Raw genomic sequence first — 54016 nt, 5'->3', positions numbered from 1 at the left:
AGTTCGAGGCCGGCGTCGCGCGCGCCCACGGTTTCGGTGCCCGCGCGCTGGAGGAGTTCAAGCACGAGCAGCGGTGGACCGAAGCGGGCCCGCACGGCAACCACGCCTTCGACCTGGCGAGCAACGAGAATCTGGGGGGCGGCCACACCCTGGACAAGCACGTCGGCAAGACCGACGAGCAGCTCGCCCAGCGCCTGCGCGACCAGGCCGAGGACCACGCCAACTGGCCTGAGCAGCGCAGGCCCACGATCGGCGGTTCGTCCTCCTTCAAGGACATGGCCGCCGCACAGCGGCTGACCGAGCACAACCTGCGGACCCGGCAGGCCGACATCGACGCCTGGCTGGCCACCAACCCCCCGGAGGGGAAGACGCAGCCGTTCACCAGCCCGGCTCCCAACGGTGAGGTCAGCGGCCGGTACGTGTCCAAGCAGCCCGTACCCGACCCCGGCGGGTCGGGCACCGTCCCGGGCACCGGGTACAAGGATCACGGGCTCGACGCGAAGGCGATCGACGTCAAGAACGTGAAGACGATCCTGAAGTACGATTCCAGGCTCGATCCGCCCTACGTCGTCTACACGTCCATGCCCGCTCCGTGACCCGCGCCCGCCTCGTGACCCGTACCCGCCCCACGACCGACCGGAAGCCCCATGAACCCCGCCGACAGCACCGCCTGGGACACCGCGCTCGAGCGACTCCTCGACGAGGTGTACACCTTCGCGAGAGTCGGGCCCCGACGGCACGACGACTGGGCCCTGGACGTCCTGGCCGTCATGGAGCGGTCCGTCACCGACCCCCGGGGCCGGCTGATGCTGGAGTGGGGGGTCGACAGGGAGGGGAGGGAGAACATCCGCCCCTGCTATCCGTTCCTGCCGCCCACCGCCGAGCAGGTGCGTGCGTGGACGCACCCCGTCACGGCCGGCGCCGCCGTCGAACTGCTCGCCTCCCTGTCCCAGGAGTGGTTCGGCGAGGGCCGGCCCGTCCGGACGCGTCCCGACCGGGACGACGTACTGGCGGACGCCCGGACGGTACTCGGCCGTTTCGGTGCCGACGCCGTCTTCCGCACCTCCTCCGACCTGGCCGGGGCCTCCGACTCGCCGGACTTCCTCGCCCGCGAGCTCGCCGGGGGCCGGGCCTTCACCGACCACGTGATGGACCTCGGGCTGATCGTCGTGAGCGCGGACGAGGTCGGGGTCTTCTGGTCGTTCGACGCGAGCTGAGAACACATCGGGGCGGGGACCGGCCGTTCCCGCTTCCTGAAGGAAGGTCATCATGCTGACGCGATCAGCGACGTATCCCGACCGGGAGACCGCCCAGTGGGCCACCCAGCAGGTGGTGACCGCCAACGAGCAGGCCGTCCACCGCTGGCTCGCCCAGGGCACCCGGGCCCGGCTCACCATCGAGGCCGCCTGGCCGTCCCGCGGGGAGCCCGTGGGACGGGTCCAGCTCGAGGGCGACCTGCTGGCCGGGCGCGGGCCCGTCGACGTCCGCGCGGCGCGCGTGGTGCTGCGCCGCGAGCCGTCGAGCCCGTACGGCTTCACCGTCCACACCTCCGTCCCGTTCTACCTGTAGGGGCCGTCCGCACATGTCCATGAAGCCCCTCGAACACGACCGCCGGTACGGCGAGCTGGACCAGGTGATGCGCGCGTACCTGGGGCAGCCGGCCGACGACACCCCGGAGCGGCGCAGCCGCGCCCTCGACGCGTACCTCCGGCACACCTGGCACACCCGCCCCTCGGCCGTCGCGGAGGCGGAGCGCCAGCTGCGCGAGTACAGCCGCAACCCCCCGGGGCGCGTCCGGCGGGAGCTGGGCGAGTTCTACTCGGTCCCGGACACCGGGAAGCCGCAGTCGGAGATCGGCGACTGGCTGAGGGTGCTGGCCGACCACCTGAAAAGGAGCATCGAGGAGGGGGACGTCCCGGAGCCGTCCTCCCCGCGGACGCACTGGGAGTGGCACGCGCGCTTCCCCGAGACCGCGCAACTGCTCGGCGGCTGGTTCTCCCAGGACGTCGTCGACGAGTTCCCCGACCACGAGGCCGCCGTCGCCGACTACGCGGCCACGACCCACCCGCAGCTCGTGGCCCGTCTCGTGGGGGAGCTCCACGAACTGCTCGCCCTTCCCCTGGACGAGGGGGACTACGCCCTGGCGGCGGCCGAGCTCGGCATGGAGGTCAACCCGCCCGCGCCGTTCTCCCACGGCGCCTGGTTCCGGTCGGTGGCGACGACGCTGTCCGGGGCCTAGGTGCCGTCGGTGTCCGGGGCGGGCCTCAGTCCGGGCGCACGTCCAGGAGTTCGCCCTTGCGGTCGAGGGAGAGGACGTGGGCCGTGTCGTGGGCCAGGGTCTCCGGGTCCTCGTGGGAGAGGACCACGCGGCCGTACGAGGTGATCAGGTCGGTGGTCTTCTCGACGTGGTCGCCGGGGGCCTGGCCGCAGGTGTCGAAGAGGTGGGCGGGGAGGCCCTCGCAGGAGGCGCGGACCCGGTTCGCCGTCACCGTGCCCGTCGCCGGGGAGAAGAGGAAGCACTCGACCGCGCCCCGGTGCAGGGTGGGGGCGGTCCGGGTCGCGGCGCGGAAGCCGTCCGGGTCTACCCGGGAGGCGAGGGCCAGGTCGATCAGGGAGTGCGAGGAGGCGTGCTCGACCAGGGTCGGGCCCAGGCCGCCGTGGGTGCGGGCGCCCGTCTCGATGAGGACCGGGCCCCGGTCGGTGAGGACGAGCTCGCTGTGGGCGGGGCCGTTCTCGATGCCGAGGGCGGCGAGGGCCCGTGCCACGTAGGCCGTGACCTCCGGGTGGTCGCCGACCTCCACCGCCGTCATGGCGCGGTAGACCGGGGTCCCGCCGATCGTCTCCTTGGTGTAGCGGAACATGTTCACGACGAACGGCTCCCCGTCCAGGGACACCGAGTCGACCACTTACTCCGGTCCCACCAGCCTTCCTGGACGATGAGTTCGGTGATGACCTCGCCGGCCAGGTCGACGCGGCCGAAGAGCCGGCCGCACGCGGCCCGCACCTCGTCCGGCGTGGCGCAGAAGAGGACGCCGTCGGTGGCGAAGGACCGCACCGGCTTCACGACGAACTCCGCCAGGCCGCTGCCCTCGCACCACGCGACCGCCGTCTCCGTGTCGGTCGCCCTGTGATGCGGGATGTGCGGGACGCCCGCCTCCCGCAGCCGCTCCTGCATCAGGAACTTGTCCCGACGGACCTCCGAGGGGCCGGAGTTGGGGCGCAGGTCCCAGTGGGCGGCCAGCGCGTCGTACGCCTCCACGCCCGGCTCGGAGCCGCAGACGAGGAACTCCGGGCGGCGTCCGCCGCACAGCCGCTCGACCTCCGCCGCCGTCTCCCCGACGGTCGAGAAGCGCAGTTCGGCGGTGAAGTCCTCGCGCGGGTACGTCGCCAGGAGGGCGGGCGGGAGGGTCTCCGAGGTGAGGACGGCGACCGCGTCCAGGCCGTGGAGCTCCTTCGCCCGGCGGGCGAACGCCGAGCCGCTGGAGTACGGGTCGACCACCACCAGCATCCCGGGCTCAGGCATTCTCCAGGACCTTTCCCTCGCCCGCGGGCTCCGGCGCCCGCTCCGCGTTCCGCACCAGGGTCATCGCCAGGGAGCCGACGAGCGCGCAGCCCGCCGAGACCCACAGGGCCGCCTGCCAGCGCCCGCCGTCCAGGAGGCTGCCGTAGACGGCGGCCGCGACGGCCCCGCCCAGGTAGAACGAGGACTGGCGCAGGGCGATCGAGACGACCTGGCGGGCCGGCGCGAAGCCGGACATGGCGACCGTGTCGAGCAGCGGCATCAGGCAGTAGTTGAACAGCAGCCGCAGCAGGTAGAGGACGACGAAGACGACCAGCGGGACCGTGAACGTCTGCAGGACCAGGCCGACGACGGCCAGCATGCCGAAGAAGGCCGCGCTCGGGCGGAGCGAGAACTTCTTGACCAGGACGGGCGCGAAGATGGCGCCGAAGATGCTGACGATCTTGTCCGTGCCCAGGATCAGCGAGATGTCGCTCACCGGGATGTCGTAGATCTGGGCGAACAGGACGTTGGCGAAGCGGAAGAACAGCGCGATCGACGCGCCCAGGAAGCCCGAGGCGACGAAGAGGGTGACGAAGTTCCGCCTCTCGCCCGCCGCGCCCGCGAGGTCCTGCGCGGTCCCGGCCGCCGGGCGCGGGACCTCGCGCGCCGACGGGAGGCGCAGGAGCAGCATCACGCAGGCCGCGACGAAGGACAGGAGCAGGAAGAAGCGGTACTTGTCGAGGTCGCTCGTGTCGAGCCGGTCGCCGATCCCCGACACCAGGGCGGAACCGATGACGCCCGCGCCCAGGTAGCAGATGAAGAAGGTGCTGAAGAGGCGGGTGCGGCCGGACTCCGGGACCTGCGCGCCGGCGATGGCGTTGCCCACCGAGAGCAGGCCCAGCATGCCCGCGAGGATCGCGCTGAGCACGACGGAGGCCGTGACGATCGAGGACACGAACGGCAGGCCCGCGAAGGGCAGGGTGTAGAGCACGGACGCGCCGATGAGCAGGGCCCGCTGCGAGACGTACTTGCCCAGGAGGAGCAGCGGGACGACGGCGACCGCCATGGCGCCGGTGGCGACGGCGTAGATCACGCCCGCGTCGCCCTCGCTGATGCCGCGCTCGGCGAGGTAGAAGTTGAACACCACGTCGAAGATGGTGTTGGCGAGCCCCATGAAGAACGAGGCGGCCAGGTAGAAGCAGACGGGCCGGGGCACCGCCGCGAGGCCGTTACGCAAGGGGGGCACGTCCCTCGGTGGTCCCGGGCGCCACGACCGGGGCGCTCCGCCGCTTCGGTACGGTCCCGGAGTGGCGCGCGATCAGGGCGGCCGCGTGGTCCCACGGCCCGTAGCCGTCCCGGGTGGCCAGGTGGCCGCCGCCGGGCACGACCTCGACGGTGGCGCCCCACGCCTCCGCGAGCGCCAGGCCCCGCTCCCGGGACAGGAACGGGTCGTCGTCGGAGACCACGAGGTGGGTCCGCAGCGGCAGTACGGAGGCGGGCAGGGGGGCCTGGGGCCGGATGGCGTCCAGGGTGTCGGGGGCCTCGACGTCGGCCGGGGCGACCAGGAGGGCTCCGGCGACCCGCTCGTCGTGGCGGGTGGCGGCCCACTGCGCGACGGTGACGGAGCCGCAGCTGTGGCCGACGAGGAAGACCTCGCCGTCGACGGCGCGCACGGCCTCGTCGAGCCGGGCGATCCAGCGGTCGCGGTCGACGGTCGCCCAGTCGTCCTGGACCACCCGGGAGAACCCCTCGTAGGTGTTCTCCAGATGGGTCTGCCAGTGGTCCGGTCCGGAGCCGGTGTAGCCCGGCACGGTCAGGAAGTGCATGGTCATCGCCTTTCGAGGCCGAGGTCCCGCGGGGAGACGGTGAGGCCGAAGCGGCGGTTCACCACCTCCTGGAGCTCCGCGCCCTCGGTGATGGGGGTGGTGGTGCCGCGGCCGTCCGCGACGACCGTCAGGTGCCCGTCCCGCACGCTCACCCGGCCGTCGGGGGTGGGGATGCTCGCCACCTTGTGCCGGTTGAGCAGGCTGTGGGGGGGAGGACGTGGTGGAGAAGTGCGCCATCTCCAGGTCGAGTTCGCCGGTGGGGACGTCGACGAACCGGTAGATGTCCTGCCAGTCGGCGGCGCCGACGGCGTGCTCCTTTACGGAGACCGTCCAGACCGGGGCGGCCGGGGCGGCCGGGGCGCCCGGGCCGCCGGAGGCGTGGTCGAGGCGGATCCGGGTGGAGAGGGCGGGGTGCGCCAGCTCCGCGCCGTCCACGAGCGGGAGGGGGCCGCGGGGGCCCCGGGCGCCGTAGCCGATGTCGAAGAGCAGGCGCTCGCCGTCGAGTGCGACGACGAAGACCTGGTGGGTGGCCGGGGTCGGGTGCGGGTCGCAGCCGCTGCCGAGCCGGATCCCGTACGTGAATCCGCACGCGTCGAGCAGCCGCGCCATCATCCGGCCCGTCTCGAAGCAGATGCCGCCCCTGCGGCCGTCCACGATGGCCTCGCGGAGCACCTCGTCGGTGAGGCCGCGCTCGGCGTTGCGGTGCATGCTGAAGTTCTCGAAGGGGACGCGGTAGAGGTGCGCCTCGTGGAGCCGCCGCAGACAGGTGGCGGTCGGCTCCAGGGGCCCTTCGAACCCGATCCGGTCCGCGTAGGCGGTGATGAGGTCGTTCATGGGGTCTTTCCGGTGGTGGTGGGGGCGTCCTGGTGGCGGAGACCGCCCGGTGGCGGGCGCTCCCCGCGGGCACGGACCTCCCCGTGGCAGGAGGCGGGCGTCAGACGTTCAGGACGAGGCGCCGGTCGATCGACCGGCTGACGCACGGGAGCATGTGGCCGGACTCGGCCTTCTCCTCGTCGGTGAGCACCTCGTCGCGGTGGTCGATCCGCCCGGCGCGGACCTCGACCTCGCACGTCCCGCAGATGCCCTGGCGGCACGAGGAGGGGACGGCGACGCCGTTGCGGTGGAGCGCGTCGAGGAGCGGCTGCCGCTGGGTGGCCTCGAAGGTGACGCCGGACCTCACGCACTCCACCGCCTCCGCGATCTCCCCCGTGGCGGAGGCGGGCCCGTCGGTGATCAGCTGCCGCTCCCCGGGCGCCTCTTCGACGGCGGTGCGGACGGCCGCGACCACGGCGGGCGGGCCGCACACCCCGACGACGGCGCCCTCCGGGATCCCGGCGACGACGCCGGGCCAGTCGGGGCGGCCCCCGGTCGCGGTGTCGTGGGTGACGACGGTGCCGTCCTGGTCCCGGGCCGGCTCGCGGAGGCGGTCGAGGAAGGGGAACTCGTCCGCGCCCCGGTCGACGTACACGAGCGTCCAGCCGCGCAGCCGCCCGCCGGCCAGGACCGTCAGGACGGGGTTGATCCCCACGCCGGCGGCCAGGAAGTGCGTGAAGGGGGCCGGGTGTCCGGCGGTGAACCGGCCGCCCGGCGCGGAGACCCCGACGGTCGCGCCGGCGTGCAGCCGGGGCGAGAGGTGGTCGCGCCGGTCGCCCCGGTGCCGGTTGCGGACCGCCAGTTCGTAGCCCTCGGCGTCGGCGGCCACGACCGTGAGGGTCTTGACGCGCGGTCCGACGCGCAGCGTGACGTGCCGGCCGGGTTCGGCGGCCGGGAGCGGGTCCTCGCCGTACGGGTGGGTGAGCCAGTACCGGCTGACCGTGGGCGTCAGGGCGTGCGCCGTCCTGACCATGGCCGTCCTCACGCGACCAGCCCCGATTCCCGGAACGCCTCCAGGGTCGCGCCGTGCTCCAGCGCGCCCGCTTCGAGGAAGTACTGGAGGGTGGGCGCGGCGCCGCGGCGCACGTCGGCCACGATCCGGTCGCGCGCGTAGACGTCGGTCATGACCTCCTCGACCTCCTCGGTGGTCAGGCCGGAGGCCCGCAGGCCCAGGGCCGCGCTCGTGTAGTCCGGCTCCAGGAACGCGAAGATCAGGCGCGGGATGTACGGCCCCGCCAGCTCCCGCTCCTTGCGGGTCGTCGCAGGCCAGAGGTGGCGCAGCAGCGTCGAGAAGTACGTGTGGTGCTTGGCCTCGTCGACCGCGTGGTCGGCGACCATCTCGCGGACCCCCTCGGGCAGCCGCTCGTCGCGCGGCAGGTCCTCCAGGACCGAGGAGATGAGGGTCTCGCTGACGATGGCGAAGAGCAGCTCGTCCAGGCCGCGGATCTCGTGCGGCAGGGAGTCGTGGATGCGGGCCAGTTCGGTGGTGAACGTGGGCGCGTCCGGGAGGGCGGGGGCGATGCCGGTGCGGTCGCGGACCTGCCGGAGGATCTCGTACGTGAACCGGGCGTGCCACGCCTCGTCGGTGACGATCTTGAACGCGTCGGCGCGCATCGCCTCGGGCAGGTCGAGCCCGGACATGCCGCGGCTGATGTGCCCGGTGACCGGGATGACCGCGCTCTGCTCCAGGTCGATGGTGAACCGGAGGTACTCGTAGAGCCGGTGGACGAGCACGGTCTCGCGGACGTGCGGTTCGGCCCGCCGGAGCAGCGGGTGGGCGAGGGCGGGGACGAGCTCGGGGCTGAAGAAGAGCTCGCCGTCGGCGTCGAGGGCCCGCATCGGGCTGTTCCGGACGGTGGCGACGCGTTCCCAGGTGCGGAAACGGCTGCGGTATTCGGCCCGCCGGTATTCGGGTCGTTGCTTTTCGGTTCCTTGCTTTTCGGTTCCTTGCTTTTCGGTTCCTTGGTGGTCGGCCCGCTGGTATTCCGTCGAGGCGAAGACCTGGTCGAGGCGCTTCTGATGACTGCGGGCGAGAACGGTCCGGTTGGCCGTGCTCGCGAATTGCAATGCCATTGCTTCGTTTAAACCTTCGGGATTGTCCGAAAATGGTTCGTGGGACCTGGATGCTGCCAGCGGGCCAAGTGGCCGTCAAGCGGCAAAAGTTTGCCGCCGGGCGGGGTTGTCCGGATTCGCGGAGGCACCGCTCGCCGAAGCGGCACAAAAGGAAAGGCGACCGGCAGGAAATTGCCGGTCGCCGGCGGCGGAAGCGGCAGAAACTTGCCGGTTCGCACCGGGTATTCCGTGTGTAGGGTGTCGCTTACGGCAGCAGGAAGACGCAGCGGAGTCCGTGCCGGTAGGCGGGGAGGAGCACCTGGGAGGTCACGGTGATCCGTTCGGGCGAGACGTGCGGCAGGGCGAGGCGGTAGCGGTGGCCCTGGCGGAAGGCGACGACCTTCGGTCTCAGCTCCCACAGTCGGCGGCACTCGGGGTCCCGCAGTACGCCGTCGAGCAGCGTCCTGAGCGGGGCGGCACGGGGGGTGTCACGGGAGGCGTTCGCGGCCAGGGCGAAACGGAGCATCGCGAGGTAGACCTCCGCGTGTTCCCGCCAGTCGATCATCTGCTCGCGCGCTGAGGGGTCGTTCAGCGCCCAGCGCATGAGATTGGCGTGCGGTTCGCGCACCCAGGGGAACCAGGCGGCCATGAGCGTGTTGTATCCGAGCATGTTCCAGGAACCGTCGGTGAGATAGGCCGGAAAGAGGGACTGCGCCGTGACCAGGTGCAGGAGCGCGAGCTGGCTCTCCGTCTCGCCCGTCTCGTCCGCGAGGGCGATCCCGGCGGCGCCGGCGAGGGCGCGGCTGTAGAGCACCATGCGTTCGTCGGGGCCCAGGACGAGCGCCGCGGAAAGCCGGCCCAGTACGTCACTGGAAAGCGATACCGAATCCCCGGCCTCCAGGCTCCGGTACCAGCGCTCGCTCACGCCCATGAGTTCGGCGACCTCCTTCTGCGGAAGCGCCCTTTCCCGTCCGAGCTTCGCACCCGCGTCGATCCGCCAGGCACGCAGCAACTGCGGCAGTTCCATGCTTTCTGTTCCCCTCCCCCGATGGGCCACGATTCTACCGCGCAGGGAGAAAGTGACGAGGGCTCAAAGCCTTGCGCGGAGATCCGAAAAATCGCTTTGATGTGATTCAACTGCCGCCAAAAGCGGCGGAGTTGAGAGACTGCGACGACAGGAAAGCAGATCCCGTGCACCACCCGTCCCCGTCCGGCGGCCCGACCGGAGTGGCCCGGACGACACCGCGCCGGGTCGTGATCACCGGACTCGGCGCGATCACCCCGCTCGGCGTCGGCGCCCCGGCGCTGTGGCAAGGGCTCCTGGAGGGCCGCAGCGGCGTACGGACCCTGGAGGGCGAGGAGTTCGCCGGGCTGCCCGTGCGCATCGCCGCGACCGTGCCGGAGGGCCCCGCCGGGCTGCTGCCCCCGGCCGTGGCCCGGCGCATGAACCGCGCCGCCCGGTTCGCGGTGGTCGCCGCCCGCGAGGCCTGGCGGGACGCGGGCCTCGCCCCCTCGGGGACCGCGGAGAGCGGCCTCGACCCGGACCGGGTGGGCGTCTGCCTCGGCACCATCATCGGCGGCGCGCCCGCCCTGGTCGACGGGGACCGGAGGCTGCGCGACAAGGGGCCCCGGGGCGTGCCCCCGCTCACCGCCGCCATGACCGTCCCCTCCCAGGCGGCCTCCCAGGTCTCCCTGGACCTGCGGATCACCGGCGAGGCGCGGACCGTCGTCAGCGCGTGCGCCTCCGGCACCGAGGCGATCGGGCAGGCGATCGACCGCATCCGGTACGGGCACCTCGACGTCGTCGTGGCCGGCGGGACCGAGGCGGCGGTCACGCCCGCCGTGACGGGCGCCTTCGCCGCGATGCGGGCCCTGTCCACGCGCAACGACGAACCCGCCCGGGCCTCGCGCCCCTTCGCCAAGGACCGGGACGGCTTCGTGCACGGCGAGGGCGCCGGCACGGTCGTCCTGGAGTCCGAGGAGCACGCGCGGGCCCGGGGCGCGCGGATCTACTGCGAGACGGCCGGCTGGGGCCTGTCCGCCGACGCCCACCACATCGTCGCGCCCGACCCCACCGGCTCCGGGATCGTGCGCGCCCTGCGCCGGGCGCTCGCCGACGCCGGTGCCGCGCCGGCCGGCGTCGCCCACGTCAGCGCGCACGCCACCGCCACCGTGGAGGGCGACCTCGCCGAGGCGACGGCCCTGCGCCGGGTCTTCGGGGAGGACCGGGACGTGCCGGTGACGGCGGTGAAGGGGAACATCGGCCACCTCCAGGGGGCCGCCGGGGCGGTGGCGGCGGTGGCCGCCGCGCTCACCCTCCACCACGGCCTCGTCCCGCCCACGATCGGCTGCGACGACCTCGACGACGCCTGCCCCCTGGACGTGGTCACGCACGTGCCGCGCCCGCTGCCGGGCTCCGGCGACGTCGTCCTCGGCAACTCCTTCGGTTTCGGCGGCCACAACGCGGTGCTCGCCCTGCGTCGCGAAAGGAAGACGTCATGACCACCAGCCCGCAGGACCTGGTCCGCGCGTTCCACCGGGCCTTCGGCCTCGGCCTCGGCACCGGCCGCCCGGCCGCCGTCCCGCCCGAGCCGGCCCGGCACCGCCAGGCGCTCCTGGAGGAGGAGGTGGCCGAGGTCGCGGAGGCGACGGAGGCGGGCCGCCCGGTGGACATCGCGCACGAACTGGCGGACGTCGTCCACACCGCGTACGGCACCGCCCTCGTCCACGGCGTGGACCTCGACGCCGTCCTCGCCGAGGTCCACCGCGCCCACATGTCCAAGCTCGGCCCGGACGGCCGCCCCGTCCTGCGCGAGGACGGCAAGGTCCTCAAGGGCCCGTCGTACCGGCCGCCGCGGGTCGCGGAGGTCCTGGCGCGCCGGGGGGAGACCGGGGAAGCGGTCAGCCCGCCGTCCTCGTGACGAGCACGGTGATCCGCTCCTCGGCGGCGGGGACGCGGTCCGCCTCCGGCACCTCCGCGGTCTTCGCGAGGACGTCTGCCTCTCCGTCGGCTCCGTCGGCGCGCGAGTCCCGGCGCGCGGGCGTTCTCGGCTCCTCGGTCGGGTCCTCCGGGCGCTGCGCCTCGATGCGGGCGCGGGCCCACGCGGGGTGGCACATCGCGGACTCCTCCCTCCGACCCGGCGGGTCAGCGCAGTTCCTGGATGCGGATCAGGTTGCCCGCCGGGTCGCGGAAGGCGCAGTCGCGGATGCCGTACGGCTGCTCCGTCGGCTCCTGGACGACCTCGGCGCCGGCGGCCCGGACCTTCTCGAAGACGGCGTCGAGGCCGGGGGTGGCGAGGAGGATCCAGCCGTACGTGCCCTTGGCCATCATCTCGGTGACGACGCGGCGCTCGTCCTCCGTGACGCCGGGGTCGGCGGCGGGCGGCGCGAGCAGGATCGACGTGCCGGGCTGCCCGGCCGGGCCGACCGTGATCCAGCGCATGCTCCCCTGCCCGACGTCGCTGCGGACCTCGAAGCCGAGGGCGTCGCGGTAGAAGGCCACGGCGGCGTCCGGGTCGTCGTGCGGGAGGGCGGTGGTGTGGATGGTGATGTCCATGGACCTCACGCTAACTCCGCCCGTCCGCACGGCGCTTCTCCGATCCTGACCGGTCCCCGGCCCGGCTCAGTGGTGGAAGCCCGCGCGCTCCGAGTCCGCCGGCTTGCCCCGCGTGAGGCGCTCCAGGGAGTGCCGCATGTCCCGGGCGAGCAGGTCGATCTCGTCCCGCCCCACCCCGTGCCGGATCAGGACCCGCTGGATCACGGTCTCCTGCCGGTCGGCGGGCAGCGGGTACGAGGGGACCTGCCAGCCGCGCATCCTGAGCTGGTCGGAGAGGTCGTACAGGCTGAAGCCCGCCCCCGCCGGGTCGGTGAGGGTGTACGAGACGGCCGGCAGCGCCCCCTGCCCGTCGTACAGCAGGGTGAAGGGGCCCATCTCCGCCACCCGCCCGGCCAGGTACCGGGCCGTCTCCGCGCACACCCCCTGGACGCGCCGGTAGCCGGCCCGCCCCAGGCGCAGGAAGTTGTAGTACTGGGCGACGATCTCGCCGCCGGGCCGGGAGAAGTTGAGGGCGAAGGTCGGCAGGTCGCCGCCGAGGTAGGTCACGTCGAAGACCAGGTCCTTCGGCAGCAGGTCGGCGGTGCGCCAGACCGCCCAGCCCACGCCGAGGGGCGCGAGCCCGTACTTGTGCCCCGAGGCGTTGATGGACGCGACCCGTTCGAGGCGGAAGTCCCAGACGAGGTCCTGGTGGAGGAAGGGCGCGACGAAACCGCCGCTGGCGGCGTCCACGTGGATCGGGACGTCGAGCCCCGTCTCCTCCTGGATCCGGTCCAGCTCGGCGGCGATCTCCGCGACCGGCTCGTAGTCGCAGGTGAAGGTGACGCCGAGGATCGCGACGACGCCGATCGTGTTCTCGTCGACGTACGCGCGCAGCTGGTGCGGCCGCAGGCCGGTCGCGCCGTCCTCCAGGGGGACCTGGCGCAGCTCGACGTCGAAGTAGCGGGCGAACTTGTCCCAGCAGATCTGCACGGGACCGGCGACGATGTTGGGCCGGTCGACGGGCTTGCCCTCGGCCCTGCGCCGCTCCCGCCACCGCCACTTGAGCGCCAGGCCGCCCAGCATGGCGGCCTCGCTGGAGCCGGTGGTGGAGCAGCCCATGGCCCCGCGGCCCGGGACCTCCGGGGCGTTCCACAGGTCGGCCAGGATGTTCACGCACCGCGCCTCGATCTCGGCGGTCTGCGGGTACTCGTCCTTGTCGATCATGTTCTTGTCGAGGCACTCGTCCATCAGCCGGCGGACCTCGTCGTCCGACCAGGTCGTGCAGAACGTCGCCAGGTTCTGCGCCGCGTTGCCGTCGAGCAGCAGCTCGTTGTGGAGCATCGCGTAGACGGCCTCGGGCAGGGAGGGCTCCTCGGGCATGCGGTACTTCGGCAGGACCCGCTCGCTGAGGGGGGAGGCGAACACGTCCGTCCTCGCGTCGGCCCTCGTCGGGGCCTTCATCTCGTGGAGCGCCACGGCGGCTTCCCCTTCGCTCGACAGCACGACGGCGCGCCCCCGGTGGGCGGCCCCGTGCCCCCATCAACCCACGGGGCCGGGAGCGGCGCCCGGCGGCGGGGGAGGCCGTTGGCCCGGGCGGGTGAGGGGGCGCCCCGGGGCCCGTACCGCGCCGCCTTGACGACCGCGCCCCCTGCGACCTGCGGTTCCGTACGGCGGGCCGGATCGGGGGTTCACCCGTTGGACGGGTGACGGAGCACTTCTCCCGGGCCCCGGCAGCCCGACCGTACCCGCCCCGACCTGGGGAAATTCCCTCCCCGAAGCATGGCGACACACCCGATCGGGCAGATACCGGCACCACGGGACAAGCAGTACGTTCCGGGAGAAGTGGATCACCCATGATGCTCCCCCCTGTCGATCGAGGCCGAAAGGCGACCCGCATGAGCAGCAGCACCACCCGAAAGGAAGCCGACACCGGCGACACCGCCGAGAACGCCGACACCGCCGAGAACGCCGAGAACGCCGAGAACGCCGAGAACGCCGAGCACTACGACTCCTACGACGACCTCCCCGAGCGCCTCATCGGCTATCCGGCCGTCTTCCACGCCCTCGGCATCGGTTCCTCCGCCGTCCGCACGGTCCTGGACCACGGCTGCGGGCCCGGCAAGGTCGCCGTCCGCGTCGCCGAGGCCTCCTCCGGCGCGCGCGTCGTGGCCGCCGACGTCTCGCCGCACATGCTGGCCGTCGCCCGCGAGCGGCACCCGCACCCGAGGGTCGAGCACCGGCTGATCGAGGACGGCCGGCTCGCGTTCCTCGACGACGGCTCCGTGGACGCCGCCATGTCCTGCTTCGTCTACGTCACCGTCGGGGAGGTCGAAGGCCTGCACGACATCGCCGCCGAGGTCCACCGCGTGCTGCGCCCCGGCGGCCGGTACGCCGTGCTCGACGCCAACCCGCGCAGCACCGGCGTCCGCTTCTCCACGTTCCGCACCGGCGACCCCGGCCGCGTCTACACCAAGGGCGAGCCGAGGCCGACCCGCCTCGACCTCCCGGGCGGCGGGCGGCTCGACCCGACCGACCACCACTGGCCGTGCCAGACCTACCTCGACGTCCTGGGCAAGGCCGGCTTCACCGACCTGGACGTCCACGAACCCGTGCTCCCCCGGCACTCGACCCTGCTGGGGAACCGCCCGGCGGAGGCCGGCCATCCGCCGTTCCTCGTGGTCTCCGGGGTGAAGAGGTGACGGGCCGGACGAAGAAATCTGTCCCGGCGAAGTGAGAATTCAGCAGCACGCGCCGTGAGGATTTCTCACCGGACCACGCGGAAAGAATTACTCACACCGCACTCCGCCGACCAGCGTGCTACTGTCGAAAGCAGTTGCAGTTGTGGTTCCCGAAGCATGAGCATCAACGGTCATGAGAAGTGCCGGTCTTTTCCGGCTGGGGCGATCATCGCGGCGACACGGAATCCGCACGGTGTGGATTTCCGAGCACTGCCCCGAAGGAGAAAAGACATGGCTTCCGGTACCGTCAAGTGGTTCAACGCGGAAAAGGGCTTCGGCTTCATCGAGCAGGACGGTGGCGGCCCCGACGTGTTCGCCCACTACTCGAACATCGCCTCCCAGGGCTTCCGTGAGCTCCAGGAGGGCCAGAAGGTGAACTTCGACATCGCGCAGGGCCAGAAGGGCCCGACCGCGGAGAACATCGTCTCCGCCTGACGCTGTCACTGCCGCGCGGCGCTCCTCACGGAGCGCCGCGCGGCAGCACGAGCTGGGGCCCGCACCTTGGGGTGCGGGCCCCAGCTCTTTGCATAGAAGGACCCCCCCATTTCGGTCCGGCTTGTCTCGCAATTGTCCGTGCTGCATTTCTGCCGCGGAAATTCCTTGATACGCGCCGCATCGAGGAAGGTTCGCCATGAACCGCACACGTACGCACGCGCATTCCACCCGTTCCGCCCGCTCGCAGTCCTCCGGCCGTTCCCAGCCCCCCGGCCGCACCCGTCCCCGGGGCGGGGGCCGGGCGCCCTCGGGCCCGCCGGCCGAGTTCGCGCTCCCCCGGACGGTCACCCCCGCGCTGCCGGCCGTCGAGACGTTCGCCGCGCTCGACCTGCCCGCCCCGCTGCTCGCCGCCCTCGCCGCCGAGGGCATGACCGTGCCGTTCCCGATCCAGGGCGCGACCCTGCCGAACACCCTCGCGGGCCGCGACGCCCTGGGCCGCGGCCGGACCGGCTCCGGCAAGACCCTGGCCTTCGGCCTGGCGCTGCTCGCCCGGACGGCAGGGAAGCGCGCCGAACCCCGGCGGCCCCTCGCCCTGGTCCTCGTGCCCACCCGCGAGCTGGCCCAGCAGGTGACCGACGCCCTCACCCCGTACGCCCGCTCGCTCCGGCTCCGGACGACCACCGTCGTCGGCGGGGTGTCGATCGGCCGCCAGACGCACGCGCTCCGCTCCGGCGCCGAGGTCGTCGTCGCGACGCCCGGCCGCCTCAAGGACCTCATCGACCGCGGCGACTGCCTGCTCGACCAGGTGGAGACCACCGTCCTCGACGAGGCCGACCAGATGGCCGACATGGGCTTCATGCCGCAGGTCACCGCGCTGCTCGACCAGGTGCGGCCGGAGGGGCAGCGGATGCTGTTCTCCGCCACCCTGGACCGCAACGTCGACCTGCTCGTACGCCGCTACCTGAACGACCCCGTCGTCCACTCGGTCGACCCGTCCGCCGGCGCGGTCACGACGATGGAGCACCACGTGCTGCACGTCCACGGCTCCGACAAGCAGGCCGCCACGACGGAGATCGCCGCCCGCGACGGGCGCGTGATCATGTTCCTCGACACCAAGCACGACGTCGACCGGCTGACCCGCGACCTGCTCCTCAGCGGCGTGCGGGCCGCCGCGCTGCACGGCGGGAAGTCGCAGGGGCAGCGCACCCGCACCCTGGCGCAGTTCAAGACCGGGCACGTCTCCGTGCTCGTCGCCACGAACGTCGCCGCCCGCGGCATCCACGTCGACAACCTCGACCTCGTCGTCAACGTCGATCCGCCGGCCGACCACAAGGACTACCTGCACCGCGGCGGGCGCACCGCCCGTGCGGGCGAGTCCGGCAGCGTCGTCACCCTGGTCACCCCGGGCCAGCGCCGCGGCATGGTCCGCCTCATGGCGGACGCGGGCATCCGGCCCCGCGTCACCGAGGTCCGCTCCGGCGGGGACGAGCTGCGCCGCATCACCGGCGCGCAGACCCCGTCCGGCGTCCCCGTCGTCATCGCGGCCCCCGCGGCCGAACGGCGCCGCGACGGCGTCCCCGCCCGCTCCCGCCGGAGCCGTCGCCCCCGCGGGGCCGAACGCCGCCCCGCCGCCGCGTAACGCCTCCGCGCGCGACCGCCGGGAGACGCGCCGGGCACCCGGCACGTCCGAACGCCCGGCGCGCCCGGCCCGGTCGCGCTTCCCCGTAGGGCGTCCCCCGTACGGCGTCGCCACAGGGCGTCCCCGTACGGCGTCCCCGCCACTTCCCCGCAGGAGGCACCCCGTGACACCGCTCCGCACGCAGCTCCGCAGGACCTCGTCCGACGAGGCCGCGACGCAGGCCTCCGACCACATGACCGTCGAAGTGGCCCTGTCCGTCATGGCCGCCGCCCGGACCGGGCACCTGCTCGTCTGCGACGGCGACGACCGGCCCACCGGCCTGGTCACCCGGGCCCAGCTCGCCGCCGCCCGCGCCGCCTCCTCGTACACGGACCGGCTCCGGCTCCGGGACGTCGTCGGCGCCGTCGCGCCCGCCCACCGAACCGCCCTCCCGTCCCCCGTCCGTACCCCCCTCCACCCCTGAGAGGCATCATGCGCTGTGTCATCGCCCGTTTCCCCTTCGACCTGACGAAGAGCGGCGTGCTGGACTCGATGAAGGGCGTCAAGCCCGAGCCGGGCACCGGCGAGTTCGTCACCATCGGCCGCCGCCAGTACCCCGCGAAGCAGGTCGGCGAGGTCCTCACCCGCCAGGACCGGCGCGACTTCAGCGCCCAGGAGGTCGTACGGGCCATGACCCGTCTCGGCTTCACCTGCGGCACGTTCCCCGCCGCGGCGACCGCGACCGCGACCGTCGTGCCCACCGCGGCCACCGCGATCGTCTGACCGTCCGGAGAACGACGGGGCCCGACCGGTGTACGTACCGGTCGGGCCCCGTCGTCGTTCCGCCGCCGGCGGCTCAGTGGTCGGAGTACCTGAAGTCGCCCACCGTCCAAGCGCTGACGTCGGCGATCGCGACGCGGTACATCCCGCCGGTCTCGGGGATGCCCACCGTGCCCTGGAGGATCCGGGCCAGGTGGAAGTGGAGGTGCGTCGGCGGGTCGTCCTTCCGTTCGGAGGGCTTGAAGACCCTGGAGAACTCGCCGAGCCGGGCGGAGTCCGTCAGGACCTCCGACACCCGCTCTCTCCAGAGGGCCTCGGGGGCCAGGCGCCCGGTGATGACCACGCCCCCCGCGACCACGGTCAGGGACATCTGATTGCTCTGCCCGGACTCCACCGTGGCGGCAATGTCAATCAGCAGTTCGTCAGGCTTCGACATGAGAGCCGATTCTAGGCGGCGCGCCCACCGGTGGTTGAATTTCCCCCGGGGCCCGGGTGCCGTACGGCACCCGGGCCCCGAAGCGGCCCCCAGAAGAGGTGCAGATGACAGCGGACAATCCGCTCGGCGACCGACTCGACGACGACGACTACCCGGCCTACACCATGGGACGGGCGGCCGAGATGCTCGGCACGACCCCGGGCTTCCTCCGCGCCCTCGGCGAGGCCCGCCTGATCACCCCGCTCCGATCCGAGGGCGGCCACCGCCGCTACTCCCGCTACCAGCTGCGGATCGCGGCCCGCGCCCGGGAACTGGTCGACCAGGGCACTCCGGTCGAGGCGGCCTGCCGCATCGTCATCCTGGAGGACCAGCTGGAGGAGGCCCAGCGCATCAACGCGGAGTACCGGCGGGCGGCGGAGGAGTCGACCGGGCGGACGGAACCCCCGACGGGGCGCCACGAGCGCGGCTGACCCGCTCCGTTCCCTCCCGGCCGCCGGGCCCCGTGCCGCCCGGGACCTCCCGTCCGCGGCGGGCGTACGCGATCATGCCCCCATGAAGCTGCGCTGCGCCGTGCTCGACGACTACCAGGGCGTCGCCCTCTCCTCCGCCGACTGGAGCCCGCTCGCCGACCGGGTCGAGGTGCGCGTCCTGCGCGAGCACCTCGACGACCGGGACGCGCTGGTCGCCGCCGTCGGGGACTGCGAGGTCCTCGTCGTCATGCGGGAGCGGACGCCGGTCGACGCGGCGCTCCTCGACCGGCTGCCCCGGCTGCGGCTCCTGATCACCTCCGGCATGCGCAACGCCTCGGTCGACGTCGCCGCCGCCCGCGCCCGGGGCGTCACCGTCTGCGGCACGGAGAGCAGTCCCACGCCGCCGACCGAGCTGACCTGGGCGCTGCTCCTCGGGCTCGCCCGGCACGTGCCGGCCGAGGCGCGGGCGGTGCGGGAGGGCGGGCCCTGGCAGTCCACCGTCGGCGCCGACCTGGCCGGCCGGACCCTGGGGCTCGTCGGCCTCGGCAAGATCGGCGCCCGGGTGGCCCGGATCGGCCTCGCCTTCGGGATGGACGTCGCCGCCTGGAGCCCGAACCTCACGGAGGAGCGGGCGGCCGCGCACGGGGTGCGGTGCGCGAAGGACCTGCGGGGGCTGCTGGCGGAGGGCGACTTCGTCTCCCTGCACCTGGTGCTCTCCGACCGCACCCGGGGCCTGGTCGGGGAGCCCGAGCTGCGGGCGATGCGCCCGTCCGCGTACCTCGTCAACACCTCGCGGGCCGGTCTGGTCGACGGCGGGGCGCTGCTGCGGGCGCTGCGCGAGGGGTGGATCGCGGGGGCGGGCCTCGACGTCTACGACACGGAGCCGCTGCCCGCCGACGATCCGCTGCGGACCCTGCCGAACGTCCTGGCCCTCCCCCACCTCGGGTACGTGACGGAGGGGAACTACGGGCGGTACTTCGGGCAGGCGGTCGAGGACGTCGAGGCGTACCTGGCGGGGGCGCCCGTCCGCGAGATCGTCTGAGGCGCGGACCCGTCCGAGTCCGGGGCCCGAGGGGCCCCCTACCCCATGCTCGTCCGCGCCAGGTCCAGGAACTCCGCCTCCGAGAGGCCCAGTTCGCGGGCCTCCGCCGCCGCCTCGCGCAGTCGGGAGACCAGCCGGGCGCGGTCGGGGGCGGTGGCGCCGGGGACGACGACGGCGCCCCGGCCCCGGCGGAGTTCGATCAGGCCCTCCTCGCGGAGCCGCTGGTAGCCGCGGAGGACGGTGTGGACGTTGACGCCCAGGGAGTCGGCGAGCTCCCGGGCGGCCGGGAGGCGTTCGCCGGAGGCGGCCGAGCCGTCGGCGAGCGCCCCCCGGACGCAGGCGGCGATCTGGTCACCGAGGGGGACGGCCGAGGCCGGGTCGACGCGGAAGAGCACGGTCAGAGCCTCCCACGCCGTTCGACGAGGGTGTTGAGGAGGGCGGCCGCGGTGTGCGCGTCGGACACGGTGACCGCGAACTCGCGCCCGCTGTCGCGCCGTACGACGAGGGCTTCCCCGGAGCGCAGGATGACGCCCGTCCGGCGGGCCCGGACCCGGTAGCCCCAGCCGCCGAACTCGGCGAGGGGGTCGACGTCGCGGACGGTGGCGCCGGTGACCTCGTCGAGCGGGACGCGGACGCGGGGCCGGGGCACGAGGGCGGGCCGGACGGTGAGGCCGCGCCGGTCGACGGTGACCCGGACGCGGGCGAGGGCGAGCCCCGGCACCCCGACGACCAGGCCGAGCAGGGCGGGCCAGGCGGCGGGCCAGGGGGCCAGGAGCAGGGCGACGGGGACGGCGGCGAGGGCGAGCACCGCGAGGACGGTGAGGGTCCGGGAGCCGGCGGCGCGGGACCAGCCGGCGACCTCGCTCGGGCCGAGCGGGAGCCGGGGGCCGTCCGTGGCGCCGGGGCCGGGGGCCCGCTCCTCCTCGGGGACGGTCCGGGCCAGGGCCAGGCCCGCGAGGGCGAGGACGGCGGCGGTACCGGCCGCGACGGCGAGGTTCGCGAGGGGGGAGACGACCCCGGCCGCGTCGGCGGCGTCCAGGTTGTCCCGCAGGATCAGGACGAGCAGCGCCCCGGTGAAGCCGGCCGTGGCCCACGCGCCCCACAGGGCGGTGCGGCGGACGAAGAGGTTCCAGCCGACGGCGGCGCCGAGGAGCAGGGCCGCGCCGACGGACGCGTAGGCGGTGCGGCCGGTGAAGCCGTCGGCGCGGCCTCCGCCCTCGGTTCCGAAGTGGGTGGCGAGGGGGTCGGGGAGCCGGTCGTACCAGAGGGCGAACACCAGCAGGTACGCGGTGAGCACGAGGACGAAGGGGAGCGCGGCGAGCACGCGGAGACGGGGTGTGGCACGGTTCATGGAAACCTCCCTTGTTCGCATTCTACTAGAACAAGTAGTCCACGGGGAGTCCGTCGGCCGCGCGGGAAAATCGACGAGACGGAACGTCTTGCGAAGGGTCCGCCCATGCCGTACGGTCGTGTCATCACGACGAGACGAGACGTCTCGTTCAGATGTGTTCATGTCGCCCACGTCCAGGAGAACGCCCTTGTTCCGTGCCCGACTCACCGACGTCACCCAGCACTACGTCACGCCGGACGCCCGGCTCCGCACCGTGCTCGACCGGGTCTCCCTCACCGTCCGCCCCGGCGAGCGGCTCGGGGTCGTCGGGGACAACGGGTCCGGCAAGTCCACCCTGCTGCGGCTCCTCGCCGGCCTGGAGGCCCCCGCCCACGGCACCGTGGACGTCGAGGCGCCCGGCGGTCTCGGGCACCTCGCCCAGACCCTGGACCTCCCCCCGGACGCCACCGTCGGGGACGCCGTCGACCACGCGCTCGCCGAGGTGCGGGACCTTGAGCGGGCCGTCCGGGCCGCCGAGGCGGACCTCGCCGCGACCGGCGACCTCGACGGGTACGCCCGGCTGCTCGCCGCGTACGAGGCCCGGGGCGGCGCCGGGGCCGACCGGCGGGTGGAGACGACGCTGCGCAGGCTCGGGGAGCGCCGGCCGCCCGACCGCGCCCGGCCCCTCGGGACGCTCTCCGGCGGACAGCGCTCCCGGCTCGCCCTCGCCGCCGTGCTCGCCGCCGAGCCCGAACTGCTGCTGCTCGACGAGCCCACCAACGACCTCGACGACGAGGCCGTGGCCTGGCTGGAGGAGCGGCTGCGCGCCCACCGGGGCACGGTCGTCGCCGTCTCCCACGACCGCGTCTTCCTCGACCGGGTCGCCACCGCCGTCCTGGAGGTCGACGAGGACCGCCGCACCCTGCGCCGCTACGGCAACGGCTACGGCGGCTACCTGGCCGGGCGGGCGGCCGAACGGGCGCGCAGGGTGCGGGAGTACGAGGAGTGGAGGAACGAACTCGCCCGGTACACGGCCCTCGCGGACACCCACATCGACCGGTTCTCGGCGATCCCCCGCAAGGCCCCGGCCGCGTTCAGCGGGGCCGGCGCCTTCCGGGCCCGGTCGCGGGCGCACGGCGCCATGAGCCGCATCCGGGCCGCCCGCGAGCGGGTCGCCCGGCTCACCGCCCATCCCGTGCCCGCGCCCCCGGAGCCCCTCCGGTTCCGCGCGGACCTCGCGGGCGGGGGCGCGCCCGTGGACCTCGTGGACGTCCGGGTGGAGGGGCGGCTCCGGCTGGACGCCCTCCACCTCGACGCGGGCGAACGGCTCCTGGTCACCGGTCCGAACGGCGCCGGGAAGTCCACCCTCCTGAAGGTCCTCGCGGGCGAACTCGCCCCGGACGGCGGCTTCGTGGACGCGCCCGCCCGGGTCGGGCTGCTCCGCCAGGAGACGGCCCCGCCCACCGACCCCCGTACGGTGGCCGAGGCCTTCGGGGCGGACCGCGATCCGGACCGCGCGGACGCGCTCCTCGCCCTCGGGCTCTTCGCCGCCCGGGACCTGGGGACCCCCGTCCGGCACCTGTCCGTCGGGCAGCGCCGCAAGCTGGAGCTGGCCCGGCTCGTGACCTCGCCCGCCGACCTGCTCCTCCTCGACGAGCCCACCAACCACCTGGCCCCGGGCCTGGTGGAGGAGATCGAGGCGGCCCTCGCCGCCTACCGGGGCACGCTGGTCGTCGTCAGCCACGACCGGCGGTTGCGGGAGGGCTTCCGGGGCCGCGTGCTCGCACTGGCCCCGGAGGCCGCCCTGACGTCCTAGTCGTCGGAGGAGTCCGCGGCGCTCTCCAAGTCGCCCTCCGTCTCCAGGAACACCTGCCGCAGCGCGGCGAGCGTCTCCGGGTCCGGCTTCTCCCACATGCCCCGGGACTCGGCTTCGAGGAGGCGCTCCGCGATGCCGTGCAGGGCCCAGGGGTTGGCCTCCTTCAGGAAGGCCTGGTTCTCCGGGTCGAGGACGTACTCCTGCGTCAGCTTGTCGTACATCCAGTCCGCGACCACGCCCGTCGTGGCGTCGTACCCGAAGAGGTAGTCGACGGTCGCCGCCAGCTCGAACGCGCCCTTGTAGCCGTGGCGGCGCATCGCCTCGATCCAGCGCGGATTGACCACACGGGCCCGGAAGACCCGGGAGGTCTCCTCGACGAGGGTGCGGGTGCGGACGGTCTCGGGGCGGGTCGAGTCGCCGATGTACGCCTCGGGGGCCGTGCCCTTGAGCGCGCGGACGGTCGCCACCATGCCGCCGTGGTACTGGAAGTAGTCGTCCGAGTCCGCGATGTCGTGCTCGCGCGTGTCCGTGTTCTTCGCGGCCACCGCGATCCGCTTGTACGCGGTCTCCATCTCGGCCCGCGCCGGGCGCCCTTCGAGCCCGCGCCCGTACGCGTAACCGCCCCACACCGTGTACACCTCGGCGAGGTCGGCGTCCGTGCGCCAGTCGCGGGAGTCGATGAGCTGGAGGATGCCCGCGCCGTACGTCCCCGGCCGCGAGCCGAAGATGCGGGTGGTGGCGCGCCGCTCGTCGCCGTGCTCGGCGAGGTCGGCCTGGGCGTGCGCCCGTACGTGGTTGTCCGAGGCGGACTCGTCCTCAAGCCCGGCCACGAGCCGTACGGCGTCGTCCAGGAGGCCGATGACGTGCGGGAACGCGTCGCGGAAGAAGCCCGAGATGCGCAGGGTGACGTCGATGCGCGGGCGGCCCAGCTCGGCGAGCGGGATCGGCTCCAGGCCGTTCACGCGGCGCGAGGCCTCGTCCCACAGCGGGCGGACGCCGAGCAGGGCGAGCGCCTCGGCCACGTCGTCGCCGGCGGTGCGCATCGCGCTCGTGCCCCACAGGGAGAGGCCCACGGAGGTCGGCCAGTCGCCGTTGTCGGTGCGGTAGCGCTCCAGGAGCGAGTCCGCGAGCGCCTGGCCGGTCTCCCAGGCGAGCCGGGAGGGGACGGCCTTCGGGTCGACGGAGTAGAAGTTGCGGCCGGTCGGCAGGACGTTGACCAGGCCGCGCAGGGGCGAGCCGGACGGACCGGCCGGGACGAAGCCGCCGTTCAGCGCGTGCACGGCGTGCGCCAGCTCGTCGGTGGTGGCGGCCAGGCGCGGCACGACCTGCTCGGCGGCGAACCGCAGCACGGCCCGGACCTCGGGGCTCTGGTCGGTGGGAACGGCCTCGACCGCCCAGTCCGCCGCCTCCATCGCCTCGACCAGTTCGCGCGCCTTCGCCTCCGCCTCGTCGGCGGTGGTGCGGGTCGCGGCCGACTCGTCCAGGCCGAGGGCCTCGCGCAGGCCGGGCAGGGTCTGGGTGCCGCCCCAGATCTGGCGGGCGCGCAGGATGGAGAGGACCAGGTTGACCCGGGCCTCGCCGGTCGGGGCGCCGCCGAGGACGTGCAGGCCGTCGCGGATCTGGGCGTCCTTGACCTCGCACAGCCAGCCGTCGACGTGCAGCAGGAAGTCGTCGAACCCGTCGTCCTCCGGGCGCTCTTCGAGCCCCAGGTCGTGGTCGAGCTTGGCGGCCTGGATCAGGGTCCAGATCTGGGCGCGGATCGCGGGCAGCTTCGCCGGGTCCATGGAGGAGATCTGCGCGTACTCGTCGAGGAGCTGCTCCAGGCGCGCGATGTCGCCGTACGAGTCGGCGCGGGCCATCGGCGGCACCAGGTGGTCGACCAGGGTGGCGTGGACGCGCCGCTTGGCCTGGGTGCCCTCGCCCGGGTCGTTGACCAGGAACGGGTAGACCAGCGGCAGGTCGCCGAGGGCCGCGTCCGGGCCGCAGGCGGCGGACAGGCCGGCGTTCTTGCCGGGCAGCCACTCCAGGTTGCCGTGCTTGCCCAGGTGCACCATGGCGTCGGCGCCGAAGCCGCCGTCCTCGGCGCGGGCCGCGATCCAGCGGTAGGCGGCCAGGTAGTGGTGGGACGGCGGGAGGTCGGGGTCGTGGTAGATCGCGATCGGGTTCTCGCCGAAGCCGCGCGGCGGCTGGATGAGGACGAGGAGGTTCCCGCGCCGCAGGGCGGCGAGCACGATGTCGCCCTCCGGGTTCCGCGACCGGTCGAGGAACATCTCGCCGGGCGCCGGGCCCCAGTGCTCCTCGACGTGGGTCCGCAGCTCCTCGGGGAGGGTGGCGTACCAGCGCTTGTAGTCGGCGGCCGGGATGCGGACCGGGTTCCTGGCCAGCTGCTCCTCGGTCAGCCAGTCCTGGTCGTGGCCGCCGGCCTCGATGAGGGCGTAGATCAGCTCGTCGCCGTCGCCCGAGACCAGGCCGGGGAGGTCCTCGGCGGGGCCGAAGTCGTACCCCTCCTCGATCAGGCGGCGCAGGAGGGAGACGGCGGAGGCGGGGGTGTCGAGACCGACGGCGTTGCCGATGCGGGAGTGCTTGGTGGGGTACGCGGAGAGGACCAGCGCGAGCTTCTTCTCGGCGTTCGGGATGTGCCGGAGGCGGGCGTGCCGCACGGCGATCCCGGCGACGCGGGCCGCGCGCTCGGCGTCCGCCACGTACGCGGGCAGGCCGTCCTCGTCGATCTCCTTGAAGGAGAACGGGACGGTGATCAGGCGCCCGTCGAACTCGGGGACGGCGACCTGGCCGGCAGCGTCCAGCGGGGAGAGTCCCTCGTCGTTCTCCTCCCAGGCCGCGCGGGAGCCGGTCAGGCACAGGGCCTGGAGGATCGGCACGTCGAGCGCGGCGAGCGCGCCCGCGTCCCAGGCCTCCTCGTCGCCGCCGGCCTGCGCCTCGGCGGGCTTGGTGCCGCCCGCCGCGAGGACGGTGGTGACGAGGGCGTCGGCGGTGCGGAGGGCGTCGAGCAGCTCCGGCTCGGGGGCGCGCAGGGAGGCCACGTACAGCGGGAGGGCCCGCGCGCCGGCGTCCTCGATCGCGTCGCACAGGGCGCCGACGAAGGCGGTGTTGCCGCTCATGTGGTGGGCGCGGTAGTAGAGCACGGCGATCGTCGGGCCGTCGGTGGCCTTCGGGGTGCGCTCCAGGGGGCCCCAGGTCGGGGCGGCGGCGGGGGCCTCGAAGCCGTGGCCGGTGAGCAGGACGGTGTCGGAGAGGAAGCGGGCGAGCTGTTCCAGGTTGGCGGGGCCGCCGTGCGCCAGGTAGGCGTGCGCCTCGGTGGCGACGCCGACGGGCACGGTGGACGCCTCCATGAGCTGCGCGTCGGGCGCCTGCTCGCCGCTGAGCACGACGACCGGCTTTCCGGCCGCGCGGATCGCGTCGAGCCCGTCCTGCCAGGAGCGGAGCCCGCCGAGGAGGCGGACGACGACGAGCTCGACGCCGTCGAGGAGGTCGTTCAGGTCGGCCAGCGGGAGCCGGGAGGGGTTGGCGAACCGGTACGCGACCGGGCCGCCGGCCGCGCGGGCGCTGAGCAGGTCGGTGTCGGAGTGCGACAGCAGCAGGAGCATGGCGAGGCAGGCCCTTCCTCGGGGTTGTCCGCGCCCCGGGTGGTCGTGTGTACGGCGGGAGTTCCTGACTCACCCGCCCGGGGGTGCCGGGCCGGCTCACAGTGGCGGGACCGCGCCGGAATCTCACCGGGCTTCCTCCCCGGGGTCCTGGGACCCCATGCCGCTCTGCATCCTAGATCGTGCGCTCCGGGGGCTGGAGGGAGCGGGAGGGTCGGGCGGATCACACCGGGCCCCGGGGCGGGCGGCGGGACGGTGTCTCCGCACCGGCGGCCCGGCCGACCGGCCGGCACGTCCCCGCCGGAGACCCGGCCGACCGGCCGGCACATCCCCGCCGGAGAACCGGCCGACCGGCCGGCACATCCCCGCCGGAGACCCGGCCGACCGGCCGGTACGTCCCCGCCGGAGACCCGGCCGACCGGCCGGTACGTCCCCGCCGGGCAGCCGGTCGCCGCACCCCCGCCGGAGAACCGGCGAGCCCGCCGCCGCACCCCCGCCGGAAGACCGGACAGCCGGCTCGCGTGCCCCCCGCCCCGGTGCTTCGCGTCAGGCCGGTCACACCCCGCCGACCGCCGGTTTTCCCGTGGGTATGCTCGCCGCCATGCCGCCCACCCCGACCCCGACCCCGACGCCCGGTCCCGGCGCACCCCGTGTGCGGGAGCGCGGCGACGCCTGCCCCGGGGCGCTGCGGCTGCACTCCGCCGACGACGGGCACCTGGCCCGACTGCGGCTGCCCGCAGGGAGGTTGACGCCCCGTCAGGTCGAGGTCCTGGCGCACGCGGCGGAGGCCCTGGGCGACGGGCGGATCAGCGTCACCTCGCGCGGGAACGCCGAGCTGCGCGGCCTGGCCGACGGCTGCGGGGCGGAGCTCGCGGCGCTCCTGGCGGAGGCGGGCCTGCTGCCCTCCCCCACCCACGAGCGCGTCCGCAACATCGTGGCCTCCCCGGCCGCCGGACTCGACGGACTCGGCGCGGTCGACGTGCAGTTGTGGGCCCGCGAGCTGGACGAACGGCTCTGCGCCGCGCCCTGGGCCGCCGCGCTCTCGGGCCGCTTCCTCTTCGTCCTGGACGACGGCCGCGGCGACGTCACCGGCCTCGGCGGGGATGTGACCTTGGTCGCAACGGCCTCCGGCGCCGCGCTCCTGCGCCTCGGCGACCGGACCGTGCGCGTGGCCGCCGACGACGCCCCCCGCGCCGCCCTCGCCGCCGCCCGCGCCTTCCTGACCGCCGCCCGCGCGGCCGGTACGGGCGCCTGGCGCGTCCGGGAGCTGCCGGAGGGCCACGGGGCGGACGTACGGGGAGCGCTCGCGGCGGCCGGGATCGCGGCGGAGCCCGTAAGAGAGCCCGTACGGGAGCCCCTGCCGGCCCACGGGGCTCCCCCCGCCCCCGGCCCCCTCGGCCCCCGCGCCCTCCACGTCCTCGCCCCCCTCGGCCGGCTCACCGCCGCCCAGCTCCGGGCCCTGCTGCCCGCCGACGAGGTGCGGCTCACGCCCTGGCGCGGGGCCGTCGCCGCCGGGGCGGACCCCGGGCGGCTGCCCGCCCTGGAGGCGTGCGGCCTGATCGCCCGGCCCGACTCCCCCTGGACCGGCGTCAGCGCCTGCACCGGGCGGCCCGGCTGCGCCAAGTCCCTCGCGGACGTCCGGGCGGACGCGGTCCCCGGCCGCCCCGGACTGCCCGTCCACTACTCCGGGTGCGAGCGCCGCTGCGGCCACCCGCACGGCGACTGGGTCGACGTCCTCGCCGCCCCCGGCGGCGGCTACCTCGTCGACGGCGTCCCCGTACCCCGTACCGATCTGACCCCCGCGGTCACCACGGCCCGCACCGCGCCCGGCACAACGAGATGAGCGAGAACAGGATGTTCGACTACGAGAAGGACGGCACGGAGATCTACCGCCGCTCCTTTGCCACGATCCGCGCCGAGGCGGATCTCACGGGCCTGCCCGCCGACGTCGCCCAGGTGGCGGTCCGGATGATCCACGCCTGCGGCATGACCGACCTCGTCCAGGACATCGCGTACTCGCCGGGCGTCGTCGCGAGCGCCCGCGCCGCGCTCCGGGCGGGCGCGCCGATCCTCTGCGACGCGCAGATGGTCGCCAGCGGCGTCACCCGCAAGCGGCTGCCCGCGGACAACGAGGTGGTCTGCACGCTCTCCGACCCGGCCGTCCCGGCCCTCGCCGCCGAGCTGGGCACCACCCGCTCCGCCGCCGCCATGGAGCTGTGGCGCGACCGCCTCGAAGGCTCCGTCGTCGCCGTCGGCAACGCGCCCACCGCCCTCTTCCACCTCCTGGAGATGGTCGCGAAGGGGGCGGGCAGGCCCGCCGCCGTCCTCGGCATACCGGTCGGCTTCATCGGCGCCGCCGAGTCCAAGGACGCCCTCGCCGCCAACACCCTCGGCCTCGAACACCTCGTCGTCCGGGGCCGGCGCGGCGGCAGCGCCATGACGGCCGCCGCGATCAACGCCCTCGCGCACGAAGCGGAGATCCAGCAGTGACCGGGACCCCGGCCGGAAACACCGTCGGCAAGCTGTACGGCGTGGGGCTCGGGCCCGGCGACCCGGAGCTCCTGACCCTCGCCGCCGTGAAGGCCATCGCCGCCGCCGACGTGGTCGCGTACCACTCGGCCCGCCACGGGCGCTCCATCGCCCGCTCCATCGCGGCCCCGCACCTGCGCGAGGACCACGTCGAGGAGCGGCTGGTGTACCCGCTCACGGTGGAGACCACGGACCACCCCGGCGGCTACCGGGGCGCCCTGAACGACTTCTACGAGGAGGCGGCGGCCCGGCTCGCCGCCCACCTGGACGCGGGCCGCACGGTCGCGGTCCTCGCCGAGGGCGACCCGCTCTTCTACGGCTCGTACCAGCACATGCACAAGCGGCTCGCGCACCGCTACGACACGACCGTCATCCCCGGCGTGACCTCGGTGAGCGCCGCCGCCGCCCGGCTCGGGGAGCCGCTGTGCGAGGCGGAGGAGGTCCTGACGATCGTCCCGGGCACGCTGCCGGAGGACGAGCTGACGGCCCGGCTCGCGGGCACGGACTCGGCGGTCGTGATGAAGCTGGGCCGCACCTTCCCCACCGTGCGGCGGGCCCTGGAGCGGGCGGGCCGCCTGGAGGACGCGCGGTACGTGGAGCGGGCGTTCATGGCGGGCGAGCGGACGGAGCGCCTGGCGGACGTGGACCCGGAGTCGGTCCCGTACTTCTCGGTGGCCGTCCTGCCCTCCCGTATCGACGAGGAGCCTCCCGTACGGGAGCGGGGCGAGGTCGTCGTGGTCGGCACGGGTCCGGCGGGCGCGCCCTGGCTGACGCCGGAGTCGCGCGGGGCCCTGCTGAACGCGGACGACCTGGTCGGCTACACCACCTATCTGGACCGGGTGCCGGCGCTGCGCCCCGGGCAGCGGCGGCACGGCTCCGACAACAAGGTGGAGTCGGAGCGCGCCGAGTTCGCCCTCGACCTGGCCCGGCGCGGGCACCGGGTCGCGGTCGTCTCGGGCGGCGACCCGGGCGTCTTCGCCATGGCGACGGCGGTCCTGGAGGTGGCGTCGGAACCGGAGTACGCGGACGTTCCCGTACGGGTCCTCCCGGGCGTGACCGCCGCCAACGCGGCCGCGGCGGCGGCCGGGGCCCCGCTCGGCCACGACTACGCGACGATCTCGCTCTCCGACCGCCTCAAGCCCTGGGAGGTCATCGCGGACCGGCTGCGCGCGGCGGCCGGCGCGGACCTGGTCATCGCCCTGTACAACCCGGGCTCCAGGTCCCGCACCCACCAGGTGGCGGCCGCCCGCGACCTCCTCCTGGAGCTCCGCTCCCCCGACACCCCGGTGGTCGTCGCCCGCGACGTCGGCGGCCCCGGGCAGTCGGTCCGGGTCCTGACCCTGAAGAGCCTGGACCCCTCCGAGGTCGACATGCGCACCCTCCTCCTGATCGGCTCCTCGCAGACCCGGACGGTGGAGCGGGGCGACGGCCGCACGATCACGTGGACGCCGCGCCGGTACGGCTAGGGCCTGTCCGACCCTGATCCGCCGGACAGGCCCCAGTCCTCAGTACGCGAGGACCAGGGCGGCGGCCTCCTCGGGGGTCGTCGCCGTCCGTACGCCCTCCGGGACCGGCGGGCGGCGGACGACGACGACCGGGACGCCGGCCTCGCGGGCGGCGGTCAGTTTCGGGGCGGTGGCCGTGCCGCCGCTGTCCTTGGTGACCAGGACGTCGATCCGGTGGCGGCGGAGCAGTTCGCGCTCGCCGTCGAGGGTGAAGGGGCCCCGGTCGAGGAGGATCTCGGCGCGGGCCGGCACCGGGGCCTCGGGGGCGTCGACCGAGCGGACCAGGAACCACTCCGGGCGGTCGGCGAAGGCGGCGAGGCCCATGCGGCCGGTGGTGAGGAACACGCGGTCGCCGAGGCCGTCGAGGGCGGCGGCGGCCTCCGCCAGGGAGCCCGCGTCGCGCCAGTCGTCGCCCTCCTCCGGGACCCAGCCGGGACGGCGGAGCGCGAGCAGGGGAACATGGGCGGTGGCGGCCGCCCGGGCCGCGTGGAAGCTGATCCGCTCGGCGAAGGGATGGGTGGCGTCGATGACCGCGTCCACCGCGTGCTCCCCCAGCCACGCCGCGAGCCCGTCCGCCCCGCCGAAGCCGCCGATCCGGACCTCGCCCTCGGGCAGCCGGGGCCGGGCGACCCGGCCCGCGAGCGAGCTGGTGACCCGGACGCGGGGGTGGAGCAGTCCCGCGAGGGCGCGGGCCTCGGTGGTCCCGCCGAGAATGAGTACGTGCACAGGAGCCCCTTCGTGAGTTCAGGCGGCGGGCGCGAGGCCCAACTCAAGCACACCGGTCTCCGCCCGGGCTGGACGACCGGTGCCTGCGCGACGGCGGCGACGACGGCCGCGTACACGGCCCTGCTGACCGGCGACTTCCCGGACCCGGTGACGATCACGCTGCCGAAGGGGCAGACGCCGTCGTTCGCGCTCACGGCCGAGAAGCACGCCGGGGACACGGCCATGGCGGCGGTGGTGAAGGACGCGGGCGACGACCCGGACGTCACCCACGGGGCCGTGATCCGCTCGACGGTACGGCTCCTGCCGCCGGGCTCCGGGGTGGTCTTCCGGGCGGGCGAGGGCGTCGGCACGGTCACCCTCCCCGGCCTTCCCCTCGACGTGGGCGAGCCGGCGATCAACCCCGTGCCCCGGCAGCTGATGCGCGAGCACGTGGCGCGGGTCGCCGCCGCGCACGGCGGCACGGGCGACGTGGAGATCACGATCTCCGTGGACGGCGGCGCCGAGATCGCCCGCTCCACCTGGAACCCCCGGATCGGCATCCTCGGCGGACTGTCGATCCTGGGCACGACCGGCGTCGTCGTCCCGTACTCCTGCTCGGCCTGGATCGACTCGATCCGCCGGGGCGTGGACGTGGCCCGCGCGGGCGGCCTCACGCACGTCGCCGGCTGCACCGGCTCGACCTCCGAGCGGACGGTGACGGGCCTGTACGACCTGCCGGAGATCGCCCTCCTGGACATGGGCGACTTCGCGGGCGCGGTCCTCAAGTACGTACGCCGCCACCCGGTGGACCGGCTGACGGTCTGCGGCGGCTTCGCGAAGCTCTCCAAGCTCGCCGCCGGCCACCTGGACCTGCACTCGGCCCGCTCCCAGGTCGACAAGGGCTTCCTGGCGGACCTGGCCCGCACGGGCGGCGCGTCCGAGACCCTGGCGGCGGAGATCGCCGCCGCGAACACGGGCCTGGCCGCCCTCCGCCTCTGCGAGGCCGCCGGCGTCCCCCTCGGCGACCTCGTCGCCGCCCGCGCCCGCGACGAGTCCCTCGCGGTCCTGCGCGGCGCCCCGGTCGCGGTGGACGTGATCTGCATCGACCGGGCGGGGACGGTGGTGGGCCGGTCGTCGGTGCGGGGACCGGGGGCGTAGGGGGGGCCGGACCGTCAGACCTTGACGACGACGATCCGGTCGGGGACCAGCTTCTCCAGGTCGTCCACGTCCGACGTGAAGACCGTGACGTCGCCCGCCTGCGCCCGTGCGACGACCGCGAGGACGGCGTCGATGGCGTACTTGTGGCCGTGCAGTCCGGCGTCGGCCAGGAGTCGGCGGGCCAGGCGGGCCTCGTCCCTGCCGATGTCCGCGACCCGGACGCGGGACAGCACCCAGTCCCAGCGCTGCTCGGTCGTCCTGCCGTCGTACGCCTCGACGAGGGTCAGCGGGGAGGTGATCACCTCGGCCTCTCCGCGGGCGGCCAGGCCGAGGCGGTTGATCATCGCGCGGTCTCCCCGGACCGCGAGCGACAGTGCCTCACCGTCCAGGACGAGGGTCCGGAGCCGCCGGTTCGTCCGCTTCGTCACGCGGCCTCACCCGTGCGCGCCTCCCGCGCCCGCCGACGGCGTTCGTGCTCGGCGTCCAGCTCGTCCAGCTCGGCGTGCGCGTCGGCCCGCTCCGCCTCCGTGATCGGTCCGTGCTCCTCTTCCAGCCAGTCGACCAGTTCCCGCAGCCTGTCGCGATCGCGGCGCAACCGCAGCGCCTCCGCGACGTACGCCGACAAGCCGTACTCGGACGCCTCGGCCCGGACCTCCTCCAGGAGGTCCTCCGGGATCGTCACCGTCACCTTCTTCGTGGCCATACTCACCACCATACTCGCCGTACCGGCTGCCGTACCGACTTTCGGTCCGCATGCGGTCCCGGCTCCCCGCCCCTAAGCTTGGCGGCGGACACCCGACCGAGCGACCGAGAGGGAGACTCATGTCGAAGCGTGGCAACAAGCGGCGGGCCCGGAAGAAGAAGGGCGCGAACCACGGCAAGCGGCCGAACACCTGAGCCGGGTCGTGGTGACGGAGGGGCCCCGGGGATCTCCCCGGGGCCCCTCCGCGTGTGCCGGTCGTCCCCCGCGTGGGCCAGTCGCTTCCCGCGTGTGCCTCGTCCCCCGCGGGCCGTCGTCAGCAGGCGTGGCGGTCGCGGGCCGGGTCGTACAGGTGGCTGTCGCGGAACTCGGAGGCCGCGAGGGTGCGGCCCACGATGATGACGGCGGTCTTCGTGATCCCGGCCGCCTTCGTCTGCTCCGCGATGTCGTCGAGGGTGCCGCGCAGGACGACCTCGTCGGGGCGGCTGGCCATCGCGACGACGGCGGCCGGGCAGTCCGCGCCGTAGTGGGGGACCAGCTCGGCGACCACCCGGTCGACGTACCGCGCGGCGAGGTGGAGGACGAGCAGGGCGCCGCTGCGGCCCAGGGTCGCCAGGTCCTCGCCCTCCGGCATCGGCGTGGCCTGCTGGGCGATCCGCGTGAGGATGACCGTCTGGCCGACCGTGGGGACGGTCAGCTCCCGCTTCAGCGCGGCCGCCGCCGCCGCGAAGGCCGGGACGCCGGGGACGACCTCGTACGGGATGCCGAGCGCGTCCAGGCGGCGCATCTGCTCAGCGACCGCGCTGAACACCGACGGGTCGCCGGAGTGCAGCCGCGCCACGTCCTGCCCCGCCTCGTGGGCGGCGGCGATCTCCGCCACGATCCGGTCCAGGTCGAGACGGGCCGTGTCGACGAGCCGCGCGTCCGGCGGGCACTCGGCGAGCAGCTCGACGGGGACGAGGGAGCCGGCGTAGAGGCAGACCCCGCACGACGCCAGGGTCCGCGCGCCGCGCACGGTGATCAGGTCGGCCGCGCCGGGGCCCGCGCCGATGAAGTAGACGGTCATCCCTCTTCAGAACCTTTCGTGACGGGCCGCCGAGTGTCGGACCGCGGTGTGACGGGCCGCTCCGGGGCGGACCGCTTCGTGACGGACCCCTCCGGGGCGGGCCCTCCCGTGACGGACCCTTCCGTGCCGGGCCCTCCCGTGACGGACCCCTCCGGGGCGGGCCGTTTCGTGGCGGACCACTGCGTGACCGGCATCGCCTGCCGCCAGCCGGTGAAGCCGCCCACGGGGACGGCGGTGGCGACCGCGAGCCGGACGAGTTCCCCGCCGTGGCGGCGGTGGGCCTCGGCGAGCAGCGCCTCGGATTCGAGCGTGACGGTGTTGGCGACGAGCCGGCCGCCGACGGGCAGCGCGTCCCAGCAGGCCGCGAGCAGACCGGGGGCGGTCAGGCCGCCGCCGACGAAGACCGCGTCCGGGGTGGGGAGCCCGGCGAGGGCCTCGGGGGCGGGGCCGGTGACGACCTCCAGGGCCGGGACGCCGAGCGCGTCGGCGTTGCGGGCGATCCGGGCGGCCCGCTCGGGACTCTTCTCGACCGCGACGGCCCGGCAGGCGCGGTGGGTCCGCATCCACTCGATGCCGATGGAGCCGGAGCCGCCGCCGACGTCCCAGAGGAGTTCGCCGGGGGCGGGGGCGAGCGCGGCGAGGGTGGCGGCGCGCACGTACCGCTTGGTGAGCTGCCCGTCGTGCTCGTACGCCTCGTCCGGAAGGCCCGGCGCGGCGCCGAGCCGCAGGGCGTCCGGGTCGCGCGCGCAGTCGAGCGCGAGGACGTGCAGGGCGTCGGTCCGCTCGTACGGCCAGGCCCCGGCGGTCGCGTCGAGGAGCCGCTCGCGGGGGCCGCCGAGCTGTTCCAGGACCCGGATCCGGGTGCCGCCCCAGCCGGTGTCCCGGAGGAGGGACGCCACGCGGGCGGGGGTCTCCGGGCCCTCGCCGAGGACGAGGATCCGGCGCCCGGGGTGCAGGACGGCGGCGAGGGCCGCGAGCGGCCGGGCCACCAGGGACACCGTCTCGGTCTCCTCCAGGGGCCAGCCGAGCCGGGCGCAGGCGTACGAGACGGAGGACGGGTGCGGGTGGATCCGGAGCCGGTCGGCGCCGACGGTCTCCGCGAGGGTGCGGCCGATGCCGTAGAAGGAGGGGTCCCCGCTGGCCAGGACGGCGACCGCGCGCCCCGCGTGGGCGGCGAGCAGGCCGGGCACGGCGGGGCGGAGGGGGGAGGGCCAGGCGATCCGCTCGCCGGGGCAGTCGCCGACGGGCAGCAGGTCGAGCTGGCGGGGGGCGCCGATCAGGACCCCGGCGGCGCGCAGGACGCGGCGGGAGGCCTCGGGGAGCCCGTCCCAGCCGTCCGCGCCGATCCCGACGACCGACACCGCGTCCGACACCGCATCCGGCGTCGCACCCGTTATCGCACCCGTCGCACCGTTCACACCCGCACCGTCCACGCCGCCGAACTCTACGGGAGCCCCGGGTTCCGCCTCTCCGTGGGCGTCGTCACTCCCGGGGTCGTCCAAGCCCTCCGGCATGCGGGTCCCGGGGCGCGGAATAGCGAGGGGGGTCGCACCGTTGGACGTGATGGTTTAAGATTCAACCACTAGCCGGGAAAGGCACCCCGGGAACGCGAGAGGTGAGCACGATGCAGTTCGGGATCTTCACCGTCGGCGACGTGACGACCGACCCCACCACCGGCCGCACCCCCAGCGAGCACGAGCGGATCAAGAACACCGTCGCCATCGCGCTCAAGGCGGAGGAGGTCGGCCTCGACGTCTTCGCGACCGGGGAGCACCACAACCCGCCGTTCGTCCCGTCGTCCCCCACCACCCTCCTCGGGCACATCGCCGCCCGCACGGAGAACCTGATCCTGTCCACGTCCACGACCCTGATCACCACCAACGACCCGGTGAAGATCGCCGAGGACTACGCGACCCTCCAGCACCTCGCCGACGGCCGCGTGGACCTGATGATGGGCCGCGGCAACACCGGCCCGGTCTACCCGTGGTTCGGCCAGGACATCCGCCAGGGCATCCCGCTCGCCATCGAGAACTACGCGCTGCTCCACCGGCTGTGGAGGGAGGACGTCGTCGACTGGGAGGGCAAGTTCCGCAGCGCCCTCCAGGGCTTCACCTCCACCCCGCGTCCGCTCGACGGCGTCCCGCCGTTCGTCTGGCACGGCTCCATCCGCTCCCCGGAGATCGCCGAGCAGGCCGCCTACTACGGCGACGGCTTCTTCGCGAACCACATCTTCTGGCCCAAGCAGCACACCGAGAAGATGGTCCGGCTCTACCGCCAGCGGTACGCGCACTACGGCCACGGCACCCCCGAGCAGGCGATCGTCGGCCTCGGCGGCCAGGTCTTCCTGCGGAAGAACTCGCAGGACGCGGTACGGGAGTTCCGCCCGTACTTCGACAACGCGCCGGTCTACGGCCACGGCCCCTCCCTGGAGGAGTTCAGCCGCGAGACCCCGCTGACCGTCGGCTCCCCGCAGGAGGTCATCGAGCGGACCCTGTCCTTCCGCGACTACGTGGGCGACTACCAGCGCCAGCTCTTCCTGGTCGACCACGCCGGACTGCCCCTGAAGACCGTCCTGGAGCAGCTCGACATCCTCGGCGAGGAGGTCGTCCCGGTGCTGCGCAAGGAGTTCGCGAACCTGCGCCCGGCCGGCGTCCCGGACACCGCCCCGCTCCACCCCGCCGTCGTACAGTCCAAGGAGGTCTGACGTCATGCGCACGCTCAAGCTGGTCGCCGTCTCGGCCGGACTCAGCAGCCCCTCCTCGACCCGGCTCCTCGCCGACCGACTCCTCCGGGCCGCCCGCTACCGGCTGGCCGAGCAGGAGTACGCGGTCGACGTCGAGGTGGTCGAACTCCGCGGCCTGGCCGTCGACATCGCCAACAACCTCGTCACCGGCTTCCCCTCCGGGCGGCTCCAGGAGGCGATCGACGCGGTGACCGGCGCGGACGGCGTCATCGCGGTGACCCCGGTCTTCACGGCCTCGTACAGCGGTCTGTTCAAGTCGTTCTTCGACCTGGTCGACCCGACGGCGCTGACCGGCACCCCGGTCCTGATCGGGGCGACCGGCGGCACCGCCCGCCACTCGCTGGTCCTGGACCACGCCCTGCGGCCGCTCTTCGCCTACCTGCGGGCCCTGACCGTCCCGACCGCCGTCTACGCGGCCTCGGAGGACTGGGGCTCGGGCGGCGACGAGGCCTCCTCGACCGGTTTCGGGGGCGAAGGCCTGCCCGCCCGGATCAACCGGGCCGGGTACGAGTTCGCGGACGCGGTCGCCGCCCGGCCGGTCCGGGAGGCGGACGAGGACGAGGTCGTGCCGTTCGAGCGCCAACTGGCCGGCCTGCGCCTCGACTGACGGCCCGCGGCGCCCCGTTTGTTACGTTGGAGGCGGATCGCACAGAGGTGCCGTACGACGGACGGAGGTCGGCGATGGCCGGCAGGATCGTGGTGGGCGTGGACGGGTCGGAGCCTTCCCTCCGGGCGCTGCGGTGGGCGGCCGGGCAGGCCGCCCTGACCGGGGACTCCGTGGAGGCGGTCATCGCCTGGGAGTACCCGGCCTCGTGGGCGACGCTGATGCCGGGCGTGCCGCCGGAGTTCGACCCCGAGCGGCTCGCCGCGCAGATCCTGGACCAGGCCCTGGCCGACGCGCTCGCCCCGGAGGCGGCCGCCGACGCCGTCCGCACGGTGGTCGGCGGCAACGCCGCGCAGGCCCTGGTGGACACGGCGAAGGGCGCGAGCCTCCTCGTCGTCGGCGACCGCGGCCACAGCGGCTTCCGGGCGGCCGTCCTCGGCTCGGTCTCCACCCAGGTCGCCCAGCACGCCCCCTGCCCGGTCGTGGTCGTCCGGGGCGAGTTCCAGGGCGGGTGAGGGACCGGCCCCGGACCTCCCCGAGCGGCGGCGCGGCCTCTCAGACGGCCGCCGCCCGGGCGCCCTTCCCCGCGGGCAGCACGTCCGCCACGACGCACGACGCGTTGTCCGGACCGCCCCGCCCGTCGGCGAGGGCGAGCAGGGCCCGGACGGTGTCCTCCGGTCCGGCCCCGGCCGCCAGGGCGGCGCGCAGCTCCGCCTCCGGCACGACCGCCGACAGGCCGTCCGTGCACAGCAGCCAGCGGTCTCCGGGCCGCCCCTCGTGCAGGCTCAGATCGGGCGCGGGCCCGTCCCCCGCTCCGTCGAGGGCCCGCAGGAGCAGGGCCCGGTCCGGGTGGGCCGCCGCCTCCGCCGGGTCGAGCTCGCCCGCGTCCACCCGCGCCTGCACGGCGGTGTGGTCACGGGTGAGGCGTACGAGGTCCCCGTCCCGCAGCAGGTACGCGCGCCCGTCCCCCACGTGCGCGAGCGCGAGCCGGGACCCCGTCCACACCCCGGCCGTCAGGGTCGTCCCCGCGCCGGGCGCCGCCGCGCCGACCTCCACGTCCGCGCGGTGCACGGCTTCCTCCAGGGCGTTGAGCAGGTCCCCGGCCCGACCGCCGGGCGCCGGGGCCCCCTCGACGGCGGCGAGGGCCGCGAGGGCCGCCGCCGCGGCCAGGTCCCCCGCCGCGCCGTAGCCGTCCGCGACGGCGAGCAGGCGCGGGCCGGCGTGCGCCCGGTCCTGGTTGGCCTCCCGCACCCGCCCGCGCTCCGAGAGCGCGGAGACGTGCAGGGCGTGGGGTCGTACGGCCGTGGTCGTCGTACCGGTGTCCGTGTCCATGAGGTCGTTCCCTCCCAGTCGGTTCATCAGGGAGGCCGCGAGGTCCCGCCGCTCCGCCGTCTCGGCCTCGACGCGCGCCCAGTGGGCGCGGACCGCGCGGGCCGCCGCCCCCGGGTCCGTGCCGTGCAGCGCGCACACGTCCCGGACCCCGGCGAGCGGCATCCCGATCCGCCGCAGCCAGGCCACCAGACGCGCCCGCTCCACCTGCGCCCCGGCGTAGTACCGGTAGCCGGTGTACGCGTCGACGCGGGCGGGCGGGAGCAGGCCCGAGTTCGTCGTAGCGGCGCAGCGCCTTGGCGGAGAGCCGGGACGCGCGGGCGAACTCCCCGATCGTCATGAGCGGTTCCGGCGCTCCGGCCGCCCCGCCCCGTCCGTGCCGTTCCACCGGCGTGCCACCTCCCCGTGCCGGCCGCCCCCGTGGCGCCCGGCTCCACCGATGCTGGACCTTCCCTCACGGGGAAGGTCAACCACCGCCCCGTACCGCCCGCTACCTGCGGTTGTACAGCCGCATCGTGACCCATCCGAAGACGAGCACGAACAGCGCCGACCAGCCCAGCGACCAGGCGATCTCCGCGCCCGGCCACCGGCCCGCCATCAACTCCCGCACCGCACTCGCCACATGGGTCACCGGGTTGTTGTTCACGAAGGCCTGGAGCCAGCCCGGCATGGTCTTCGGGTCGACGAAGACGTTCGACAGGAAGGTCAGCGGGAAGATCACCATCATCGAGACGCCCATGACGGACTTCTCGCTGCGCAGCAGCAGGCCGAACATGGTCCAGATCCACGAGAAGGCGAACGAGAACACCAGGAGCAGCACGACCCCGAGGAGCACGCCCGGGAACCCGCCCTCCGGGCGGTAGCCGATGATCACGCCGACCGTCAGCATCACGGCCGAGGCGATCAGATAGCGCACGACGTCGCCGAGGAGGTAGCCGACCATCGGCGCCGGGCGCCAGATCGGCAGGGTGCGGAAGCGGTCGAAGACGCCCTTCTCGATGTCGGTGTTGACCGACACCCCCGTGTACATCGTGATCATCACGACGCTCATCACCAGGATGCCCGGCAGCAGGAACTGGACGTACGAGGAGACCGAGCCGGCCAGCGCGCCCCCGAAGAGGTACGTGTACATCAGCACCATCATGATCGGGAACGCCGTCACGTCGAAGAGCTGCTCCGGCACGTGCTTGATCTTCAGCATGGCCCGCCGGCCGAACGTCAGCGAGGCGGAGAGCGCGCCGGGGCGGGGCGGGCGGGGCCGCCGGACGAGGAGGGCGGCCAGCTCCTCCGCCCGGGGGGCCTCGAATTCGAGGTCGGCCGTGCGCGTGTCCTTGCCGGTGGAGACGGTGGTCATGCCGCCGTTCCTCTCTTGTCGGTCGGCGCCCCGTCCGCCGGCGCCCCGTCCGTCAGCGCCAGGAACACCTCGTCGAGGCTGGGCTGTCCGAGCGCGAAGCTGTCGACCGTGATCCCGGCCCGCGCCAGCTCCGCGAGCGCCCGGGCCGCCTGCTCGGCGGCGCCGAGGTCCGTCCCGTGGCCGTCGACGGTGGCGGTGAGCGCGACCGGGTCCGGGTCGAGCTGCACGGTGGCCCGCAGCGCGCCGCGCAGGACCGCCTCGGCCTCCCGGCGCCGCTCGGGGTCCCGGAGCCGCACGTGCACCGAGCCCGAGCCGACCGAGGCCTTCAGCTCGCCCTTCGTGCCCTCCGCGATCACCCGGCCGTGGTCGATGACGGCGACCCGGGAGGCCAGTCGATCCGCCTCGTCCAGGTACTGGGTGGTCAGCAGGACGGTGGTGCCCTGGGCGACCACCGCGCGGACGATGTCCCAGACCTGGTTGCGGCTGCGCGGGTCGAGGCCGGTCGTCGGTTCGTCGAGGAAGAGCAGGTCGGGGGTGTTGAGGATGGACGCGGCGATGTCGATGCGCCGCCGCATGCCGCCCGAGTAGTTCTTGATCTGCTTGTCGGCGGCCTCCGCGAGCCCGAACGCGGCGAGCAGCTCCTCCGAGCGCGCGCGGGCGGCGGGCCGGGTGTGGCCGAGCAGCCGGGCGAGGAGGACCAGGTTCTCCGTACCGGTCAGGTCCTCGTCGACGGAGGCGTACTGACCGGTGAGGCTCACGCGCCCGCGTACCGCGTCGGCGTCCTTGACGACGTCCTTGCCGAAGACGTCGGCCCGGCCGCCGTCGGGGCGGAGCAGGGTGGCGAGCACCTTGACGACGGTCGTCTTGCCGGCGCCGTTGGGCCCGAGGACCCCGTAGACGGTTCCGGCGGGGACGCGCAGGTCGACGCCGTCCACGGCACGGTTGGTTCCGAAGACCTTGACCAGGCCCTCGGTCTCGACGGCGAGGTCGGTCATGCGGTTTCCTCCGTCGTCCCCACGTCGTCCCCACGTCGTCCCCGGCGGCGCCGGTCCCGCTCAGCGGGTCGCCGGGCGGGCCGCCGTGCCCTCGTGGGTGTAGAAGAAGTAGTGGGCGGCGACCGTGGTGACCAGCGCGGACACCAGTCCGAGCCCGCTCGACGAGAACACGGTGGCGTTGGTGAGGCTGTAGGCGTAGCCGACCGCGACGCCCACCAGGGCGCCCCACGCGGCGGCGCGCGGCAGGCGGGGCAGGGTGTGGCCGTAGCGGCGGAGGGCGTGGATCGCCACGGCGAGCACGACGGCGGAGACGAGGCCGATCCAGAGTTGGCTCAGGGCGAGGGGACCGCCGTGGCGGGCGTTCGTCTCGGCGTAGAAGCCGTACAGGACGCCGATCGTGACCGGACCGGCCCAGCCGTGCGTACTCATGTGGCGCCGCCGGGCGGGCACCGCTGCGTGTGCGGCCATGGCAGGAGCTCCTTCGTCTCTGGCGCCTCCGGCGCCTCTCACCCCCTGGTTCCCGCACCCTCCAGGGCACACCCGCGGCCCGCGCGCCGCAAGTGGATCAGCCGGGTCCGGGCCCCGGGCCCGGTTCACCCGTTCGGGCCAGCCGGGAGGCCGGTTCGCGCGGGCGCTCCCACGATGGGGCCATGAGCCAGAACGACGACGGGACCGCGCGTCCGGGCCAGGGCCAGAGCCAGGGCCAGCACGCAGCGCCGCCCCGCAACCCGAACGCCGCCGCGCCCCGCGAGCAGAGCACCGCCGGTGCCTGGGCCTCCGGCGGCACCCTCTTCGCCGGTGTCCTCATGCTGGTCATCGGCTTCATGGACGTCTTCCAGGGCATCGCGGGCATCGCCCAGGACGACGTCTACACGCGCGTGGGCGACTACGTCTTCAAGTTCAACCTGACGGCATGGGGCTGGATCCACCTGATCCTGGGCGTGATCCTCGTGATCGTCGGCTACGGCGTCCTCAAGGGCGCCGAGTGGGGCCGGGTCGCCGGCATCGCGCTCGCCTCCCTCAACGTCCTCTTCCACTTCCTCTTCCTGCCCTACCAGCCCTGGTGGGCGCTCTTCTCCATGGCCGTCTCGATCTTCGTGATCTGGGCGCTCGCCACGGACAGGGCGTACGGCCCGGACGAGAGGTACTGACCCGCGTGGGACGCACCGCCGGAACCGTCCTCGGCCTCGCCGCCGCGCTCGCCCTCACCACCGGCTGCGACTCCGCCGGGGACGCGGTCGGCGGTGCCGTCTCCTCCGCGACGGCCGCGGTCGCCTCGGCCGCCGAGCGGAAGATGGACGAGGTCAGGGACGGGGTGGACGCGAAGGGGGACGTGAGGGCCGGGGAGCCCCGCGCCGACGGGGACCGGACGGTCGCGGAGATCACCGCGACCAACCCGAAGGACGGGGACGCCGACTACACGGTCATGGTCGACTTCCGCGACGGGGACGGGAAACTGCTCGACGCCGTCGTCCTGGACATCGACGCCGTGGCCCCGGGGAAGTCCAAGTCCGGCACGGCCCGCAGCAACCGCCGGCTCCCGGGCGCGACGAAGGCGGAGATCGGCCGGGCCCTGCGGCACTGAGGGGCCGGGCGTCCGGAAGGTCCCGGGGCCGCCCCCGGGACCCCGGCGCACCCGGTGTCCGTGGCGGAAGAAGTGCCGGTCACGGCGAGAGCACGAGCAGCGCGGAGAACGCAGCGACCGCGAGCGGCGTCGCCACCGCCCACCGGGCGCCCGGCCGGTTGCCGGGGTCCACGAAGGCCGCGACCAGCAGCAGCAGGGCCGCCGGGAGGAACAGGAACATGCACAGGACGGCGCCGATCAGCGACCAGGCCAGCAGGCCGGTCCCGATGAGCAGGCAGGCCCGGGCGCACGCCCCGGGCTGATCCCGCAGGAAGAGCGGCGGGATGGTCACCCACCCGCTGATCAGGAAGTGTCCGCCCAGGAGCGGACCGATCAGGAACCCCAGGAAGACCGCGCACCCCGCCGCCGCAACCCCCGCCACGATCCATGACCGCTGCCGCGCGGACACCTGTCGGCCTTCCTCCGTGACGTCCGCCACCATGACGCCCACCCCCCTCTTGAACGCGTTCAATTGAACACGTTCAAGATAGCTCACGCGGGGCGCCCCGGTAAGGGCGGATCAGGAGCCGCGCGTACCCCGCGCCCCTGCGACACTGAACGGCGTGGACTCCGACCCCGTCCGTGCCGCGGCCCCCGCCCCCGTCCCCGTCCCCGGACGGACGCCCGCGCCCGTCGCGGCGGACACCGCCCCGCCGCCCCGCCGCCCCCGGCAACGGGTGGCCACATGGGCGGCCGGGCTGCTGCTCCTCGTGCCCGCCGCGGTCACCGCCTGCCGCCTGCTGGACGCCGACGGGGTCACGCCCGTCCCGCAGTTGCTCTCCTTCCTGCCCTGGCTGACCGTCCCCGCCGGGCTCGGGCTGCTCCTGGCCGCCGCCGCCCGCCGCCGGGGCCTCGCCCTCACCGCCGTCACCGTCCTGGCCGCCACCGCCTGGAGCTCCCTGCCGTACACGACGTGGACCGTCGTGGGACACGGGTACCCCCTCACCCGGGTCCGCGTCCTCGCCGCCAACGTCGAGTTCGGCCGGGCCACGGACGCGCTGATCGCCGCGGTCCGGCGCGAGCGCCCCGGGCTCGTGTACGTCTCCGAGTGCGACCGCGCCTGCGGACGCGCCCTCACCACGGCCCTCGCCGCCGAACTCCCCCACCACGCCTCCGTCGAGGCCGACGGATCGGCGGGCTCCGTGGTGCTCAGCGCCCATCCACTGCGCGACCGGAGGGCGATCCCGGCCACCATGGGGATGCCGGGCGCCACGGCCGAGATCGCCGGACGCTCCGTCCGCGTCCAGCTCGCCCACCCGATGCCGCCGGTCCCGGGCCGGGTGGGCCTGTGGAAGCGGGAGCTGGGCAGGATCGGGGACTTCGCCGCCCGGCGCGCGGGCCCGGCCCTGGTCGCCGGGGACTTCAACGCCTCCCAGGACCACGCGGCCTTCCGCGCGATCCTGAAGGAGGGCCGCCTGCGGGACGCGGCCTGGGCGGCGGGGAAGAGCCGCGCCGCCACCTGGCCCGCGGAGGGCCCGCTCCCGCCGTACGTGCAGATCGACCACGTCCTGGTCAGCGACGAGTTCAGTGTGGAGGAGGTCCGCTTCCTCGACCTCGCCGGCACCGACCACCGGGCCGTCCTCGCCGATCTCGACCTGCGGGGAGAGCGCTGATCGGCCACGCTGGAAGGCATGGACAACGAGGAGATCCTGGACGACATCGGCGCCCTCGTCGAGGAGGAGCGCGCCCTGCGGCAGCGCACCGGCGGCCTCCTGCCCGAGGAGCGCGCCCGCCTGACCGAACTGGAGGTGCGCCTCGACCAGTGCTGGGACCTGCTGCGCCAGCGCCGCGCCAAGGCGGAGTTCGGCGAGGACCCGGACACGGCGACCCTCCGCCCGGCGGCCGAGGTGGAGTCCTACCGCAACTGAGCGACCGGCACCGGCCGGAGCCCGTCGTCCCGGGCGGCGCGGACGCCCCGCCAGTACGTTGGGGGGCATGGCGCGATCCCGAGGAGCCGGACGGCTCGCCCCGCCCGCCTGGCTGACCGCCGGAATGCGGCCCGCCCCCGCGCCGGTCCCGTGGGCCGCCGTCCTGCGCGCCGCCGTCGCCCTGTCCGCGCCGCTCGCCGTCGGCCTGGCCGCCGGCCGGCCCGCGTACGGGGCGCTCGTGTCGATGGGCGCCCTGTCCGGGGTCATCGGGGACACCGCCGACGCCTACCGGATGCGGGTCTTCAACATCGCCGTGCCGCAGCTCTTCGGGGCCCTCGGCGTCACCCTCGGCACCCTCGTCTTCGGCCGCGGCTGGGCCGCCGTCGCCGTCCTCACCTGCGTCGCGCTCGTCTCCGGGATGATCTCCTCGATCGGCGCGGTCGCCTCCGTCTCCGGTCTGCTCCTGCTGCTCAACGCCGTCGTCGGCGCGGGCCTGCCCATGCCCGACCCCTGGTGGACGGCGCCGCTCCTGCTCGCCCTGGGCGGGCTCGTCGTCCTCGCCCTCACCCTCCTCGGCTGGCCGCTGCGCCGCGCCGCCCCCGAGCGGACCGCCGTCGCCGCCACCTACCGGGCGGTCGCCGACCTCTACGAGGCCGCCGGGACGTCCGCGTACGACGAGAGACGGCAGGCCGTCACCGCCGCCCTGAACCACGCGTACGACCTCGTCCTGGCCCGCCGCGCCCGGCAGCACGGCCGCGCCCCCGCCCTGGTCCGGCTGCTCGCCCAGCTCAACGTCGTCGTCCCGCTCGTCGAGGCCGCGCCCGCCGCCCACCTGCGGTCCCGGATCACCGGCCCGCAGCCCGCGGAGGTCCCGGCGGCCGTGCGGGACCTCGCGGACGCCGTCGCCGGGGGCCGCGCCGGCGCCCCCGTCCTCGACCTGCCCGCCCCCGAACGGCCCTCGGAGAAGGCCGTCGACCACGCGCTGCGGCACGCGGCGCACGTCGTCCACGAGACGGACCCCGACGGGTACGACGCCGACGACCGGCTCGGCCGGCCCGCCGCGCTCCGCGTCCGGATCCGCCGCACCACCCGCGCCGTCCTGCTCTCCGGCGCCTCCTGGCGCTACGGGCTGCGGCTCGCGCTCTGCATCGGCCTCGCCCAATCCCTGGTCTCGCTGATCGCCGTGCCCCGCTCGTACTGGGTCGCCCTCACCGTCACCTTCGTCATGAAGCCCGACTTCGGCTCGGTCTTCTCCCGGGCCGTGCTCCGCGCCTTCGGCACCGCCCTCGGCATCCTGCTGGCCGCCCTCGTCCTCGCCGAGGTGCCCCGGGGCTGGTGGGACGTGCCCGTCATGGTGGTGCTCGCGGCCCTGATCCCGGCGTTCTCCGCGAAGGGGTACGCCTTCCAGACGGCGGCCATCACCCCGGTGATCCTGCTGCTCTCCGACACCCTCAACCACCAGGGCTTCGGCCTCGTCCTGCCCCGCCTCTACGACTCGCTCATCGGCTGCGGGATCGCCCTCGTCGCCGGCTACCTGCTCTGGCCCGAGTCCTGGCACGCCCGGATCGGGGACCGGCTCGCGGACGCCGTCTCCGACACCGCCGACTACGTGGCCCGCGCCTTCGCGGACGGCGGGGCCCCCGACCCGCACGCCCGGCTGCGGGCCCGCCGGGCGCTCTACCGGGACCTGTCGACCGTCCGCTCCGAGTTCCAGCGGGCCCTGACCGAACCCCCGCCGACCGGACCCCGCGCCGCCGCCTGGTGGCCGCTGGTCGTCGCCGTCGAACGGATCGTGGACGCCACCACCGCCGCCCGCATCCGGATCGACCACGGCGCCCCCGCCCCGGACCCCGCCGAGGCCGCCGAGGTGGAGCGGGAACTGCGCGAACTCGCCGACGGGCTGCGGGCGGACGACACCCTCGTGGAGGTCCGCACCGAGCTGCCCGGGGACGAGAACGGAGTCCTCGAACCGCTCCGCCAGGAGGTCCGCGCGGCCCGCGCCATCGCCGGTCCCGACCTGCGGTAAACCTCCCCCGGGGGGCGCACGGGAGAACTTACCGGCGGTCACGGAACGGAACCCTCCCCACCGCCGTTACCGGAAACCGTCCCGGCGACTACGATGCGCCCATTCACGGTGATCCGCGCCCGCCGCCGCCGGCAACCGGCCCGGTGGACGCGCCACTTCGCCCTGCCTCACCCCCCGCGCCCCGAGGATCCGCCATGCGCACCACCACCAGCAGAGGGCTCCAGCCCAATGTCCTCGGCACCTTCGACACGATCGTGATGGCCGTCGCCGGCAGCGCCCCCGCCTACTCGCTCGCCGCGACCACCGCCGTCCTCTTCGGCGCGGTCGGCGTCGGCGGCCCCGCCGCCCTGCTGTACTGCGCGATACCCATGCTCGGCATCGTCCTCGCGTACGCCCGGCTCGGCCGGATCGACGTCAACGCCGGCGCCGCGTACTCCTGGGTGGGCCGCACCCTCCACCCCTTCCTCGGCTTCCTCTCCGGCTGGGCGCTCGTCTTCTCCACCACCGTCTTCATGGTGGCCGGTTCGCTGCCCGCCGGGTCCCTCACGCTCGCCCTGGTCGCCCCGGGCCTCGCCGGGCACACCGCGCTCGCGGCGGCCGTCGGCGCCTGCTGGTTCCTGGTGATGCTGCTCGTCGTCCTGGGCGGGGCCCGGCTCACCGTGCGGGCGCAGCTGGTCATGTCCGGGGTCGAGATGCTGATCCTGGTCGGCTTCGTCCTCGCCGCCGTGGCCCACCGGGGCCACGCCACCGCCTTCGACTGGTCCTGGTTCGGCCTCGCCCGGTTCGACGGGCCCGAGGGGTTCGCCGCCGGGGCCCTGATCGCCGCGTTCTACTACTGGGGCTGGGACGTCACCAGCAACCTCAGCGAGGAGACCCGGGACAGCCGCAGGACCGCCGGGGTCGCCGCGCTCGTCGGCGTCGGCTTCGTCTTCGTCCTCTTCGAGGCCATCACCGTCGCCGTCAACGTGCTGCTGAGCTCGGAGGAGATCCGCCGCGCCGGGCCCGACGTCCTCGCCGTCGTCGGCCAGGAGGTCTGGCCCGGCGTCGGCGGCAAGCTCCTCGTCGTCGCCGTCCTCCTGTCCACCGTCGCCACCCTGGAGACCACCCTCATCCAGGTCACCCGCTCGCTCTTCGCGATGGGCCGCGACCGGACCCTGCCGGCCGCGCTCGGCACCGTGCACCGCCGCTGGAACACCCCGTGGGTCGCGATCGCGACGGTCGGCGCGGCGGCGCTGCTGCTGTTCGCCGCCGCCGCGGCGGCCGGGTCCGTGCAGCAGGTCCTCAGCGACGCCGTCTCCGCGATCGGCCTCCAGATCGCCTTCTACTACGGCCTGGCGGGCATCGCCGCCGTCGTCGCCTACAAGGGCCTGCTCTTCCGCTCCGTGAAGAACCTGCTCGTGGGCGGCCTCTGGCCGCTGCTCGGCTCGGCGTTCATGCTGTGGGCCTTCGTCGAGTCGCTCGGCGAACTCTCCACCACCGCCCTCGCCATCGGCCTCGGCGGCCTGCTCCTCGGCGTGGTCCCGCTGGCCGTGTACGGCAGGAGGGGCGGCGACTACTACCGCCGCCCGGCCCGCCTCGACGCCGTCCGCGCCCTCGCCGCCTCGGCCGCCGCGGGCGCGTCCACCCCGGGCGCCCGCACGGGCGGTCGGGACAAGAGCTACGCGACGGACTTCTGAGCCGTCCGGCGGACCGCTCCGGACGGAAAGACCCCGAACGGAAATCCCGCACGGAAATCCCGCACGGAAGTCCCGCACGGAAGACCCCGGACAGAAGCCCCCGAACGGAAGAGACCCCCGCACGACGGCAGCCGCCCGAAGGAGGCCCAGGTATGGCCGTACGCCGCCGCTCCTCGCGCCCGGAACGCCCCGAGCGCTTCGTGCCCGACTTCGACCCGGACTTCGGGGACCGGGCGCTGACCGAGGCGCGCCACGACATCGTCATCGGCCGCTGGCAGGGCGTGCGGGACCTGCTCGCCGCCACCGGCGACGACTGGGCGCGCCGCACCCACCGGATCCGGCTCCTCTCGCACGCCGCCGCGGGCAGCTCCACCGTCGAGACCTGGTGGGCCGCCGAGCCGGGCAACCCGGACGCGGCCGTGCTGCGGGCCGCGACCGAGGTGGTGCGGGTCTTCGACGCGGCCATCGCGGCCGGCCGGGGCGCGGCCGTCGACCGGGGCCGGATCGACGCGGCCGTGGACGCCTGCCGGGGCGCGGCCGGGGCGGCGCCCGCCGACCCCATGCCGTGGGTGTCGCTCCTGTCGGTGGCCAGGCTGTACGAGGGCGGGGTGCCGCGCCGCGAACTGCGCCACTGGTTCGACGAGTTGCGGCGCCGCGACCCGTACAACACCGAGGGACACATCCAGGTGCTGCGGTACTGGTCGGCGCGGTGGCACGGCACGCACGGCAGCATGTACGACTTCGCCCGCGACGCGGCGGGCGTGGCGCCGCCCGGCTCCCCGCTGCCGGTCCTGGTGCAGGTGGCCCGGGTCGAGGAGTACCGCTACATCGCGGACGGGGCCCTGGGCCGGGGCCCGGTCCGCGGCTTCGACCAGCACTGGAAGCACGAGCTGGCGGTGACCGAGCTGCGCCGCACGCACGCCCGCTGGATCGGCGGCCGGGACCCGGGGTCCCCGGTGGCGCCCGAGGAGGTCGGCGACCTCAACTTCCTCGCGCACGCCGCCTGTTACGCGGGTCAGGTGGACATCGCCAGGGAGCTGCTCGGGATGCTGGGGCGGCGGGCGGCGTGGGTGCCGTGGGCGTACACCGGGGACCCGGAGGAGCAGTTCACCCGGTTCAGGGAGGGCCTGGGGGTGGAGTGACCACCCCCGGGCCCGGGCCCCGACCGGTCAGACGCCGATGTCGCGCCCGTCCGTGCGCCAGACGGCGACGACCGAGGGCCGGACGATCTTCCCGGGACCGTCGGGCCAGGTCGACGCGGGCTTCTCGACGGACGCGCCGTCGACCTCGCCCGGGTGCTGCACGGCGACGAGCACGCGCCGGTCCTGGACGAGCGGGCCGCAGGTCTCGGCGCCCTTCGGCACGGTCAGGAACTGCTTCAGCTCACCGCGCCGCTCGCCCTGCACGGCGACGCCGAACAGGCCGTCGTGCGAGCCGAGCTGGTTGCCGTCGGTGGAGATCCACAGGTTGCCGTGCGGGTCGAAGGCGACGTTGTCCGGGCAGGAGATCGGGGAGACCTTCTCCTTGGGGAAGCCGGAGAAGTAGGTCGCCGGGTCGTTCGGATCGCCCGCGACGAGGAACAGGCGCCAGGCGAAGCCGTCCGAGGACGGGTCGTCCCAGTGCTCGGCCAGCTCCAGGATCTGCCCGTGCTTGTTGAGGTTGCGCGGGTTGGCCTCGTCCGCGCCCGCCTTGCCGGCCTTGCCGCGGTCGGTGTTGTTGGTGAGCGCGACGTACACGCGGCCGGTGCGGGGGGACGGCTCGACGTCCTCGGGGCGGTCCATCTTCGTCGCCCCGACCTTGTCGCCGGCGAGGCGGGTGAAGACGTACACCTCCTCGGCGGTCATGCCGGGGACGTGCGAGACGTTCCCGGTGGCGAGCGGGATCCACACGCCGGAGCCGTCGAACTCGCCGTCGTTCGGGAGCTTGCCGGTGCCGTCGACCTCGGCGGCCGGGGAGTCGCCGGTCAGCTTGGCGACGTACAGCGTGCCCTCGTCGAGGAGGGTGAGGTTGTGCTCGCGGGCGGCCCGCGAGCCGCCCTTCTTCATCCGCTTGCTGGAGACGAACTTGTAGAAGTAGTCGAAGCGCTCGTCGTCGCCCATGTAGACGACCGGGCGCCCGTCGGCGGTGAGGCGGGGCTGCGCGGCCTCGTGCTTGAAGCGGCCCAGCGCGGTGCGCTTGCGGGGCGTGGAGTCGGGGTCGTACGGGTCGAGCTCGACGACCCAGCCGAAGCGGTGGACCTCGTGGGGCTCCTGCTGGAGGTCGAAGCGCTTGTCGAACCGCTCCCACTTGCGCTCGGTGGCGCCGGTGCCGACGCCGTAGCGCTTGTCGGTGGCGCTGGAGCCGTTGGCGAAGTACTGGTTGAAGTTCTCCTCGCCGTGGAGGGTGGTGCCCCACGGGGTGGTGCCGCCGGCGCAGTTGTTGAGCGTGCCGAGGACCGTGCGGCCGGTCGGGTCGGCGGAGGTCTTCAGCAGGTCGCCGCCCGCGGCGGGGCCGGTGACCCGGAACTCGCTGGTGGTGTGCAGCCGCCGGTTGAGGTGGTGGCGGGAGACCGGCGTCAGCCTGCCCGTACGGCGCTCCTCCTCGACCACGACGACGGACAGGCCGTGCGCGGCCCAGGCGGTCTCGACCTGCTCGCGGGTCGGGTTCGCGGGGTCGTACCCGCGGAACATCAGGACCTCGTCGGTGTACTCGTGGTTGGCGACGAGGACCTGGCGGTCGCGCTCCCCGGGGAGCGGCAGCAGGGAGAGGAAGTCGTTGTTGTAGCCGAACTGGCCGGCCTGCGCCTTCGCGGTCTGCTTCTCGGCGTCGAAGGCGGGGGCGCCGCGGAGGATGGGCTCGCCCCAGCGGATGACCACGTTCTGGGAGTAGCCGGCGGGGACGGTCACCTTGTCGGCGGTGTTGGGCGCGACGGGGGTGAAGCGGAGGCCGCGGGCGCCGTCGGACGTGACGGGCCGGTGGCCGTGACCGCCGTGGGCCTCGGCGGCCGGGGCCTCGCCGAGGACGGCGGCGCCGCCGACGGCGGAGGCGACGGTGACGACGGCGGCGGCGCGCAGGGCGGAACGGCGGGAGAGGACACCGGCTATGAGGTCGCCGGCGTACTCGTTGTCGCTGGTGTTGGGCACCTCGTGGAAGCAGGCGTCACCGCAGCGGTACCGGCAGGTGAGAGCGGAACGGCCGCCTCCGTGCGGGTTCGTGCTCAGGAGCGGCAGCAGTTTGCGCACTTCGTCCTCCTCCGGCGCAGCACTGCGCCGACATGGCGTCGGGATGTCTTCGGCGGTGACGCTAGGTGCGCGTTCCGGCACGGGGGCGGCGGGGGAATGAACGCCGGATGAATGCGGGGCGACCGAGGGCGACCGGGGCACGGGGGTGGCGGGAAGTGGCCGCTAACCTTACGTATCCGCCCTGGCCAGGGATGAAAGTCCCGAAACACCCAGTACGGACATTCACACTGCACCCCACTCATGCGAAAGGGTTCGCCCATGGGTATTCGGAGCATGCTGCGCAAGGTGTTCGGCCGGGACCGCGAGGAGTCCCCGGCGACCTCCGTCCCGTCCCAGTCGCGTGAGGAGACGGTGGAGCCGTTGGAGGCTCCGGAGACGGGGGCGCCCCGGGAGACGTCTGAGGCCTCCGAGACGCCGGAGGCTCCAGAGGCTCCGGAGGCGGAGGCCCGCCGGGCGGCGGACGACCTGGTGGCGGCGTCCTTCGACAACCCGCAGGTCCCGAAGGCGCGGTCGGCGGAACCGGAGCCGGAGCCGGAGCCGGCCGTCGCCGACGCGGAGGAAGGGTCCCCCGCCCTCTCGGCCGCGGCCGAGGCGGCGGCGCGGGACACGGCGACCGTTTCCGTGGCGGAGCCCGTGGAGGTCTCCTTCCCGGAGGAGCGGGACGACGAGGCCGGGGTGGACCCGGAGGTGGCCGCCGTCGAGATCTCGTACCCCGAGACCACGGACGAGCCGAAGACCTGCGAGGTACCCGCCGCACCGGAGCCCGGCACCCCTGCCCAGGAGACCGAGGAGCCCACCGGGAACGCCCCGGCGCAGCCCCACGCCGAGGACGAGGCGGAGCCTGTCGCGGAGCCGGTGGCGGAACCGGTGGCAGAGCCGGTGGCGGAACCGGTCGCTGAGCCGGTGGCGGAACCGGTCGCAGAACCGGTCGCCGAGCCAGTAGCAGAACCGGTGGCAGAGCCGGTCGCAGAACCGGTGGCGGAACCGGTGGCGGAACCGGTCGCAGAACCGGTGGCGGAACCGGTAGCAGAACCGGTCGCAGAACCGGTCGCTGAGCCAGTGGCAGAACCGGTCGCGGAACCGGTGGCAGAGCCTGTCGCGGAGCCGGTGGCAGAACCGGTGGCAGAGCCGGTCGCTGAGCCAGTGGCGGAACCGGTCGCTGAGCCAGTGGCAGAACCGGTCGCGGAACCGGTCGCGGAACCGGTGGCGGAACCGGTCGCGGAACCGGTCGCAGAGCCGGTCGCAGAGCCGGTGGCAGAGCCGGTCGCTGAGCCAGTGGCAGAACCGGTCGCAGAACCGGTGGACCCGGCCGAAGAGGCTTCGTCGGAGGCGGAGGCCGTCGCTCCGGAGCCCGAGGCCGTCGTGGTGGCCGCCCCCGCCCCGGAGGCCGAAACCGCCGCCGTCGAGCCCGAGACCGCCGAGGCGACCGCTCCCGGGCCGGAGGCGACCGCGCCGGTGCCGACGCCGGAGGCCCCCGTGATCACCGCCCTGGAGCCCGAGGCCCAGCCCGTCGCCGCCCCGGCGGCCGCCGGCCCCGCCCTCTCCCTCGCCGGGGTCAAGGCCGCCGCCCCGCACCTGGCCGACGCGTACAAGGCCGCCGGGGTCGTGCTCAAGAAGCAGGGGCTCACCGGGGCGCGGGCCGCCGTGTACCTGGTCGTCGACCGGTCCGGCTCGATGCGCGGGTACTTCAAGGACGGCTCCGTGCAGCGGCTCGCCGAGCAGACGGTGGCGCTCGCGGCGCACCTCGACCCGGACGCCGCCGTCACGACGGTGTTCTTCTCCACGGACGTCGACGGCACCGCCGAGCTGACCCCCGCCACGCTCTCCCCCACCGGCATCGAGGAGATCAACGCCGGTCTCGGCCGCCTGGGCCGCACCCACTACCACCGCGCCGTGGAGGAGGTCCTCGCCCACCACGAGAAGACCGACCCCACCCGCCCGGCCCTGGTCGTCTTCCAGACGGACGGCGCGCCGGACGCGAGGACGGCCGCCACGCAGGCGCTGGCCGGGGCGGCGGACCGCCCGCTGCACTGGCGTTTCGTGGCCTGGGGCGAGGCGGACAACAAGGCCTTCGACTACCTCAGGAAGCTCGACGGCACGCCCCGTACCGCCGCGTACTTCCCGGGCGCGGCCCCGGCCGGGACGGCGCACGCCGCGTTCTACCGGGGCCTGCTCGAAGGCCTGGAGCTGTAGGTCCTAGGGACGGGTGGCGGTGACCGGCAGGGTCACCGTCACCGTGAGCCCGCCGCCCTCCCCGGCGCCCCGCGCCACCGCCGTGACGCTCCCGCCGTGGGCGACGGCGATCGACCGGACGATGGAGAGCCCGAGCCCGGCGCCGGGCCCCGTCCGGTCGCGTCCCTCCCCTCTCCGGAAGGGCTCGAAGAGGCCCTCGACGTCGTCCGGCGGGACGACGGGCCCGGTGTTGACGACGGTCAGGACGCCGCCCTCCACCCGCACGTCGACGGTGCCCCCCGGCACGTTGTGGACGACCGCGTTCGCGACGAGGTTCCGCACGAGCTGCCGGAGCAGCACCCGGCTCCCCCGTACGACGCCGTGCTCCGCGCCTCCGACGACCGCGTCCTCGCACTCCTCCGTCACGACCTCGGCGAAGGGCACGTCCTCGCGCTCCGCGAGCCCCCGTTCGCCGCGGGCGAGGAGGAGCAGGCCGTCGAGGAGGCGTTCGCTGTGCCGGTTGGTGTCGAGGAGGACCTGCCGGACGCCGCAGTCGTCGTCCAGCCCGATCTGGATCGCCGCGCGCTGGGTGGCGAGCGGGGTGCGCAGCTCGTGCGAGGCGTTGGCGATGAACCGCCGCTGGCTGTCGAAGGCGGCCTCCAGGCGCCCGAGCAGCGCGTCGATCG

At 74.5% G+C, this 54016-nt stretch carries 57 protein-coding genes, 1 pseudogene and 1 riboswitch (2 of these 59 only partly in view); of the genes and pseudogenes, 30 read left to right on the top strand and 28 right to left on the bottom strand.

Annotation, left to right across the window (positions count from 1 at the left end; all coding sequences use genetic code 11):
* The 4 genes in view from ACIP5O_RS02135 to ACIP5O_RS02120 are tightly spaced (at most 52 nt apart) and all read left to right on the top strand, a layout consistent with a single transcriptional unit that may run on beyond the window.
* A protein-coding gene (locus ACIP5O_RS02135; RefSeq protein ID WP_401287454.1) for an RNase A-like domain-containing protein crosses the window boundary here: on the top strand, positions 1 to 596 show its end. The gene continues 1171 nt to the left of window position 1, outside the view; only the last 596 of its 1767 coding nucleotides appear in the window; its start codon lies beyond the left edge, outside the window; its stop codon occupies positions 594 to 596.
* Positions 597 to 647: 51 nt separating this feature from the next.
* Positions 648 to 1217 carry a hypothetical protein gene (locus ACIP5O_RS02130; protein WP_401287451.1) on the top strand — a complete coding sequence of 190 codons (570 nt, stop codon included), beginning with the start codon at positions 648 to 650 and terminating at the stop codon, positions 1215 to 1217.
* Positions 1218 to 1269: 52 nt separating this feature from the next.
* A complete protein-coding gene (locus tag ACIP5O_RS02125) occupies positions 1270 to 1569 on the top strand; it encodes an RNase A-like domain-containing protein (protein WP_401287448.1) in 300 nt (99 codons plus the stop codon).
* A gap of 13 nt (positions 1570 to 1582) precedes the next feature.
* A complete protein-coding gene (locus tag ACIP5O_RS02120; RefSeq protein WP_401287445.1) occupies positions 1583 to 2239 on the top strand; it encodes a contact-dependent growth inhibition system immunity protein in 657 nt (218 codons plus the stop codon).
* Between the two features lie 25 nt (positions 2240 to 2264).
* Here the strand turns inward: ACIP5O_RS02120 and ACIP5O_RS02115 are convergent, their stop codons facing one another.
* From ACIP5O_RS02115 to ACIP5O_RS02075, 9 genes and pseudogenes are all read right to left on the bottom strand, one after another.
* Positions 2265 to 2906 carry a hypothetical protein gene (locus tag ACIP5O_RS02115; protein WP_401287442.1) on the bottom strand — a complete coding sequence of 214 codons (642 nt, stop codon included), beginning with the start codon at positions 2904 to 2906 and terminating at the stop codon, positions 2265 to 2267.
* A complete protein-coding gene (locus ACIP5O_RS02110) occupies positions 2864 to 3523 on the bottom strand; it encodes a hypothetical protein (protein WP_401287439.1) in 660 nt (219 codons plus the stop codon). Before ACIP5O_RS02110 ends, ACIP5O_RS02115 begins: the two co-directional genes overlap by 43 nt.
* Positions 3516 to 4748, bottom strand: a complete 1233-nt coding sequence (locus ACIP5O_RS02105) for an MFS transporter (RefSeq protein WP_401287436.1) — start codon at positions 4746 to 4748, stop codon at positions 3516 to 3518. Before ACIP5O_RS02105 ends, ACIP5O_RS02110 begins: the two co-directional genes overlap by 8 nt.
* Positions 4732 to 5328, bottom strand: a complete 597-nt coding sequence (locus ACIP5O_RS02100) for an RBBP9/YdeN family alpha/beta hydrolase (protein WP_401288122.1) — start codon at positions 5326 to 5328, stop codon at positions 4732 to 4734. Before ACIP5O_RS02100 ends, ACIP5O_RS02105 begins: the two co-directional genes overlap by 17 nt.
* 2 nt (positions 5329 to 5330) lie before the next feature.
* A complete protein-coding gene (locus ACIP5O_RS02095; protein WP_401288120.1) occupies positions 5331 to 5480 on the bottom strand; it encodes a hypothetical protein in 150 nt (49 codons plus the stop codon).
* A 73-nt stretch (positions 5481 to 5553) separates the two neighbouring features.
* A pseudogene (locus tag ACIP5O_RS02090) lies at positions 5554 to 6162 on the bottom strand (arylamine N-acetyltransferase); the annotation flags it as partial.
* Positions 6163 to 6262: 100 nt separating this feature from the next.
* A complete protein-coding gene (locus ACIP5O_RS02085; protein ID WP_401287433.1) occupies positions 6263 to 7174 on the bottom strand; it encodes a flavin reductase family protein in 912 nt (303 codons plus the stop codon).
* Between the two features lie 8 nt (positions 7175 to 7182).
* Complete coding sequence (locus ACIP5O_RS02080) at positions 7183 to 8040, bottom strand: diiron oxygenase (protein ID WP_401287431.1); 858 nt, start codon at positions 8038 to 8040, stop codon at positions 7183 to 7185.
* Between the two features lie 478 nt (positions 8041 to 8518).
* Positions 8519 to 9280, bottom strand: a complete 762-nt coding sequence (locus ACIP5O_RS02075; RefSeq protein ID WP_401287428.1) for a helix-turn-helix domain-containing protein — start codon at positions 9278 to 9280, stop codon at positions 8519 to 8521.
* Positions 9281 to 9444: 164 nt separating this feature from the next.
* Here ACIP5O_RS02075 and ACIP5O_RS02070 point away from each other — a divergent pair, with 164 nt between their 5' ends.
* Positions 9445 to 10755, top strand: coding sequence for a beta-ketoacyl-[acyl-carrier-protein] synthase family protein (locus ACIP5O_RS02070; RefSeq protein WP_401287425.1), 1311 nt, complete (start codon positions 9445 to 9447; stop codon positions 10753 to 10755).
* Positions 10752 to 11174, top strand: a complete 423-nt coding sequence (locus tag ACIP5O_RS02065; RefSeq protein WP_401287422.1) for a MazG nucleotide pyrophosphohydrolase domain-containing protein — start codon at positions 10752 to 10754, stop codon at positions 11172 to 11174. The genes ACIP5O_RS02070 and ACIP5O_RS02065 overlap by 4 nt, the downstream gene beginning before the upstream one ends.
* Here ACIP5O_RS02065 and ACIP5O_RS02060 read toward each other — a convergent pair.
* From ACIP5O_RS02060 to ACIP5O_RS02050, 3 genes are all read right to left on the bottom strand, one after another.
* Positions 11155 to 11370 carry a hypothetical protein gene (locus ACIP5O_RS02060; protein ID WP_401287420.1) on the bottom strand — a complete coding sequence of 72 codons (216 nt, stop codon included), beginning with the start codon at positions 11368 to 11370 and terminating at the stop codon, positions 11155 to 11157. The two genes, ACIP5O_RS02065 and ACIP5O_RS02060, sit on opposite strands and share 20 nt — an antisense overlap.
* A gap of 28 nt (positions 11371 to 11398) precedes the next feature.
* Entirely contained in the window at positions 11399 to 11809 is a 411-nt protein-coding gene (locus tag ACIP5O_RS02055) for a VOC family protein (RefSeq protein WP_401287417.1), read from the bottom strand.
* A 66-nt stretch (positions 11810 to 11875) separates the two neighbouring features.
* Positions 11876 to 13264: a glutamate decarboxylase gene (locus ACIP5O_RS02050; RefSeq protein WP_401287414.1), complete on the bottom strand. Its 1389-nt coding sequence runs from the start codon at positions 13262 to 13264 to the stop codon at positions 11876 to 11878.
* A 419-nt stretch (positions 13265 to 13683) separates the two neighbouring features.
* Between ACIP5O_RS02050 and ACIP5O_RS02045 the strand changes: the two genes are divergently transcribed.
* The 5 genes from ACIP5O_RS02045 to ACIP5O_RS02025 all read left to right on the top strand — a co-directional run bounded on the left by ACIP5O_RS02045 (position 13684) and on the right by ACIP5O_RS02025 (position 17362).
* A complete protein-coding gene (locus ACIP5O_RS02045) occupies positions 13684 to 14487 on the top strand; it encodes a class I SAM-dependent methyltransferase (protein WP_401287411.1) in 804 nt (267 codons plus the stop codon).
* Between the two features lie 270 nt (positions 14488 to 14757).
* On the top strand, positions 14758 to 14961 hold the full coding sequence (locus ACIP5O_RS02040; RefSeq protein WP_030206327.1) for a cold-shock protein: 204 nt from the start codon (positions 14758 to 14760) through the stop codon (positions 14959 to 14961).
* 196 nt (positions 14962 to 15157) lie between these two features.
* Positions 15158 to 16600 (top strand): DEAD/DEAH box helicase, encoded by a 1443-nt coding sequence (locus tag ACIP5O_RS02035; RefSeq protein WP_401287408.1) that lies wholly within the window; start codon positions 15158 to 15160, stop codon positions 16598 to 16600.
* Between the two features lie 232 nt (positions 16601 to 16832).
* A complete protein-coding gene (locus ACIP5O_RS02030) occupies positions 16833 to 17063 on the top strand; it encodes a CBS domain-containing protein (protein ID WP_401288118.1) in 231 nt (76 codons plus the stop codon).
* 8 nt (positions 17064 to 17071) lie between these two features.
* Positions 17072 to 17362, top strand: coding sequence for an SCO5918 family protein (locus ACIP5O_RS02025; RefSeq protein ID WP_401287405.1), 291 nt, complete (start codon positions 17072 to 17074; stop codon positions 17360 to 17362).
* A gap of 73 nt (positions 17363 to 17435) precedes the next feature.
* Here the strand turns inward: ACIP5O_RS02025 and ACIP5O_RS02020 are convergent, their stop codons facing one another.
* A complete protein-coding gene (locus tag ACIP5O_RS02020) occupies positions 17436 to 17795 on the bottom strand; it encodes a hypothetical protein (protein ID WP_401287402.1) in 360 nt (119 codons plus the stop codon).
* A 104-nt stretch (positions 17796 to 17899) separates the two neighbouring features.
* Here ACIP5O_RS02020 and ACIP5O_RS02015 point away from each other — a divergent pair, with 104 nt between their 5' ends.
* Both ACIP5O_RS02015 and ACIP5O_RS02010 read left to right on the top strand, forming a co-directional pair.
* Entirely contained in the window at positions 17900 to 18265 is a 366-nt protein-coding gene (locus ACIP5O_RS02015; protein WP_356539415.1) for a MerR family transcriptional regulator, read from the top strand.
* 82 nt (positions 18266 to 18347) lie between these two features.
* Positions 18348 to 19307, top strand: a complete 960-nt coding sequence (locus tag ACIP5O_RS02010) for a D-2-hydroxyacid dehydrogenase family protein (RefSeq protein ID WP_401287399.1) — start codon at positions 18348 to 18350, stop codon at positions 19305 to 19307.
* A 38-nt stretch (positions 19308 to 19345) separates the two neighbouring features.
* Here the strand turns inward: ACIP5O_RS02010 and ACIP5O_RS02005 are convergent, their stop codons facing one another.
* Positions 19346 to 19702 carry a GntR family transcriptional regulator gene (locus ACIP5O_RS02005; RefSeq protein WP_401287396.1) on the bottom strand — a complete coding sequence of 119 codons (357 nt, stop codon included), beginning with the start codon at positions 19700 to 19702 and terminating at the stop codon, positions 19346 to 19348.
* 2 nt (positions 19703 to 19704) lie between these two features.
* Positions 19705 to 20658: a DUF1648 domain-containing protein gene (locus ACIP5O_RS02000; protein WP_401287393.1), complete on the bottom strand. Its 954-nt coding sequence runs from the start codon at positions 20656 to 20658 to the stop codon at positions 19705 to 19707.
* Positions 20659 to 20818: 160 nt separating this feature from the next.
* Between ACIP5O_RS02000 and abc-f the strand changes: the two genes are divergently transcribed.
* On the top strand, positions 20819 to 22453 hold the full coding sequence (gene abc-f / locus ACIP5O_RS01995) for a ribosomal protection-like ABC-F family protein (RefSeq protein WP_401287392.1): 1635 nt from the start codon (positions 20819 to 20821) through the stop codon (positions 22451 to 22453).
* Here the strand turns inward: abc-f and cobN are convergent.
* Positions 22450 to 26058, bottom strand: coding sequence for a cobaltochelatase subunit CobN (gene cobN, locus ACIP5O_RS01990; RefSeq protein ID WP_401287389.1), 3609 nt, complete (start codon positions 26056 to 26058; stop codon positions 22450 to 22452). The two genes, abc-f and cobN, sit on opposite strands and share 4 nt — an antisense overlap.
* Positions 26059 to 26116: 58 nt before the next feature.
* Positions 26117 to 26196, bottom strand: a riboswitch (cobalamin riboswitch).
* A gap of 448 nt (positions 26197 to 26644) precedes the next feature.
* Between cobN and ACIP5O_RS01985 the strand changes: the two genes are divergently transcribed.
* The 3 genes from ACIP5O_RS01985 to ACIP5O_RS01975 are packed head-to-tail and all read left to right on the top strand — an operon-like array spanning position 26645 to position 30050.
* Positions 26645 to 27898 (top strand): cobalamin biosynthesis protein CobG, encoded by a 1254-nt coding sequence (locus ACIP5O_RS01985; protein WP_401288116.1) that lies wholly within the window; start codon positions 26645 to 26647, stop codon positions 27896 to 27898.
* Complete coding sequence (locus ACIP5O_RS01980) at positions 27895 to 28545, top strand: precorrin-8X methylmutase (protein WP_401287387.1); 651 nt, start codon at positions 27895 to 27897, stop codon at positions 28543 to 28545. Before ACIP5O_RS01985 ends, ACIP5O_RS01980 begins: the two co-directional genes overlap by 4 nt.
* Entirely contained in the window at positions 28542 to 30050 is a 1509-nt protein-coding gene (locus ACIP5O_RS01975; RefSeq protein WP_401287385.1) for a precorrin-2 C(20)-methyltransferase, read from the top strand. The genes ACIP5O_RS01980 and ACIP5O_RS01975 overlap by 4 nt, the downstream gene beginning before the upstream one ends.
* A gap of 39 nt (positions 30051 to 30089) precedes the next feature.
* Here the strand turns inward: ACIP5O_RS01975 and ACIP5O_RS01970 are convergent, their stop codons facing one another.
* Complete coding sequence (locus ACIP5O_RS01970; protein WP_401287382.1) at positions 30090 to 30815, bottom strand: cobalt-precorrin-6A reductase; 726 nt, start codon at positions 30813 to 30815, stop codon at positions 30090 to 30092.
* Between the two features lie 12 nt (positions 30816 to 30827).
* Here ACIP5O_RS01970 and ACIP5O_RS01965 point away from each other — a divergent pair, with 12 nt between their 5' ends.
* Positions 30828 to 31952 carry a cobalt-precorrin-5B (C(1))-methyltransferase gene (locus ACIP5O_RS01965; RefSeq protein WP_401287379.1) on the top strand — a complete coding sequence of 375 codons (1125 nt, stop codon included), beginning with the start codon at positions 30828 to 30830 and terminating at the stop codon, positions 31950 to 31952.
* Positions 31953 to 31966: 14 nt separating this feature from the next.
* Here the strand turns inward: ACIP5O_RS01965 and ACIP5O_RS01960 are convergent, their stop codons facing one another.
* Positions 31967 to 32380, bottom strand: a complete 414-nt coding sequence (locus ACIP5O_RS01960; protein ID WP_401287377.1) for a hypothetical protein — start codon at positions 32378 to 32380, stop codon at positions 31967 to 31969.
* Positions 32377 to 32655, bottom strand: a complete 279-nt coding sequence (locus ACIP5O_RS01955; protein WP_401287375.1) for a CopG family transcriptional regulator — start codon at positions 32653 to 32655, stop codon at positions 32377 to 32379. Before ACIP5O_RS01955 ends, ACIP5O_RS01960 begins: the two co-directional genes overlap by 4 nt.
* 119 nt (positions 32656 to 32774) lie before the next feature.
* Between ACIP5O_RS01955 and ACIP5O_RS01950 the strand changes: the two genes are divergently transcribed.
* Entirely contained in the window at positions 32775 to 32849 is a 75-nt protein-coding gene (locus ACIP5O_RS01950; RefSeq protein ID WP_372460710.1) for a 50S ribosomal protein bL37, read from the top strand.
* Positions 32850 to 32968: 119 nt separating this feature from the next.
* Here ACIP5O_RS01950 and cobM read toward each other — a convergent pair whose 3' ends face one another.
* Both cobM and cbiE read right to left on the bottom strand, forming a co-directional pair.
* Positions 32969 to 33718, bottom strand: a complete 750-nt coding sequence (gene cobM / locus ACIP5O_RS01945; protein WP_401287372.1) for a precorrin-4 C(11)-methyltransferase — start codon at positions 33716 to 33718, stop codon at positions 32969 to 32971.
* Positions 33715 to 35091: a precorrin-6y C5,15-methyltransferase (decarboxylating) subunit CbiE gene (gene cbiE, locus ACIP5O_RS01940; protein ID WP_401287369.1), complete on the bottom strand. Its 1377-nt coding sequence runs from the start codon at positions 35089 to 35091 to the stop codon at positions 33715 to 33717. The genes cobM and cbiE overlap by 4 nt, the downstream gene beginning before the upstream one ends.
* 251 nt (positions 35092 to 35342) lie before the next feature.
* On the opposite strand from cbiE, the gene ACIP5O_RS01935 reads away from it, so the two are divergent.
* The 3 genes from ACIP5O_RS01935 to ACIP5O_RS01925 all read left to right on the top strand — a co-directional run bounded on the left by ACIP5O_RS01935 (position 35343) and on the right by ACIP5O_RS01925 (position 37580).
* A complete protein-coding gene (locus tag ACIP5O_RS01935; RefSeq protein ID WP_401288112.1) occupies positions 35343 to 36422 on the top strand; it encodes an LLM class flavin-dependent oxidoreductase in 1080 nt (359 codons plus the stop codon).
* A 4-nt stretch (positions 36423 to 36426) separates the two neighbouring features.
* Positions 36427 to 37068, top strand: a complete 642-nt coding sequence (locus ACIP5O_RS01930; RefSeq protein WP_401287366.1) for an FMN reductase — start codon at positions 36427 to 36429, stop codon at positions 37066 to 37068.
* Between the two features lie 74 nt (positions 37069 to 37142).
* Entirely contained in the window at positions 37143 to 37580 is a 438-nt protein-coding gene (locus tag ACIP5O_RS01925; protein WP_401287363.1) for a universal stress protein, read from the top strand.
* Between the two features lie 40 nt (positions 37581 to 37620).
* Here the strand turns inward: ACIP5O_RS01925 and ACIP5O_RS01920 are convergent, their stop codons facing one another.
* The 4 genes from ACIP5O_RS01920 to ACIP5O_RS01905 form a co-directional block, all read right to left on the bottom strand.
* Positions 37621 to 38661 (bottom strand): protein phosphatase 2C domain-containing protein, encoded by a 1041-nt coding sequence (locus ACIP5O_RS01920; RefSeq protein ID WP_401288109.1) that lies wholly within the window; start codon positions 38659 to 38661, stop codon positions 37621 to 37623.
* A gap of 223 nt (positions 38662 to 38884) precedes the next feature.
* Positions 38885 to 39748, bottom strand: coding sequence for an ABC transporter permease (locus tag ACIP5O_RS01915; RefSeq protein ID WP_365539670.1), 864 nt, complete (start codon positions 39746 to 39748; stop codon positions 38885 to 38887).
* Positions 39745 to 40743 carry an ATP-binding cassette domain-containing protein gene (locus tag ACIP5O_RS01910; RefSeq protein WP_401287359.1) on the bottom strand — a complete coding sequence of 333 codons (999 nt, stop codon included), beginning with the start codon at positions 40741 to 40743 and terminating at the stop codon, positions 39745 to 39747. The genes ACIP5O_RS01915 and ACIP5O_RS01910 overlap by 4 nt, the downstream gene beginning before the upstream one ends.
* A 60-nt stretch (positions 40744 to 40803) precedes the next feature.
* Positions 40804 to 41211, bottom strand: a complete 408-nt coding sequence (locus ACIP5O_RS01905; protein ID WP_401287357.1) for a hypothetical protein — start codon at positions 41209 to 41211, stop codon at positions 40804 to 40806.
* A 182-nt stretch (positions 41212 to 41393) separates the two neighbouring features.
* On the opposite strand from ACIP5O_RS01905, the gene ACIP5O_RS01900 reads away from it, so the two are divergent.
* Positions 41394 to 41894, top strand: coding sequence for a hypothetical protein (locus ACIP5O_RS01900; protein WP_401287354.1), 501 nt, complete (start codon positions 41394 to 41396; stop codon positions 41892 to 41894).
* Between the two features lie 5 nt (positions 41895 to 41899).
* Positions 41900 to 42328 (top strand): hypothetical protein, encoded by a 429-nt coding sequence (locus ACIP5O_RS01895; protein ID WP_401287352.1) that lies wholly within the window; start codon positions 41900 to 41902, stop codon positions 42326 to 42328.
* Between the two features lie 79 nt (positions 42329 to 42407).
* On the opposite strand, the gene ACIP5O_RS01890 is transcribed toward ACIP5O_RS01895, so the two are convergent.
* On the bottom strand, positions 42408 to 42839 hold the full coding sequence (locus tag ACIP5O_RS01890) for a hypothetical protein (RefSeq protein WP_401287350.1): 432 nt from the start codon (positions 42837 to 42839) through the stop codon (positions 42408 to 42410).
* Positions 42840 to 42930: 91 nt separating this feature from the next.
* Here ACIP5O_RS01890 and ACIP5O_RS01885 point away from each other — a divergent pair, with 91 nt between their 5' ends.
* The 5 genes from ACIP5O_RS01885 to ACIP5O_RS01865 all read left to right on the top strand — a co-directional run bounded on the left by ACIP5O_RS01885 (position 42931) and on the right by ACIP5O_RS01865 (position 49079).
* Positions 42931 to 43980: an endonuclease/exonuclease/phosphatase family protein gene (locus tag ACIP5O_RS01885; RefSeq protein WP_401287347.1), complete on the top strand. Its 1050-nt coding sequence runs from the start codon at positions 42931 to 42933 to the stop codon at positions 43978 to 43980.
* An 18-nt stretch (positions 43981 to 43998) separates the two neighbouring features.
* On the top strand, positions 43999 to 44235 hold the full coding sequence (locus tag ACIP5O_RS01880) for a DUF2630 family protein (protein WP_125663395.1): 237 nt from the start codon (positions 43999 to 44001) through the stop codon (positions 44233 to 44235).
* A gap of 67 nt (positions 44236 to 44302) precedes the next feature.
* Positions 44303 to 46261, top strand: coding sequence for an FUSC family protein (locus ACIP5O_RS01875; RefSeq protein ID WP_401287343.1), 1959 nt, complete (start codon positions 44303 to 44305; stop codon positions 46259 to 46261).
* Positions 46262 to 46455: 194 nt separating this feature from the next.
* Entirely contained in the window at positions 46456 to 47937 is a 1482-nt protein-coding gene (locus tag ACIP5O_RS01870) for an APC family permease (RefSeq protein WP_401287340.1), read from the top strand.
* Positions 47938 to 48089: 152 nt separating this feature from the next.
* The gene (locus tag ACIP5O_RS01865) at positions 48090 to 49079 is read left to right on the top strand and encodes a hypothetical protein (RefSeq protein WP_401287337.1); all 990 of its coding nucleotides are present in this window, start codon (positions 48090 to 48092) and stop codon (positions 49077 to 49079) included.
* Positions 49080 to 49106: 27 nt separating this feature from the next.
* Here ACIP5O_RS01865 and ACIP5O_RS01860 read toward each other — a convergent pair whose 3' ends face one another.
* Positions 49107 to 51158, bottom strand: coding sequence for a PhoX family protein (locus tag ACIP5O_RS01860; protein ID WP_401287334.1), 2052 nt, complete (start codon positions 51156 to 51158; stop codon positions 49107 to 49109).
* 258 nt (positions 51159 to 51416) lie between these two features.
* On the opposite strand from ACIP5O_RS01860, the gene ACIP5O_RS01855 reads away from it, so the two are divergent.
* On the top strand, positions 51417 to 53351 hold the full coding sequence (locus ACIP5O_RS01855; protein WP_401287331.1) for a VWA domain-containing protein: 1935 nt from the start codon (positions 51417 to 51419) through the stop codon (positions 53349 to 53351).
* Between the two features lie 3 nt (positions 53352 to 53354).
* Here the strand turns inward: ACIP5O_RS01855 and ACIP5O_RS01850 are convergent, their stop codons facing one another.
* Positions 53355 to 54016 carry the 3' portion of a sensor histidine kinase gene (locus ACIP5O_RS01850; RefSeq protein WP_401287328.1) on the bottom strand. The gene runs 430 nt beyond the window's last position, so 662 of the gene's 1092 nt are visible here — the last part of the coding sequence; its start codon lies off the right edge, out of view; the stop codon is at positions 53355 to 53357.

The organism is Streptomyces sp. NPDC088915, assembly GCF_044749825.1.
Taxonomy (GTDB): Bacteria; Actinomycetota; Actinomycetes; order Streptomycetales; family Streptomycetaceae; genus Streptomyces.
Note: the sequence above shows the minus strand (reverse complement) of the source record. Positions and strands in the feature narration are given on the sequence as shown.

Coding starts and splice junctions, on each gene's coding strand:
- ACIP5O_RS02060 (WP_401287420.1), bottom strand. CDS start 11,370: ATGTGCCACCCCGCGTGGGCCCGCGCCCGCATCGAGGCGCAGCGCCCG.
- ACIP5O_RS01915 (WP_365539670.1), bottom strand. CDS start 39,748: ATGACCACCGTCTCCACCGGCAAGGACACGCGCACGGCCGACCTCGAA.
- ACIP5O_RS02120 (WP_401287445.1), top strand. CDS start 1,583: ATGTCCATGAAGCCCCTCGAACACGACCGCCGGTACGGCGAGCTGGAC.
- ACIP5O_RS02025 (WP_401287405.1), top strand. CDS start 17,072: ATGCGCTGTGTCATCGCCCGTTTCCCCTTCGACCTGACGAAGAGCGGC.
- ACIP5O_RS02020 (WP_401287402.1), bottom strand. CDS start 17,795: ATGTCGAAGCCTGACGAACTGCTGATTGACATTGCCGCCACGGTGGAG.
- ACIP5O_RS01900 (WP_401287354.1), top strand. CDS start 41,394: ATGAGCCAGAACGACGACGGGACCGCGCGTCCGGGCCAGGGCCAGAGC.
- ACIP5O_RS02045 (WP_401287411.1), top strand. CDS start 13,684: ATGAGCAGCAGCACCACCCGAAAGGAAGCCGACACCGGCGACACCGCC.
- ACIP5O_RS01855 (WP_401287331.1), top strand. CDS start 51,417: ATGGGTATTCGGAGCATGCTGCGCAAGGTGTTCGGCCGGGACCGCGAG.
- ACIP5O_RS01865 (WP_401287337.1), top strand. CDS start 48,090: ATGGCCGTACGCCGCCGCTCCTCGCGCCCGGAACGCCCCGAGCGCTTC.
- ACIP5O_RS02125 (WP_401287448.1), top strand. CDS start 1,270: ATGCTGACGCGATCAGCGACGTATCCCGACCGGGAGACCGCCCAGTGG.
- ACIP5O_RS02010 (WP_401287399.1), top strand. CDS start 18,348: ATGAAGCTGCGCTGCGCCGTGCTCGACGACTACCAGGGCGTCGCCCTC.
- ACIP5O_RS01880 (WP_125663395.1), top strand. CDS start 43,999: ATGGACAACGAGGAGATCCTGGACGACATCGGCGCCCTCGTCGAGGAG.
- ACIP5O_RS02000 (WP_401287393.1), bottom strand. CDS start 20,658: ATGAACCGTGCCACACCCCGTCTCCGCGTGCTCGCCGCGCTCCCCTTC.
- ACIP5O_RS02110 (WP_401287439.1), bottom strand. CDS start 3,523: ATGCCTGAGCCCGGGATGCTGGTGGTGGTCGACCCGTACTCCAGCGGC.
- ACIP5O_RS01875 (WP_401287343.1), top strand. CDS start 44,303: ATGGCGCGATCCCGAGGAGCCGGACGGCTCGCCCCGCCCGCCTGGCTG.
- ACIP5O_RS02130 (WP_401287451.1), top strand. CDS start 648: ATGAACCCCGCCGACAGCACCGCCTGGGACACCGCGCTCGAGCGACTC.
- ACIP5O_RS02065 (WP_401287422.1), top strand. CDS start 10,752: ATGACCACCAGCCCGCAGGACCTGGTCCGCGCGTTCCACCGGGCCTTC.
- ACIP5O_RS01935 (WP_401288112.1), top strand. CDS start 35,343: ATGCAGTTCGGGATCTTCACCGTCGGCGACGTGACGACCGACCCCACC.
- ACIP5O_RS02040 (WP_030206327.1), top strand. CDS start 14,758: ATGGCTTCCGGTACCGTCAAGTGGTTCAACGCGGAAAAGGGCTTCGGC.
- ACIP5O_RS02075 (WP_401287428.1), bottom strand. CDS start 9,280: ATGGAACTGCCGCAGTTGCTGCGTGCCTGGCGGATCGACGCGGGTGCG.
- ACIP5O_RS01925 (WP_401287363.1), top strand. CDS start 37,143: ATGGCCGGCAGGATCGTGGTGGGCGTGGACGGGTCGGAGCCTTCCCTC.
- ACIP5O_RS01955 (WP_401287375.1), bottom strand. CDS start 32,655: ATGGCCACGAAGAAGGTGACGGTGACGATCCCGGAGGACCTCCTGGAG.
- ACIP5O_RS02085 (WP_401287433.1), bottom strand. CDS start 7,174: ATGGTCAGGACGGCGCACGCCCTGACGCCCACGGTCAGCCGGTACTGG.
- ACIP5O_RS01910 (WP_401287359.1), bottom strand. CDS start 40,743: ATGACCGACCTCGCCGTCGAGACCGAGGGCCTGGTCAAGGTCTTCGGA.
- ACIP5O_RS02055 (WP_401287417.1), bottom strand. CDS start 11,809: ATGGACATCACCATCCACACCACCGCCCTCCCGCACGACGACCCGGAC.
- cobN (WP_401287389.1), bottom strand. CDS start 26,058: ATGCTCCTGCTGCTGTCGCACTCCGACACCGACCTGCTCAGCGCCCGC.
- ACIP5O_RS01905 (WP_401287357.1), bottom strand. CDS start 41,211: ATGGCCGCACACGCAGCGGTGCCCGCCCGGCGGCGCCACATGAGTACG.
- ACIP5O_RS02030 (WP_401288118.1), top strand. CDS start 16,833: ATGACCGTCGAAGTGGCCCTGTCCGTCATGGCCGCCGCCCGGACCGGG.
- ACIP5O_RS02100 (WP_401288122.1), bottom strand. CDS start 5,328: ATGCACTTCCTGACCGTGCCGGGCTACACCGGCTCCGGACCGGACCAC.
- ACIP5O_RS01985 (WP_401288116.1), top strand. CDS start 26,645: ATGCTCGCCGCCATGCCGCCCACCCCGACCCCGACCCCGACGCCCGGT.
- ACIP5O_RS02015 (WP_356539415.1), top strand. CDS start 17,900: ATGACAGCGGACAATCCGCTCGGCGACCGACTCGACGACGACGACTAC.
- ACIP5O_RS02035 (WP_401287408.1), top strand. CDS start 15,158: ATGAACCGCACACGTACGCACGCGCATTCCACCCGTTCCGCCCGCTCG.
- abc-f (WP_401287392.1), top strand. CDS start 20,819: ATGTCGCCCACGTCCAGGAGAACGCCCTTGTTCCGTGCCCGACTCACC.
- cobM (WP_401287372.1), bottom strand. CDS start 33,718: ATGACCGTCTACTTCATCGGCGCGGGCCCCGGCGCGGCCGACCTGATC.
- ACIP5O_RS01870 (WP_401287340.1), top strand. CDS start 46,456: ATGCGCACCACCACCAGCAGAGGGCTCCAGCCCAATGTCCTCGGCACC.
- ACIP5O_RS01980 (WP_401287387.1), top strand. CDS start 27,895: ATGAGCGAGAACAGGATGTTCGACTACGAGAAGGACGGCACGGAGATC.
- ACIP5O_RS02080 (WP_401287431.1), bottom strand. CDS start 8,040: ATGCGGGCCCTCGACGCCGACGGCGAGCTCTTCTTCAGCCCCGAGCTC.
- ACIP5O_RS01930 (WP_401287366.1), top strand. CDS start 36,427: ATGCGCACGCTCAAGCTGGTCGCCGTCTCGGCCGGACTCAGCAGCCCC.